The 56,811-nt window shown below is 72.9% G+C and carries 50 protein-coding genes (2 of these 50 cut by a window edge); 14 read left to right on the top strand and 36 right to left on the bottom strand.

The genetic code is table 11. The features are described 5' to 3' along the window. Together ACFYZF_RS04235 and ACFYZF_RS04230 are read left to right on the top strand one after the other, a co-directional pair. Positions 1-1,827, top strand: the 3' portion of a protein-coding gene (locus ACFYZF_RS04235) for a hypothetical protein (RefSeq protein WP_387015789.1). It extends 228 nt beyond the left edge of the window; the window shows 1,827 of its 2,055 coding nt (coding positions 229-2,055); its start codon lies beyond the left edge, outside the window; it ends in the stop codon at positions 1,825-1,827. A 356-nt stretch (positions 1,828-2,183) separates the two neighbouring features. Continuing rightward, positions 2,184-3,257 carry an AI-2E family transporter gene (locus ACFYZF_RS04230; RefSeq protein WP_387016068.1) on the top strand — a complete coding sequence of 358 codons (1,074 nt, stop codon included), beginning with the start codon at positions 2,184-2,186 and terminating at the stop codon, positions 3,255-3,257. A 64-nt stretch (positions 3,258-3,321) separates the two neighbouring features. On the opposite strand, the gene ACFYZF_RS04225 is transcribed toward ACFYZF_RS04230, so the two are convergent. The 4 genes from ACFYZF_RS04225 to ACFYZF_RS04210 form a co-directional block, all read right to left on the bottom strand. Next, positions 3,322-4,122: an alpha/beta hydrolase gene (locus ACFYZF_RS04225; RefSeq protein ID WP_387015786.1), complete on the bottom strand. Its 801-nt coding sequence runs from the start codon at positions 4,120-4,122 to the stop codon at positions 3,322-3,324. Between the two features lie 66 nt (positions 4,123-4,188). Then, positions 4,189-4,443, bottom strand: a complete 255-nt coding sequence (locus ACFYZF_RS04220; protein WP_387016066.1) for a hypothetical protein — start codon at positions 4,441-4,443, stop codon at positions 4,189-4,191. 189 nt (positions 4,444-4,632) lie between these two features. Next, the gene (locus ACFYZF_RS04215; protein WP_387015784.1) at positions 4,633-6,423 is read right to left on the bottom strand and encodes a 3-hydroxyacyl-CoA dehydrogenase family protein; all 1,791 of its coding nucleotides are present in this window, start codon (positions 6,421-6,423) and stop codon (positions 4,633-4,635) included. A gap of 142 nt (positions 6,424-6,565) precedes the next feature. After that, a complete protein-coding gene (locus ACFYZF_RS04210; RefSeq protein WP_387015781.1) occupies positions 6,566-6,988 on the bottom strand; it encodes an FHA domain-containing protein in 423 nt (140 codons plus the stop codon). 322 nt (positions 6,989-7,310) lie between these two features. Between ACFYZF_RS04210 and ACFYZF_RS04205 the strand changes: the two genes are divergently transcribed. Further along, complete coding sequence (locus tag ACFYZF_RS04205; protein ID WP_387015778.1) at positions 7,311-8,813, top strand: aldehyde dehydrogenase family protein; 1,503 nt, start codon at positions 7,311-7,313, stop codon at positions 8,811-8,813. Between the two features lie 63 nt (positions 8,814-8,876). On the opposite strand, the gene nucS is transcribed toward ACFYZF_RS04205, so the two are convergent. Then, entirely contained in the window at positions 8,877-9,536 is a 660-nt protein-coding gene (nucS, locus tag ACFYZF_RS04200) for an endonuclease NucS (protein WP_387015776.1), read from the bottom strand. Between the two features lie 71 nt (positions 9,537-9,607). Here nucS and ACFYZF_RS04195 point away from each other — a divergent pair, with 71 nt between their 5' ends. After that, positions 9,608-10,225 (top strand): DUF4126 domain-containing protein, encoded by a 618-nt coding sequence (locus tag ACFYZF_RS04195; protein ID WP_387015774.1) that lies wholly within the window; start codon positions 9,608-9,610, stop codon positions 10,223-10,225. Positions 10,226-10,328: 103 nt separating this feature from the next. On the opposite strand, the gene ACFYZF_RS04190 is transcribed toward ACFYZF_RS04195, so the two are convergent. Continuing rightward, positions 10,329-10,925 (bottom strand): hypothetical protein, encoded by a 597-nt coding sequence (locus ACFYZF_RS04190; protein ID WP_387015771.1) that lies wholly within the window; start codon positions 10,923-10,925, stop codon positions 10,329-10,331. 476 nt (positions 10,926-11,401) lie between these two features. Between ACFYZF_RS04190 and ACFYZF_RS04185 the strand changes: the two genes are divergently transcribed. After that, positions 11,402-12,382 (top strand): polysaccharide deacetylase family protein, encoded by a 981-nt coding sequence (locus ACFYZF_RS04185; RefSeq protein ID WP_387015768.1) that lies wholly within the window; start codon positions 11,402-11,404, stop codon positions 12,380-12,382. A gap of 161 nt (positions 12,383-12,543) precedes the next feature. Beyond that, positions 12,544-12,840 carry a DUF1540 domain-containing protein gene (locus ACFYZF_RS04180; protein WP_387015765.1) on the top strand — a complete coding sequence of 99 codons (297 nt, stop codon included), beginning with the start codon at positions 12,544-12,546 and terminating at the stop codon, positions 12,838-12,840. 20 nt (positions 12,841-12,860) lie between these two features. On the opposite strand, the gene ACFYZF_RS04175 is transcribed toward ACFYZF_RS04180, so the two are convergent. Further along, positions 12,861-14,867 carry a protein meaA gene (locus ACFYZF_RS04175; protein WP_387015762.1) on the bottom strand — a complete coding sequence of 669 codons (2,007 nt, stop codon included), beginning with the start codon at positions 14,865-14,867 and terminating at the stop codon, positions 12,861-12,863. A 173-nt stretch (positions 14,868-15,040) separates the two neighbouring features. Between ACFYZF_RS04175 and ACFYZF_RS04170 the strand changes: the two genes are divergently transcribed. The 3 genes from ACFYZF_RS04170 (at position 15,041) to ACFYZF_RS04160 (ending at position 17,710) form a co-directional block, all read left to right on the top strand. Further along, positions 15,041-15,943, top strand: coding sequence for an ABC transporter ATP-binding protein (locus tag ACFYZF_RS04170; RefSeq protein ID WP_387015759.1), 903 nt, complete (start codon positions 15,041-15,043; stop codon positions 15,941-15,943). After that, the gene (locus ACFYZF_RS04165) at positions 15,943-16,791 is read left to right on the top strand and encodes an ABC transporter permease (RefSeq protein ID WP_387015756.1); all 849 of its coding nucleotides are present in this window, start codon (positions 15,943-15,945) and stop codon (positions 16,789-16,791) included. The genes ACFYZF_RS04170 and ACFYZF_RS04165 overlap by 1 nt, the downstream gene beginning before the upstream one ends. A gap of 112 nt (positions 16,792-16,903) precedes the next feature. After that, positions 16,904-17,710 carry an alpha/beta hydrolase gene (locus tag ACFYZF_RS04160; protein ID WP_387015753.1) on the top strand — a complete coding sequence of 269 codons (807 nt, stop codon included), beginning with the start codon at positions 16,904-16,906 and terminating at the stop codon, positions 17,708-17,710. 41 nt (positions 17,711-17,751) lie between these two features. Here ACFYZF_RS04160 and ACFYZF_RS04155 read toward each other — a convergent pair whose 3' ends face one another. Both ACFYZF_RS04155 and murA read right to left on the bottom strand, forming a co-directional pair. After that, positions 17,752-18,600 (bottom strand): 3-hydroxyacyl-CoA dehydrogenase family protein, encoded by an 849-nt coding sequence (locus tag ACFYZF_RS04155; RefSeq protein WP_387015750.1) that lies wholly within the window; start codon positions 18,598-18,600, stop codon positions 17,752-17,754. 174 nt (positions 18,601-18,774) lie between these two features. Further along, positions 18,775-20,211, bottom strand: a complete 1,437-nt coding sequence (gene murA / locus ACFYZF_RS04150) for a UDP-N-acetylglucosamine 1-carboxyvinyltransferase (RefSeq protein WP_387015747.1) — start codon at positions 20,209-20,211, stop codon at positions 18,775-18,777. Between murA and ACFYZF_RS04145 the strand changes: the two genes are divergently transcribed. Further along, positions 20,210-20,782 (top strand): cob(I)yrinic acid a,c-diamide adenosyltransferase, encoded by a 573-nt coding sequence (locus ACFYZF_RS04145; protein WP_350884451.1) that lies wholly within the window; start codon positions 20,210-20,212, stop codon positions 20,780-20,782. The genes murA and ACFYZF_RS04145 overlap by 2 nt on opposite strands. A 117-nt stretch (positions 20,783-20,899) precedes the next feature. Then, on the top strand, positions 20,900-21,139 hold the full coding sequence (locus ACFYZF_RS04140) for a hypothetical protein (protein ID WP_387015744.1): 240 nt from the start codon (positions 20,900-20,902) through the stop codon (positions 21,137-21,139). 166 nt (positions 21,140-21,305) lie between these two features. Here the strand turns inward: ACFYZF_RS04140 and ACFYZF_RS04135 are convergent, their stop codons facing one another. The 12 genes from ACFYZF_RS04135 to ACFYZF_RS04080 all read right to left on the bottom strand — a co-directional run bounded on the left by ACFYZF_RS04135 (position 21,306) and on the right by ACFYZF_RS04080 (position 30,999). After that, positions 21,306-21,761 carry a DUF2550 domain-containing protein gene (locus tag ACFYZF_RS04135; RefSeq protein ID WP_387015741.1) on the bottom strand — a complete coding sequence of 152 codons (456 nt, stop codon included), beginning with the start codon at positions 21,759-21,761 and terminating at the stop codon, positions 21,306-21,308. A 12-nt stretch (positions 21,762-21,773) separates the two neighbouring features. Next, positions 21,774-22,058, bottom strand: coding sequence for a F0F1 ATP synthase subunit epsilon (locus ACFYZF_RS04130; RefSeq protein ID WP_161685160.1), 285 nt, complete (start codon positions 22,056-22,058; stop codon positions 21,774-21,776). A gap of 113 nt (positions 22,059-22,171) precedes the next feature. Further along, positions 22,172-23,317, bottom strand: a complete 1,146-nt coding sequence (locus ACFYZF_RS04125; RefSeq protein ID WP_387015738.1) for an LCP family protein — start codon at positions 23,315-23,317, stop codon at positions 22,172-22,174. A gap of 213 nt (positions 23,318-23,530) precedes the next feature. Further along, the gene (gene atpD, locus ACFYZF_RS04120; protein WP_387015735.1) at positions 23,531-24,982 is read right to left on the bottom strand and encodes a F0F1 ATP synthase subunit beta; all 1,452 of its coding nucleotides are present in this window, start codon (positions 24,980-24,982) and stop codon (positions 23,531-23,533) included. Next, positions 24,982-25,911, bottom strand: a complete 930-nt coding sequence (locus tag ACFYZF_RS04115) for a F0F1 ATP synthase subunit gamma (protein ID WP_387015733.1) — start codon at positions 25,909-25,911, stop codon at positions 24,982-24,984. The genes atpD and ACFYZF_RS04115 overlap by 1 nt, the downstream gene beginning before the upstream one ends. Before the next feature lie 9 nt (positions 25,912-25,920). Beyond that, complete coding sequence (atpA, locus tag ACFYZF_RS04110; protein WP_387015730.1) at positions 25,921-27,561, bottom strand: F0F1 ATP synthase subunit alpha; 1,641 nt, start codon at positions 27,559-27,561, stop codon at positions 25,921-25,923. 103 nt (positions 27,562-27,664) lie between these two features. Then, positions 27,665-28,486: a F0F1 ATP synthase subunit delta gene (locus ACFYZF_RS04105; protein ID WP_387015727.1), complete on the bottom strand. Its 822-nt coding sequence runs from the start codon at positions 28,484-28,486 to the stop codon at positions 27,665-27,667. After that, entirely contained in the window at positions 28,486-29,022 is a 537-nt protein-coding gene (locus tag ACFYZF_RS04100) for a F0F1 ATP synthase subunit B (RefSeq protein WP_387015724.1), read from the bottom strand. Before ACFYZF_RS04100 ends, ACFYZF_RS04105 begins: the two co-directional genes overlap by 1 nt. A 30-nt stretch (positions 29,023-29,052) precedes the next feature. Beyond that, positions 29,053-29,286: an ATP synthase F0 subunit C gene (locus tag ACFYZF_RS04095; RefSeq protein ID WP_350884435.1), complete on the bottom strand. Its 234-nt coding sequence runs from the start codon at positions 29,284-29,286 to the stop codon at positions 29,053-29,055. A gap of 68 nt (positions 29,287-29,354) precedes the next feature. Beyond that, a complete protein-coding gene (gene atpB / locus ACFYZF_RS04090) occupies positions 29,355-30,152 on the bottom strand; it encodes a F0F1 ATP synthase subunit A (RefSeq protein WP_350884434.1) in 798 nt (265 codons plus the stop codon). Between the two features lie 11 nt (positions 30,153-30,163). Beyond that, the gene (locus ACFYZF_RS04085) at positions 30,164-30,400 is read right to left on the bottom strand and encodes an AtpZ/AtpI family protein (protein ID WP_161685176.1); all 237 of its coding nucleotides are present in this window, start codon (positions 30,398-30,400) and stop codon (positions 30,164-30,166) included. Positions 30,401-30,582: 182 nt separating this feature from the next. Beyond that, the gene (locus ACFYZF_RS04080; RefSeq protein ID WP_387015720.1) at positions 30,583-30,999 is read right to left on the bottom strand and encodes a hypothetical protein; all 417 of its coding nucleotides are present in this window, start codon (positions 30,997-30,999) and stop codon (positions 30,583-30,585) included. 34 nt (positions 31,000-31,033) lie between these two features. Between ACFYZF_RS04080 and ACFYZF_RS04075 the strand changes: the two genes are divergently transcribed. Next, positions 31,034-32,503, top strand: coding sequence for an SDR family oxidoreductase (locus ACFYZF_RS04075; protein ID WP_387015717.1), 1,470 nt, complete (start codon positions 31,034-31,036; stop codon positions 32,501-32,503). Between the two features lie 28 nt (positions 32,504-32,531). Here ACFYZF_RS04075 and ACFYZF_RS04070 read toward each other — a convergent pair whose 3' ends face one another. The 4 genes from ACFYZF_RS04070 to prmC all read right to left on the bottom strand — a co-directional run bounded on the left by ACFYZF_RS04070 (position 32,532) and on the right by prmC (position 37,186). Then, entirely contained in the window at positions 32,532-34,649 is a 2,118-nt protein-coding gene (locus ACFYZF_RS04070) for a transglycosylase domain-containing protein (protein ID WP_387015714.1), read from the bottom strand. A 207-nt stretch (positions 34,650-34,856) separates the two neighbouring features. Further along, positions 34,857-35,468, bottom strand: coding sequence for a phosphotyrosine protein phosphatase (locus ACFYZF_RS04065; protein ID WP_387015711.1), 612 nt, complete (start codon positions 35,466-35,468; stop codon positions 34,857-34,859). Then, positions 35,469-36,134, bottom strand: a complete 666-nt coding sequence (locus ACFYZF_RS04060; RefSeq protein WP_387015708.1) for an L-threonylcarbamoyladenylate synthase — start codon at positions 36,132-36,134, stop codon at positions 35,469-35,471. Then, positions 36,113-37,186, bottom strand: coding sequence for a peptide chain release factor N(5)-glutamine methyltransferase (gene prmC / locus ACFYZF_RS04055; protein ID WP_387015705.1), 1,074 nt, complete (start codon positions 37,184-37,186; stop codon positions 36,113-36,115). The genes ACFYZF_RS04060 and prmC overlap by 22 nt, the downstream gene beginning before the upstream one ends. A gap of 73 nt (positions 37,187-37,259) precedes the next feature. Here prmC and ACFYZF_RS04050 point away from each other — a divergent pair, with 73 nt between their 5' ends. Continuing rightward, a complete protein-coding gene (locus ACFYZF_RS04050; RefSeq protein WP_387015703.1) occupies positions 37,260-38,810 on the top strand; it encodes a GGDEF domain-containing protein in 1,551 nt (516 codons plus the stop codon). Between the two features lie 23 nt (positions 38,811-38,833). Here ACFYZF_RS04050 and prfA read toward each other — a convergent pair whose 3' ends face one another. From prfA to thrB, 5 genes are all read right to left on the bottom strand, one after another. Further along, on the bottom strand, positions 38,834-39,922 hold the full coding sequence (gene prfA / locus ACFYZF_RS04045) for a peptide chain release factor 1 (protein ID WP_387015700.1): 1,089 nt from the start codon (positions 39,920-39,922) through the stop codon (positions 38,834-38,836). A 113-nt stretch (positions 39,923-40,035) separates the two neighbouring features. After that, positions 40,036-40,260, bottom strand: coding sequence for a 50S ribosomal protein L31 (gene rpmE / locus ACFYZF_RS04040; RefSeq protein WP_117665559.1), 225 nt, complete (start codon positions 40,258-40,260; stop codon positions 40,036-40,038). Between the two features lie 313 nt (positions 40,261-40,573). Next, positions 40,574-44,077 carry a phosphodiester glycosidase family protein gene (locus ACFYZF_RS04035; protein WP_387015697.1) on the bottom strand — a complete coding sequence of 1,168 codons (3,504 nt, stop codon included), beginning with the start codon at positions 44,075-44,077 and terminating at the stop codon, positions 40,574-40,576. A gap of 151 nt (positions 44,078-44,228) precedes the next feature. Further along, positions 44,229-46,433, bottom strand: a complete 2,205-nt coding sequence (gene rho / locus ACFYZF_RS04030) for a transcription termination factor Rho (RefSeq protein ID WP_387015695.1) — start codon at positions 46,431-46,433, stop codon at positions 44,229-44,231. A gap of 296 nt (positions 46,434-46,729) precedes the next feature. Next, positions 46,730-47,674 (bottom strand): homoserine kinase, encoded by a 945-nt coding sequence (gene thrB, locus ACFYZF_RS04025; protein ID WP_387015692.1) that lies wholly within the window; start codon positions 47,672-47,674, stop codon positions 46,730-46,732. A gap of 107 nt (positions 47,675-47,781) precedes the next feature. Here thrB and ACFYZF_RS04020 point away from each other — a divergent pair, with 107 nt between their 5' ends. Next, positions 47,782-48,132 (top strand): hypothetical protein, encoded by a 351-nt coding sequence (locus tag ACFYZF_RS04020; protein WP_387015689.1) that lies wholly within the window; start codon positions 47,782-47,784, stop codon positions 48,130-48,132. Positions 48,133-48,153: 21 nt separating this feature from the next. Here ACFYZF_RS04020 and ACFYZF_RS04015 read toward each other — a convergent pair whose 3' ends face one another. The 6 genes from ACFYZF_RS04015 to lysA all read right to left on the bottom strand — a co-directional run. After that, positions 48,154-49,392, bottom strand: a complete 1,239-nt coding sequence (locus ACFYZF_RS04015; protein WP_387015686.1) for an MFS transporter — start codon at positions 49,390-49,392, stop codon at positions 48,154-48,156. A gap of 11 nt (positions 49,393-49,403) precedes the next feature. Further along, positions 49,404-50,225: a polysaccharide deacetylase family protein gene (locus ACFYZF_RS04010; RefSeq protein WP_387015684.1), complete on the bottom strand. Its 822-nt coding sequence runs from the start codon at positions 50,223-50,225 to the stop codon at positions 49,404-49,406. Positions 50,226-50,394: 169 nt separating this feature from the next. Beyond that, the gene (locus ACFYZF_RS04005; protein ID WP_387015681.1) at positions 50,395-53,664 is read right to left on the bottom strand and encodes an efflux RND transporter permease subunit; all 3,270 of its coding nucleotides are present in this window, start codon (positions 53,662-53,664) and stop codon (positions 50,395-50,397) included. 134 nt (positions 53,665-53,798) lie between these two features. Continuing rightward, positions 53,799-54,848, bottom strand: a complete 1,050-nt coding sequence (gene thrC, locus ACFYZF_RS04000; protein WP_387015678.1) for a threonine synthase — start codon at positions 54,846-54,848, stop codon at positions 53,799-53,801. A gap of 128 nt (positions 54,849-54,976) precedes the next feature. Continuing rightward, on the bottom strand, positions 54,977-56,302 hold the full coding sequence (locus ACFYZF_RS03995; protein ID WP_387015677.1) for a homoserine dehydrogenase: 1,326 nt from the start codon (positions 56,300-56,302) through the stop codon (positions 54,977-54,979). Further along, on the bottom strand, positions 56,299-56,811 hold the 3' portion of the coding sequence (gene lysA / locus ACFYZF_RS03990) for a diaminopimelate decarboxylase (RefSeq protein ID WP_387015674.1). The gene runs 873 nt beyond the window's last position; only the last 513 of its 1,386 coding nucleotides appear in the window; its start codon lies off the right edge, out of view — the gene reads right to left on this strand; its stop codon occupies positions 56,299-56,301. The genes ACFYZF_RS03995 and lysA overlap by 4 nt, the downstream gene beginning before the upstream one ends.

The raw sequence follows: 56,811 nt of genomic DNA, 5'->3' as shown, positions 1-56,811 counted from the left end.
CAGGTAGGGGTGGTGGACCGGGCCTCGTTCCGGCACCTCGGCCCCCGGGTCGAACAGATCCTCGGCCTCGCCGAGGAGCAGGCCGACGACATCCTGGCCGCCGCGAACGAGGAGATCGAGGCCCGGCGGGCCTCCGCCGAGCACATCGTCGCCGAGGCCAAGGAGCAGGCCGCCCAGGCGCTCAAGGACTTCGAGATCGCCCTCGCCGCCCGGCGGGCCGAGGAGGAGCGGCACAGCGCCGGCCGCCGCGCCGAGGCGGACGCCACGCTCAGGGCCGCCAAGGAGGAGTCCACCCGGCTCGGCCGGGTCGCCCAGGAGGCCCTCGCGAAGGCCCAGCAGGAGGCCACCCAGCTCCGGGACGCCGCCAAGGAGATCCACACCCGGGCCCAGCAGGAGGCGACCAAGCTCCGCGAGGCGGCCAAGGAGGCCCTGGCCAAGGCCCAGCAGGAGGCCACCCAGCTCCGCGAGGCGGCCAAGGAGGTGCACGCCAAGGCCCAGCAGGAGGCCAGGCGGCTCACCGATTCCGCCACTGAGGCCGGCCGGGCCACCCACGCGAAGGCATTGCAGGAGGCCAAGCGGATCACCGACGACGCCGAGGCGGCGGCGAAGGGCAACCGCGACCGGGCCCGGCAGGAGGCCGAGCGGCTCACCGCCCAGGCAGCCGAGGCCACCCGGCACCAGCGTGCGGAAACCGAGGCGTACGTGCAGCGGATGCGCACCGAGACCGAGGCTTACGTGCAGCAGTCGCGCGCCCAGACCCAGCAGGAGCTGGGCGCCTGGCGGGCCGGGGTGGAGAAGGAGGTCAACGACCGGCGGGAGGTGGCCGACCGCGAGCTGGCCGGGCGTAAGGCGAGCGCCGAACAGGAGTACGCCAAGCGCCGGGACGAGCTCGACGAGCAGCACGCCAACCGGCAGACCGAGCTGGAGCAGCAGTACACCGCCCGGCGCGCGGAGATCGAGGGCGGTGCCGCCGAGATCCGGCGCGCCGCCGAGCAGGACGCCCTGACGATGCGCCGGCAGGCCGAGGAGGAAGCCGCCGCCCTGCTGGGCCGGGCCGAAACCGACTCGACCGACAAGCGCCGCAAGGCCGACGAGCACGTGGCCGCCTCCCGCCGCCAGTTCGAGGAGTACGCGGCCACCACCCAGCAGCACCTGGCCACCACTCAACAGCACCTCGCGGCCACCCAGCAGGAGGTGGCCTCGGGCCGCCAGCAGCTGGCCCAGGTGATGCTTGAGATCGCCCAGGCCCAGCAGCAGCTCGCCGACCTGCGGCAGGAGACCTGGCAGTCCCGGCAGGAGTCCGACGAGCTCCAGCAGCAGATGCTCGACCTGCGCCACCAGTTGGCCGGCGCGCGGCTGTCGGGCGACGCCACCGTCCCGACCCTGGTCACGCCGAGCCTGGACGGCGCGGGGCCGGGCAGGACCGGCGACGGCAAAAAGCCGGCGGCGGCCCACAACGGCACCGCCCCGGCGATGGCCGCCGGCGGCCCCGGTCCGGCCGCCAAGGCCACGCCCGGCCCGGTCCCCGCCGGCGGTGGGGCCGTCAAGGCGACCGCCGACGCGGGGGCGGCGAAGGCCACGCCGGCCGACGACGCCGGGCCGGTCAGGGCCCGGCCGGTGGCCGAGCCGGTCACCACCGTGGACGGCGGGGCGGCCAGCGCGGGGGTCGACGGCGAGCCCACGGTGGCCGCGGTGCCCGGCGAGGGGGGCCGGAAGCCCACCCCCACGAAGATCACCAGCACCGGCGAAAACGGCAAGCGGCCGACCAAGCCGACCACCGACGAACGCAGCGCCAAGCCGAGCAAGGTGACCATCGAGGCCGAGTGAACGGGCCCACCGGTGGCTCCGGCGACCGGGCCTGCGGGGCCTGGTGAGCGGGGGTTGGCCCTGGAGTCATCGGGCACTACCCTCTGCCGGGCAGGGGCAGGAGCCCGCGTGCCCGGGAGAGGGTCTCCGGTCGAGGCACCGGAGCGTGCGGAGGAGGCCCGGTGACGCAGGACGCGCCGGTAGGCGGTAACCCACCGGACGACGAGACGACCGCAGCGGCCCCGGCCGACGACCGCCCGCCACGCAACACCCCGGCCGACAGGCGGGGCGGCCGGAAGCCGGCGGGCGACGCCCCGACCGACGACGTCGACGCGAGTGGCTCCGACGCGAGTGACGTTGACGCGAGTGACTTCGAGGTGCCCGGCGGGGTCGCCACCGGCTCCGGCCGGTTCGGGCCGCCGGGGCGTCCGTTGCGTCGCAACAGCTTCCTGGTCGGCTTCACCGGTGCGCTCGGCGTGCTGCTGGCGTACGCCGTGTTCCTCGGCGTGCGCAACTCGGCCGGCATCCTCGTGCTGGTGGTCATCGCGCTGTTCCTGGCCGTGGGGCTCAACCCGGCGGTCGTCCGGCTGCGCTCGTGGGGACTGCCGAACGGCCTGGCGGTGGCGACGGTGGCGCTGACCCTGCTGCTGCTGATCGTCGGCGGCCTGGTGGCGCTGGTGCCGCCCGTGGTCACCCAGTCCGGCCAGTTCATCGAGCAACTCCCCAACTACGTGGAGGAGCTGCGCCGCAACGAGGCCGTGAACGACTTCGTCGTGCGGTTCGACGTGATGAAGAAGGTCCAGGCGGCGGCGAACGCCAACACCATCGGCCGCGCGCTGGGCGGGGTGCTCGGCGGCGCGCAGCTGATCGCCGGCACCCTCTTCCGGGCGCTCACCGTGCTGGTGCTGACGATCTACTTCCTCGCCTGGTTCGACCGGCTACGCCGCGTCGGGTACTCGCTGGTGCCCCGCTCGCGTCGCCGTCGGGTACAGCTGATCGGCGACGAGATCCTCGCCAAGGTTGGCGCGTACATGGTCGGCGCGCTGAGCATCGCCGTGCTGGCCGGCGTGACCACCTTCGTGTTCGCGCTGATCGTCGGGCTGCCGTACCCGTTCGCGCTGGCGGTGGTGATCGCGGTGACCGACCTGATCCCGCAGATCGGCGCGACGCTGGGTGCGGTGGTGGTGAGCCTGGTCGGCTTCGCCACCAGCCTGCCCGTCGGGATCGCCTGCGTCGTGTTCTTCGTGCTGTACCAGCAGGTGGAGAACTACCTGATCTACCCGAAGATCATGCGCCGATCGGTGGAGGTCAACGAGGTCGCCGCCCTGCTCGGGGCGCTGCTCGGGGTGTCCCTGCTGGGCGTGGTCGGCGCGCTGGTCGCGATCCCGCTGGTGGCCGCCCTCCAGTTGATCCTGCGCGAGGTGGTCCTCCCCCGCCAGGACGCCCGCTGACGGACGCCCCGAACACCGGGCACCCCGGGGGGCCGGCAGGTCGCCCGGCTCCGGCGCGGCCGGGTCAGTCCGCGCGCGGGCCGGGGACCGGGGTGTCGGCGAAGGACGCGACCGTCCGGTCGGCGTACGCGCTGACGTCGCCGGTCTGGATCGGGCCGTCCCAGGTGCGCGGCAGGGGCAGCGGGGCGGCCGGGTTGACCCGGCGGACGATCTCGTCGAGCACGGTCTCGGCGTCGCCGACCCACAGGTGCTTCGCGCCGGGCACCCCGACCAGCTCGGCCTGCGGCACCGCCGCGAAGCGCTCGCGGGCCTCGTCGGGGCGCAGGTAGTCGTCGAACTCGGGCACCAGGGCGGTCAGCGGCTTGCCGCTCTCGGCCCAGTGGGTGAGGTCGTCGGGGGCGGAGAAGCGCAGCGGCGGGGAGAGCAGGATCGCCCCGGCCACCGCAGGGTCGCAGCCGTACTTCAGCGCCAGGTCGGTGCCGAACGACCAGCCGACCAGCCAAATGTTCGGCAGCTCGGCGAACTCGGCGTACTCGATGGCGGCGGCCACGTCGAAGCGCTCGCCGGCCGCGTTGTCGAACGCGCCCTCGCTGGTGCCGCGCAGGCTGCTGGTCCCCCGGGTGTTGAACCGGAGCACGGCCAGGTCGGCCAGCGCCGGCAGCCGCCAGGCCGCCTTGCGGAACACGTGGCTGTCCATCATCCCGCCGTGGGTGGGTAGCGGGTGCAGGCAGACCAGCGTGCCGACCGGCTCCCGGTCCACCGGCCGGGCCAGTTCGCCGACGAGCCGCAGACCGTCTGCGGTGTGCAGCTCGATGTCCTCGCGGTGCCCGGGCAGGATCGACGACGCGCGGATCGGTGTGCTCACCGTCCCAGTCTCCCGCGCCGCCGCCGTCGGCGCCCGGCGGGGCGGAAACGGGGTGATCCAGATCGCTCAGCCGTACCGGGGGGCGCCCCGGCCGCGCTGGACCCCCGGGCCGCGCCGGTCCCGCGCCCGCCAGCAGCCGCTGTGCCAGTGCCTGCGGTCGGTCAGGTCGCCCCGGTCGTCCGCCGGCCAGGCCACCACGTGCGCCACCCCCGGTCGGATCTCCTGGTCGCAGCCCGGGCAGCGGTACGTCTTGGCCGACGCCCCGCCGCTGATTCCGCGCACCTGCCAGTCGCCGTCGCGCCACTGCTGCACGGTGGGCACGCCGTGTCGGGCCTGGTCGGCGTCGAGGTGGACGTGTTCGTCCCGGCGGGGGCGGTTGCGACGGGGGCTCACAGTCACCAAGCGTACGGTCAGTTCCAGGCCTCGGGCCTGGTGAGGTCGTCGGCGAGCCGGGCCCCGGCGAGGCCCCTCGGCGCACTCCGGGGCGACGGCCGCCCGGCGGTCACCCGCTCAGCGGCGGGTGTGGTCGCGGAATCCGCGCCCGGTCTTGCGGCCCAGGTAGCCGGCGGTGACCAGGTGCTCCAGCAGCGGGGCCGGGGCGAAGCCGGGCTCGCGCAGTTCCAGGTACAGCTCGCGCTGGATGGCCAGCGAGACGTCGAGGCCGACCACGTCGAGCAGCTCGAACGGGCCCATCGGGTAGCCGCAGCCGAGCTTCATCGCGTGGTCGATGTCGTCGGCGGTGGAGTAGCTGGCCTCCAGCATCTTCACCGCGTCGTTCAGGTACGGGAAGAGCAGCGCGTTGACGACGAAGCCGGACCGGTCGGCGCAGACCACGCCGGTCTTGCCCAGCGCCGCGCAGACCGCGCGGGCCGTGGCGGTGGTCTCCTCGGAGGTGCGGATGGTCCGCACGATCTCCACCAGCGGCATGACCGGCGCCGGGTTGAAGAAGTGCAGCCCCACCACGTCGGCCGGCCGGTGGGTGGCCATCGCGACGTCGATCACCGGCAGCGAGGAGGTGGTCGTGGCGAGCACGACGCCCGGCTTGCAGATCTCGTCGAGGCTGGCGAAAAGGGCCTTCTTGACGCTCAGTTCCTCGATCACGGCCTCGACGACGAGGTCGACGTCCGCGAGGTGGTCCAGGGTCGCCGACCAGGTGACCCGGCCGAGGGCGGCGTCCCGGTCGGGCTCGCTGAGCTTGCCCCGCACCACGCCCTTGTTCAGGGAGGTCTTGACCGCCTCGCAGACCTTCGCGGACTTCTCCGCGCCCCGGGTCACCGAGACGACCTCGTAGCCGGCCTTCGCGAAGACCTCGATGATCCCGGTGGCCATCGTCCCGGAACCGACCACCCCGACCTTTGCGATGGCCCGCGCGCCGTCGGCCAGCGCCGGTCCCGCCGTCGCCGGGGTCCGCTCGTCCGGTACGACCTTCGGCGAGCCCGGCCGCTCGTAGGTGTAGAAGCCCCGGCCGGACTTCCGGCCGAGCAGCCCGGCGGTGACCATCTGCTTGAGCAGCGGCGCCGGCGCGTGCCGGCGGTCCCGCCCGCCCCGCCGGTACATGGTGTCCAGGATCTCGTAGGCGGTGTCGAGGCCGATCAGGTCCATCAGGGCGAGGGGGCCCATCGGCAGGCCGCAGCCGAGCTTCATGGCGGCGTCGATGTCCTCGCGGGTGGCGTAGTGCGCCTCGTGCATCGCCACGGCGTGGTTGAGGTAGCCGAACAGCAGCGCGTTGGCGATGAAGCCGGCCCGGTCGTTGATGGTGACGTCGACCTTGCCGAGCCGGGCGCAGAGGGCCTCCACGTCGGCGACCACCTCGGCGGAGGTGACCACCGTGCGGACCACCTCGACCAGCTTCATGACCGGGGCGGGGTTGAAGAAGTGGATGCCGATGACCTGGTTCGGCCGCCCGGTGGCGACCGATATCTCGGTGACCGACAGCGAGGAGGTGTTGGTCGCCAGGATCGCCTCGGGCCGGCAGATCCGGTCCAGCTCCGCGAAGAGCCGCTGCTTCAGGTCGAGGTGCTCGGGGACGGCCTCGATCACCAGGTCCACCGAGTGCAGCGCGTCCAGGCCCACCCGGAAGTCCACCCGGGAGAGCAGGGCGTCCCGGTCGGCCTCGGCGAGCTTGCCCCGGGCGACCGCCCGGTCGGTCGATCCGGTGAGGTTGGCCCGGCCGCGCTCCAGGGCGCCGTCGGAGATCTCGACCGCGACGACATCGACGCCGTTGCGCGCGAAGACCTCGACGATCCCCGCGCCCATGGTGCCCAGCCCCACGACACCCACGCTGGTGAACTCGCGCGCCACGACCGGCCTCCCAGTGCTCCACGAGACCGCTGAACGGTCGCTAGGGTTATGCGCGCGAGTCTGCCATGTGACGCTCAGTTGTCGAGTCACGGTGGGGTATTTCACGAGGTGGGCGCGGCCGGCGCCGTCGAGGTCGGCGGCCTCAGGTGCGGGCGGCGGGCGGGGCGGCGAGCGGCAACGGGAGGGTGGGGCGACGGTCACGGCTCCGGAGAGCAGGGCCCAGCCGCAGCCCGACGGGGTCGGTCCGGGCCAGACCCGGGTCGAAGAAGCGCAGCTCGGTACGGCCCAGCCGGATCACGTCCCCGTCGGAGAGCTGCTCCGGCCCGTCGATCCGCCGGTCGTTGAGCCAGGTGCCGTTGGTGGATCCCAGGTCCACCAGCGTCACCCCGCCGACGGCCAACCGCACGCTGGCGTGCCGACGGCTCAGGTGCGGGTCGTCGACGGCGATGTCCACCGTCGACGCGCGACCGATCACCTGCGGCTCCGTGCGGAGCCGGAAGCTCGCCCCACGCATCGGTCCGCCCGCCACGGTCAGCAGCGGCATCAGTTCCGGAAGATCCCTCATGGACGGTCAGCCTCCAGCTCCCGGTGTCCCGGCGTCAGCGTGCCATCACGTGATAGCCGTCCCCACCACCGGCCGGTCATCTCCGCGACCCCGCCCGGTCATCTCCGGTTAGCCGGTTCGGCTCCCGCCAGAGCCATCCGGCCCGTCCCGCCAGTCGGGTTTCGGCGCCGTCGACGCCACCGGCCCTCGGGGCCGTCCGGGGGCGGCTTCCGGGTGGCACGACGCCGGCCTCCCGGACCGCCGGCACCCGGCTGTTCGGCACCTGGTTCTCCGGGCCACCGGAGACCTACCAGCGGGTAGCTTCCGGGTCTAGACTTCCGCCATGACGGCTGTGCGTGTCCCGGGTGCCCCGGTCATCGAGGACGGGCGGCTGGTGTCGACCAGCCCCGCCACCGGCGCGGAGGTGGGACGGCTGCCTGCCGCGGCAGCGGCCGATGTCCCGGCGGCGGTGGACCGGGCCCGGGAGGCGGCGGCCTGGTGGGCCGGGCTCGGCTTCACCGGCCGCCGGGAGCGGCTGCTGCGCTGGCGCGGCGTGCTGGCCCGGCGGATCGAGGAGCTGGCTGAGCTGGTGCACGCCGAGGGCGGCAAGCCCGTTCCCGACGCCATCGTCGAGGTGCTCACCGCGATCGAGCACATCGACTGGGCCGCCCGCAACGCCGGCCGCGTGCTCGGGCCGCGCCGGGTGCGCTCCCGGCTCATCCTCGCCGAGTTCTCCGCCCACCTGGAATACGTGCCGTACGGGGTGGTCGGGGTGATCGGCCCGTGGAACTACCCGGTCTTCACGCCGATCGGCTCCACGGCGTACGCGCTCGCCGCCGGCAACGCCGTCGTCCTCAAGCCCAGCGAGTACACCCCGGCCGTCGGCCAGTGGCTGGCCGACGCCTTCGCCGAGGTGGTGCCGGAGCATCCGGTGTTCACCGTGGTGCACGGCCTCGGCGACGTCGGGGCGGCGCTGTGCCGTTCCGGGGTCGACAAGCTGGCCTTCACCGGCTCGACGGCCACCGCCAAGAAGGTGATGGCGGCCTGCGCCGAGTCGCTGACCCCGGTGCTGCTGGAGGCCGGCGGCAAGGACGCCATGATCGTCGACAGCGACGCCGACCTGGACGCCGCAGCCGAGGCGTGCGTCTGGGGCGCGCTCACCAACGCCGGCCAGACCTGCATCGGCATCGAGCGGGTGTACGCGGTGGAGCCCGTCTTCGACGCCTTCGTCGGCAAGGTGGTGGAGAGGGCCGGCCGGCTGACCGTCGGCGCCGAGGGGGCCGACATCGGCCCGATCACCATGCCCGCCCAGCTCGACGTGATCCGCCGGCACATCGACGACGCGCTGGCCCGGGGCGGTCAGGCCGTGCTCGGCGGCGCGGACGCCGTACGGCCGCCGTACGTGCACCCGACCGTGCTGGTGCAGGTGCCGGAGGACTCCGCCGCCGTCCGCGAGGAGACCTTCGGCCCGACGCTGACCATCAACCGGGTCCGCGACGCCGACGAGGCGGTAGCCCGCGCCAACGCCCTCCCGTACGGCCTGGGTGGTTCGGTGTTCGGCCGGCGGCGGGCGGTGGCCATCGCCCGGCGGCTGCGCTCCGGGATGGCCGCGGTGAACTCCACCCTGACCTTCGCCGGGATGTCCACCCTGCCGTTCGGCGGGGTCGGCGACTCCGGCTTCGGCCGGATCCACGGCGAGGACGGGCTGCGCGAGTTCGGCCGGGCCAAGGCGGTCACCCGACGCCGGGCCCGGTCGCTGCTGCCGGCGATGACCTTCGAGCGCACCCCGGCCGACGTCGCCCGCCTGATCAAGGTCACCAAGCTGATGTACGGTCGCCGCCGCTGACCAGCCGCGCCAGCCGCACGCTCGGCGGCTGACCGGGGCGGGCCGGCGGCCGGTCGGGGGCGGTCAGAACAGGGTCAGCTCGTCGCGCTCGATACCGCGCAGCTTGTCGTAGTTGACCACCACACAGCGGATGCCCCGGTCCGTCGCCAGCACCCGGGCCTGCGGCTTGATCTCCTGGGCGACGAAGACGCCGCTGACCGGGGCGAGCAGCGGATCGCGGTTCATCAGTTCGAGATAGCGGGTGAGCTGCTCCACCCCGTCGATCTCGCCGCGCCGCTTCACCTCGACGGCGACCGCGCCCTGCGCCGCGTCCCGGCAGAGCAGATCCACCGGCCCGATCGCCGTCATGTACTCCCGGCGGACCAGGGTGAACCCGTCGCCCAGGGCGGTCGGGTTGGCCGCCAGCAGTTCCTGCAGGTGCGCCTCGACGCCGTCCTTGCGCAGGCCCGGGTCGACACCCAGCTCGTACGAGGTGTCCTGGAAGATCTCCTCCAGGGTGATCCGCAGCTCCTCACCGGCCTTGTTCACCACCCGCCACACGCCGGGGGCCTCCTCCAGCCGGCAGGGCGGGCTCATCCAGTTCAACGGCTTGTACGCACGGTCGTCGGCGTGGATCGACACCGACCCGTCCGCCTTCACCATCAACAAGCGAGTGGCCAGCGGCAGGTGAGCCGAGAGCCGTCCGACATAGTCCACCGAGCACTTCGCAATCACCAGCCGCACCCGACGAGGGTAGCGGAGACCCCGACCTCCGCCGTCGAGCGGCACTGGCGGCGCGGTGCCATGCTGAGACGGTGTTCGAAGTGCTCACTGGTACCGGGCTCGCCGCATCGGCGGGCCTGAACGCCTACATACCCCTGCTCACCATGGGATTGCTGGCCCGCTACACCGATCTGATCGACCTTCCCAGCGGCTGGCAGTGGCTCGGCAACGGCTGGGTCATGGTGATCCTCGCGGTGCTGCTCACCGTCGAGGTCGTCGCCGACAAGGTGCCGGTCGTCGACCACGTCAACGACGTCGTGCAGACGGTGGTGCGGCCGACCGCCGGCGGGCTGGCCTTCGGTGCCGGTTCCAGCTCCGAGACGGTCACGGTCAGCGATCCCGGCCACTTCTTCTCGTCCAGCCAGTGGGTGCCGGTGGTGACCGGCGTGCTCATCGCCCTCGGCGTGCACCTGCTCAAGTCCGCCGCCCGCCCGGTGATCAACGCGACCACCGCCGGTGTGGGGGCCCCGGTCGCGAGCACCGCCGAAGACGCCACCAGCATCGTGATGTCCCTGGTCGCGATCATCCTGCCGGTGCTGGTGCTGGCCTTCCTGGTCGGCTTCGTCCTCTTCCTCTTCTGGTTCCTTCGCCGCCGCAAGGGCCGCCGCCGCGAGCGCCAGGCCGCCCGCGCCGCCGGCTTCCGCGTCTGATCACCCGCCCACCTCACGCGCCCTGGACCTCGTTCCCGCAGACACCGCTGGCCGGGCCCCCTTGTCGGGGGCCCGGCCGGTTGGCTGTTCGGTGGTGCGGGGGTCAGCTGTTCCAGTGTTCGGTGACGAGGTCGGCGGCCTGCTGTTCCCACTGGGCGTACGCGTCGGGGTAGGCGGACACCTGCACGGTCTGGGCAGCCTCGGTCAGGGGCATGTCCTGCCACCCGTCGACCTGCTTGAGGCCCTTCAGGAACGCCAGGGTCGAGTATTCGGGGTCGGTGATCTGTTCGGGGGTGCCCCAGCCGGAGGTGGGGCGCTGTTGGAACAGGCCCTGCGAGTCGTGGTCGTTGCGGTCGCCCAGGTGGCCCAGGTTCTCCAGCTTCGACTCCTGTAGGGACGTGCCGATGGAGATGACGGCGGCCCGTTCGTTCATGCCGGCCTTCTTCGTGGCGGCGATGATGGCCTTCGCGTTGGCGGTCTGCTCGTCGTCGAGCGTGATGCGGGACTGTTCGCCCTGCACGCCGTGGGGGATCAGTTTGGCCTTGTCGGCTGCCGGCTTGTCGGCCTGTACGGCGACGGCGGTGGTCGGGGTGGATGCGGTGGGGGTGGTGGTGTGGGCGGTGGCGGGGCCGGCGAACACGCCGCCGGCGAAGGCGAGACCGGCGATGCCGAGAACGCTCTTACGGATGATCGTGTTCATGGGGGTGTCTCCAATCGGGGGTCGACACACGCGCCCGCCCGGGGAGGGGCGGGGGGTGTGAGCACCACGTCGAGGCGCCCAACAGATCAAGAATCAGGGGGGAAGTCGCGGCTCACCGCGCCCGCAGGGGGGTGCTGGTGGCGGCGGGTCCATGTGTAACGACCGGGGGCCGGCCCGCATTCCACGGGGGTTCGGGCGGCTCGGCAGCGGGGTGCGCTACTCGATCGTCTGCCATGTGTAACGACCCCGGGCCGGCCCATGTTCCACCGGCCGGATGCCCCCGGTCACACCCCCGAACCACCCCAAACCTCACTCCGGCCCCGCCCACCCCCGGGCGCGAGGTGATCAAGGGGTTTGCGTCGGAGTCGGGGCCCCATCCGGCACAAACCTCGTGATCGCCCCGCGGGGCCTGACGGAATCGGTCAGGGGTGGATGGGGGTCAGCGGGTGGGGGTGCACCGTTGAGATCATCTGCCGGTGCCTGTGAAGAACTCCCGCGTCCCCCTGGTGGCGACGCTCGCCGCCCTGACCGGTGTCGCCGCGCTGCTGGCCGCGCCGACCCCCGTACGCGAAACCGGTCACGCCGCCATCGTCTGGGCACCGGCGCCCTCGCCCGCCGTAACCGGCTCCGGCAGCCCGCGTGCCGCCCCGTCCGGGGACTCGGCGAAGCCGACCGGACAGCCGGCACCGTCGGCACCGTCACCCGTGCCGAGCGGCAGGCCAGACCCGGGGACGGCGACGGTGCCGGGCGCGAGCCGGGCCGGGCGACGGCCGCCGGTGGTGGACCACGGGCCACGCACCGGCGACAAGGTGGCGCTCACGTTCGACGCGGACATGACCGACGCGATGCGGTACCAACTACGCAGCGGCGCGGTCCGGTCGTACGCGAATCTGGCAATCGTCGACCTGCTGGAGCGGGAAGGGGTGCCGGCCACCTTCTTCCTGACCGGCAAGTGGGTCGAGGAGTATCCCGACGTCACCCGTCGCCTGGCCGCCAACCCGCGCTTCGAGCTGGCCAACCACACGTACGGCCATCTCGCCTTCACCGCGGACTGCTACCACCTGCCGACGATTCCCCGGCAGCGGATGGCGGCCGACGTGGCCCGGACCTTCGACCTGATCGCCCCGTACGGCGGGCGGCAGACCAGGTACTTCCGCTTCCCCGGGCTCTGCCACGATCGCACGGCCCTGACCGAGCTGGCGCCGCTGGGCGTCACGGTGGTGGACGGTGACGTGGTCAGCGGCGACCCGTTCGCGCGGTCCTGGCGGCCGATCGTCGACGCGGTGCTGTCCCGGGTGCGCCCCGGCTCCGTCGTCGTCCTGCACGTCACCGAGGCGAACGCCCCGATGACGGACGAGGCGCTGCCGCGCATCCTGGCCGGACTGGCCGCCCGGGGGCTCACCCCGGCTCCGCTCTCCGAGGTGCTGGCGGCGACGCCACCCGGCCCCGCCGGTTGACCACGGCCGGGCCGATCGGGGTGGCTGCGCCGATCGACATGGCGCTCGACGGCCGGATGGCACCCACCCGGCCGGGTGGCCGGGCTGACCAGTCATCAACATCAAACGCGACAAAAGCCTAATGTCGGAGAGGAGTCGATGAGAACCCCGAGGAGGTCGTCATGACTACGGCGATGGAGATGCCCCGCGTCGAGGAATGCGTGGTCGCGGCCTGCGCCTACAACCACACCGGCGACTGCCACGCGTTCGCCATCACGATCGGCAGCGCGGACCACGCCCACTGCCACACCTTCGTCGAGATGCCGGTCCGCGGCGGCATCGAGACGCTGATCGCCCAGGTGGGCGCGTGTCAGCGGTCGGACTGCCGTCACAACGCCCAGTTGGAGTGCCGCGCTCCGGCGATCCGGGTCGGCCCCGACAACGACATGGCCGACTGCATGACGTACGACGGCCGCTGACACACGACCGGGAACCCTTCTCACAGGCCGTTGGCGGCGCGGACCACGGTGACGAGGTCGTCGATGATGCCGGTGAGCGCGAAGTCCCTCGGCGTGAACACCCGGGCCACCCCGGCGGCGCGCAACGCCTCGGCGTCGCCGGGCGGGATGATGCCGCCGACCACGACCGGCAGGTCGCCCCGGCCGGCGGCGCGCAGGCCGTCCAGCACCGCCGGCACGGCGTCCAGGTGTGAGCCGGAGAGCACGGACAGGCCGACCAGGTCGACGTCCTCCTCCACTGCGGCGGCGACGATCTGCCCGGCGGTCAGCCGGATGCCCTGATAGATCACCTCGAAGCCGGCGTCGCGGGCACGTACCGCGATCTGCTCGGCGCCGTTGGAGTGCCCGTCCAGGCCGGGCTTGCCGACCAGCAGCCGCAGCCGGCCAGCGCCCAGCTCACGGGCAGTGGTGGCGACCCGCTCCCGGACGGCGGCCAGGCCGCTGTCGCCGCTCACCCCGATCGGCGCGCCGGCCAGCCCGGTCGGCGCCCGGTACTCGCCGAAGACCTGGCGCAGCGCGCCGGCCCACTCACCGGTGGTCACCCCGGCCCGCACGCACGCCAGGGTCGCCGGCATCAGGTTCGCGGTGGTCACGGCGTCCGCGCGCAGCCGGTCGAGCGCCGCGTCGACCGCCGCGTCGTCCCGGCCGGACCGCCACTCGCGTACGGAGGCCACGGCCGCCGCCTCGACCGCCGGGTCGACCTGCTCGATCGCCTCGGCGCCGGACGCGGTCAGCGGCGACGACTCGGTCTCGGTGAACCGGTTGACGCCGACCACCACGTCGGTGCCGACCTCCAGCCGGCGGCGGCGTTCGGCCAGCGAGCCGACCAGCGCGCTCTTGAGGTACCCGGTCTCGACGGCCGCCACCACGCCGCCCATCTCCAGCACCTTGTCCAGCTCGGCCCGGGCCCCGGTGACGATCCCGTCGACCAGCGCGGTCATCACGTGCGAACCGGCGAACAGGTCCGGGTACTCGAGCAGGTCCGACTCGTACGCGAGGACCTGCTGCATGCGCAGCGACCACTGCTGGTCCCACGGCCGGGGCAGGCCGAGCGCCTCGTTCCAGGCCGGGAGCTGCACCGCCCGGGCGCGGGCGTCCCGGGACAGGGTGACGCCGAGCATCTCCAGCACGATCCGCTGGATGTTGTTCTCCGGCTGCGCCTCGGTCAGGCCGAGCGAGTTGACCTGCACCCCGTACCGGAACCGGCGCTGCTTCGGGTCGGTGACGCCGTACCGCTCGCGGGTGATCTCGTCCCAGAGCGCGCCGAACGCGCGCATCTTGGCGATCTCCTCGACGAAGCGCACCCCGGAGTTGACGAAGAACGAGATCCGGGCGACCACGTCGCCCATCCGCCCGGCCGGCACCTGGCCGGCGTCGCGCACCGCGTCGAGCACGGCGACGGCGGTGGCCAGGGCGAAGCCGACCTCCTGCACCGGCGTCGCGCCGGCCTCCTGGAGGTGGTACGAACAGATGTTCACCGGGTTCCACCGGGGCATCTCCCGCAGCGTGTACGCGATGACGTCGGCGGTCAGCCGCAGCGACGCGGCCGGCGGGAAGATGTACGTCCCCCGGGACAGGTACTCCTTGATGATGTCGTTCTGCGTGGTCCCGGCGCAGCGGGCCAGCTCGGCGCCCTGCTCCGCGCCGACGGCGCCGTAGAGTGCGAGCAGCCACATCGCCGGCGCGTTGATGGTCATGGACGTGTTCATCTCGGCGAGCGGGATGCCGTCGAAGAGGGCCCGCATGTCGCCGAGGTGGGCCACCGGCACGCCGACCCGGCCGACCTCGCCGACGGCCAGCTCGTGGTCCGGGTCGTACCCGGTCTGGGTGGGCAGGTCGAAGGCGATCGACAAACCGGTCTGTCCCTTCGCCAGGTTGCGGCGGAAGAGCGCGTTGCTCGCGGTGGCCGAGGAGTGCCCGGCGTAGGTGCGCATCACCCACGGACGCTCGCGCTCGGGAAGCCGGCCGGGGGGAGCCTTCTCGTCCATGGCGGGAGTCTAAGTTACCGTTAAGTCACTTGGGTGGGTGAAAAACCGCACAGCTCTATGGGACGCCAGGCGGGCTGAGCTGTTCATCATCAACAGCGGACAGCACCGGAACATGCGGGACGGCCGGCACCCCGGACGCCGTCGACCGGCCCGCACGACGCACACTGGACGGCATGGATGACGAGCTCGCAATCTCCGTCCGGGGGCTGCGCAAGGCGTACGGCGACAACGTCGCGGTAGCGGGCGTGGATCTCGCGGTCCGCCGCGGCGAGGTGTTCGCCCTGCTCGGGCCGAACGGCGCGGGCAAGACCACCACGGTGGAGATCCTGGAGGGCTACCGGCAGCGCGACGCCGGCGAGGTCTCCGTGCTGGGCAGCGACCCCGGGCTCGCCTTCGGGTCGCGACTGCGGGGCTCGCAAGCTCGCTCCTCGCGCACCCCACGACACCCCGCCCGCGACTGGCGGTCCCGGGTCGGCATCGTGCTCCAGGGAACCGGCGAGTTCGACGAACTGACCGTCGCCGAGTTGGTCACGCACTTCTCCGGCTTCTACCCCGACGCCGACGACCCGGCGAAGGTCATCGAGCGGGTCGGCCTGGGTGCCAAGGCGAAGGCCCGCACGCACACCCTCTCCGGCGGGCAGAAGCGCCGCCTCGACGTCGCGCTCGGCATCATCGGCCGCCCCGAGCTGCTGTTCCTTGACGAGCCGACCACCGGCTTCGACCCGGAGGCCCGGCGCGAGTTCTGGGAGCTGATCCGGGACCTGGCCGCCGCCGGCACCACCATCGTGCTCACCACCCACTACCTGGACGAGGCCGAGGCGCTGGCCGACCGGGTCGGGGTGATCGCCGCCGGCCGGCTGGTCGAGGTGGCCCCGCCGAACCGGCTCGGCAACCGGCAGGAGGCCCTGGTGACGGTCTCCTGGCGTACCCCCGAGGGGGTCGTGGAGACCGCGGAGAGCGCGACGCCGACGGCCCTGGTGGCGGAGCTGGCCGCGCGCTTCGGTGGCGAGATTCCCGGGCTCACGGTGACCCGGCCGACCCTGGAAGACGTCTACCTGAGGATGATCGGACACTGATGACCACCACCACCAGGCCGGCGGCCCCGGTCGACCCCGCCGCACCGGCCCGCCGGCTCGGGGCGGGCGCGCTCGCCCTGCGCCAGGGCCGGCTGGAGATCACCCAGTTCATGCGCAGCCGGGAGTCCGTCGTGTTCACGATGGGCTTCCCGATCATCATGATCCTGATCTTCGCGGCCATCTTCAACGACGAGATCGCCCCGGGCGTCAGCTACACGCAGTACTTCATCACCGGCATGATCGCCACCGGCCTGATGACGGGGAGCTTCCAGAACCTCGGCATCTGGATCCCGATCGAGCGGGACCGGGGGGTGCTCAAGCGCTACCGGGGCACCCCGATGCCGAAGTGGGTGTGGTTCGCCGGCAAGGTGCTCATGGTGGTGGCGATCAGCGTCGCCGAGACCGCCCTGCTGCTCGCCGTCTCGGTCGCCATGTTCGACCTGAAGCTGCCCGCCACGGCCGGCAAGTGGTTCACCTTCGGCTGGGTCTCCCTCCTCGGGGTCACCGCATGCACCCTGTGCGGCATCGCGATCTCCTCGCTGGCCCGCACGGCGCGCAGCGGCTCCGCCGTGGTCACCCCCATCGCCCTGGTGCTCCAGTTCACCTCCGGGGTCTTCTTCGTCTTCACCAACCTGCCGAGCTGGATGCAGCAGGTGGCGGCCCTCTTCCCGCTGAAGTGGATGTGCCAGGGGCTGCGGTCGGTCTTCCTGCCGGAGAGCTTCGGCGTCCAGGAGCCGAGCGGCTCCTTCGAGCTGGGCCGGGTCGCCATCGTCCTCGCCCTGTGGTGCGTGATCGGCCTGGTGCTCTGCCTCACCACCTTCCGCTGGACCACCAAGCGCGACGGCTGAGGGAGCCCGCCCCGCCCCGCCGGAGCCTCGCAGACTGTTCCCTCGCACGCGGGGTGGTCCCGCGTCCGGTGGGGCGGCGGGCCGGGCCCGGGGCTGACAGACTGTGTCGGTGGTGGCGGGACCGACGCGGCGACGGCTGCTCCTGGCCGGGGCCGCCACAGCGGCGCTGGCCGTGGCCGGCGGCGCGACGGCGCGGGAGCTGACCCGTCCACGCCCGGGGCCGACACCGGCGCTGCCCGACGCTCCGGCCGGCGACGAACGGCTGCTCCGGCGGCAGTCGGCGGCCCGGGGTCGTGCCGTCGACTTCTGGACGGCCGTCCCGGCCGGGCACGGCGACGGGCGAGGGCTGCCGGTCTGCCTGGTGCTGCACGGCGCATCGTCCACCCCGCGCGACTACGCGCGCTTCGGGCTCGCCCGGTTCCTCACCGACGCGGTGCGCCGGGGCGCTCCGCCGTTCGCACTCGCCGGGGCGACCGGCGGCCGGCTCTCCTGGCGGCGCTCCGGTGCGGACGACCCGCAGCGGATGGTACGCGAGGAACTGCCGGCCTGGTGCGCCGAGCGCGGCTTCGACACCAGCCGCGTCGCCGCCTGGGGCTGGTCGATGGGCGGCTTCGGATCGCTGCTGCTCGCCGAGACCTTCCCCGGCTGGCTGCGCGCGGTGGCCGCGTTCTCCCCCGCCGTACGCCCCGGGGACGCGGTCTTCACCGACGTGGCGCGGCTGCGCGGCACGCCGGTCGGGCTCTGGTGCGGCCGGCAGGACGGCCTGCTGCGCGACGTGCGGGCGCTGGCCCGCGCCCTGCCCGAGCCGCCGGCCCGGGCCGAGTACGCCGATGGCCGGCACAACTTCGTTTACTGGGGCACGGTCGTCCCGACGGCCTTCTCGTTCCTGGCCGCCGCCCTCACGCCGCCGCGCCCCTGACCCGGCCCCGAGCGGGACACGGATCAGGGGCCGGTGCGGCGTCAGTACGTGTAGAAGCCCTTGCCGGTCTTGCGGCCCAGGTCGCCGGCGGTGACCATGCGCTGGAGCAGCTCCGGCGGGAAGAACTTCTCGTCGGCGGTGTCGGTGTAGATGTTCTTCGAGGCGTGCAGCAGCACGTCCACGCCGGTCAGGTCGGTGGTGGCCAGCGGGCCCATCGCGTGGCCGAAGCCGAGCTTGCAGGCCGTGTCCAGGTCCTCGGCCGACACCACGCCGGACTCGACCAGCTTGACCGCCTCGACGACCAGGGCGGCGATCAGCCGGGTGGTGACGAATCCGGCGATGTCCCGGTTCACCACGACGACGGTCTTGCCGATCTCCTCGGCGAACGCCTTCACGGTGGCCAGGGTCTCGTCGCTGGTCTTGTACCCGCGCACCAGCTCGCAGAGCTTCATCATCGGCACCGGGGAGAAGAAGTGCGTGCCGACGACCGCCTCCGGGCGCTCGGTCACGGCGGCGATCTGGGTGACCGGGATGGCCGAGGTGTTGGTGGCGAGCACCGCGTCGGCCTTGCAGATCTTGTCGAGCGCCCGGAAGACCTCGTGCTTGATCTCCAGTCGCTCGAACACCGCCTCGACGACGATGTCCGCGTCGGCGACCGCCTCCAGGTCGGTGGTCGGGGTGATCCGGCCCAGCGTCGCCTCGACCTCGGCGGCCTCGATTTTGCCCTTCTCGGCGAACTTCTCCAGCGACTTCCGGATGCCGGCCAGTCCGCGCCCGGTGGCCGCGTCGTCCAGGTCCCGCAGCGTCACCTGCCAGCCCGCCTGCGCCGCCACCTGGGCAATGCCCGAGCCCATCAGCCCGGCCCCGACGACCGCGAGTCGACCCGCCATCTGCTTCTCCCTCGCCCGATTGAGTGTCTGCCTGCACCCTATCGGCGGTCCTGAACGATGGATAAGTCAGCCGGCACCCGACCGCCGGCACCCGACGGCGGCACCCGGACAACCGGGCCGCCCGACAACCGGACAACCAGCGGCGGCGGGGCGGCGAGGGCCCCCGCGCCGCGGTCAGATCTCCAGCGCCGGCTCCTCCGGCACGCTGCCGCGCTCGACCTCCACGCCCAGCGCCCGCAGGTCGGCGACGAAGTCCGGGTAGCCGCGGTCGACGTGGTGCACGTGGGAGACCTCGGTGGCCCCGTCGGCGCAGAGCCCGGCGATGATCAGCCCGGCGCCGGCCCGGATGTCGGTGGCCCGGACGGGCGCCCCGGAGAGCCGGTCCCGGCCGCGGACCACGGCGTGGTGGCCGTCGGTCTTGATGTCCGCGCCGAGCCGCATCATCTCGTTGGCGAACATGAACCGGCCGTCGAAGATGTTCTCGGTGATCAGGGACGCGCCGTCGCTGACCGCGGCGAGCCCGATCGCCATCGGCAGCAGGTCGGTGGCGAAGCCCGGGTAGGGCAGGGTGACCACGTCCACCGCCCGGGGACGCTCGTCGACCCGTACCCGGAAGGCGTCGCCGCGGGTCTCCACCAGGCCCCCGGCGCAGATCAGCTTGTCGAGCGCGACCTCCAGGAAGCCCGGGCCGATCCCCGTCACGGTGACGTCCCCCCGGGTCATCGCGGCGGCGAACGCCCAGGTCCCGGCGACGATCCGGTCGCCGACCGTCGCGTGCCGCACCGGCCGCAGCTCCGGCACCCCCTCGATGTGCAGGGTGGAGGTGCCCTCCCCCTCGATCCGGGCACCCATCCGGATCAGCATCGAGCAGATGTCCACGATCTCCGGTTCCCGGGCCGCGTTGTCGATCACCGTCGTGCCCCGGGCCAGGACGGCGGCCATCACCAGGTTCTCGGTGGCCCCGACGCTCGGGAAGTCGAGCACGATGTCCGCGCCGTGCAGGCCGTCGGGGGCGGCGGCGATGACGAAGCCGTGCTCGCCGGAGATGTCCGCGCCCATCCGGGTCAGCCCGGCGATGTGCATGTCCAGCCCCCGGGAGCCGATGGCGTCCCCGCCGGGGTGGGCCACCCGGACGTACCCCCGGCGGGCCAGCAGCGGGCCGAGCACGCAGATCGACGCGCGCAGCCGGCGGACCAGGTCGTAGTCGGCCTCCGCGCCGGGCCGGTCCGGCACGTCGACGGTGACCGACCGGGACCGGGCCACCCCGCCCCGGGCCACCATCGGGTCGACGGGGTCGTCCGCGTCGAACCGGACGCCGCACCCCAGCCGGCGCAGCACCTCGCCCATGATGGCGATGTCGGTGATCCGGGGAACGTTCGTGATGACGCTGCGCCCGGGGGCCAGCAGCGCGGCGGCCATCAGCTTGAGGGCCGAGTTCTTCGCCCCGACGACGTGCACCGTCCCGGCGAGCCGGGCGTTCCCGGAGACCCGGATGACGTCGACGTCGTTGACCGCCGGGTCGCCGGCGTCGCCGGGGCCGACCCCGGCCGGGCAGGTCGGGGTCGGCCGAGCGGGGATGGTCAGGTCGGGTATCCGTAGGCTGTGCGTCATGGCCGTCCACCTCACGCGCATCTACACCAGGGCCGGCGATGCCGGCATGACCAGGCTGAGCAACAACGAGCAGGTGCCGAAGACCGATCCGCGGATCGCCGCGTACGCGGACGTCGACGAGTGCAACGCCGCGATCGGCGTCGCGATCGCGCTGGGGCAGCTCGACGACGAGCTGCGGGCGGTGCTGGGGTCGATCCAGAACGACATGTTCGACGTCGGCGCCGACCTGTCCACCCCCGTGGAGCCGGACCCGGAGTACCCGCCGCTGCGGGTCACCGAGGAGTACGTGGACCGTCTCGAGGGATGGTGCGACGAGTACAACGCACGCCTGAGCAAGCTCGACTCCTTCATCCTCCCCGGCGGCACCGCGGGAGCGGCGCTGCTGCACGTGGCACGGACGATCGCCCGGCGGGCCGAGCGTGCGGCATGGGCGCTGGTCGCGCAGGACCCCGACCGGACCAGCATCCTCCCGGCAAAGTATCTCAACCGGCTCTCCGATCTGCTCTTTATCCTGTCAAGAGCGGCAAATCCGGCAGGAGACGTGCTGTGGGTGCCGGGCGGTAAGCGCTGAGCGTCGACACCGACCGCGTCCGGTCGGGGCCCTGCACCACGTCGAGGTCCGGGTGCCCGACCTGGCCGGCGCGGTGCACGGCCGGGGCTGGCTGCTGGGCTGGACGCCGTTCCAGGAGTGGCGGCGGGCCGGTCCTGGCGGCTCGGCCCGACGTGCCTGGCGCTGAAGGAGTCCCCCGCGCTGTCCGGGCGAAACCACGACCGGCTCGCCCCGGGCCTGAACCACCTGGCCTTCCACGCCGGCCCGCCGGCCGCCGTGGACCGGCTGGTCTCGGCCGCGCCGGCCCACGGCTGGACGCTGCTCTTCCCGGGCCGCCACCCGCACGCCGGGGGCCCGGACGCCACACGGCCTACTTGACGACGACCCAGGAGTACGAGGTCGAACTGACCGCCTCCACCGACTGACCCCGCGCGGCGCCCCTCGGGTCTCCGGCGATCTTGCAGTTACGGCCCCGGTAGCGCGCCCTTTGCCCGTTACGCCCGGGCCCAAAGTGCAAGATCGCGGGGGCGGGGGTAAGGGTGGGTCAGGCGGCGGGCCAGTCCTGGGATGCCAGGCGGGGCGAGGCCGCCCCGGGTGCGGCGGCCTCGATCCAGGAGAGGAAGCCGGTGACGGTGGACCGGGCCATGGCGATCTCCACCGGGGCGCACTGACTGGTGCACCGCAGGATCACCCAGTCGGCGGGCATGGAGAGGCGTTCCTGCCCCTCGGGCAGCCGCCGGCGCTCCACCACCAGGGTCTTGCGGGACAGCGCCAGCTTGGGGCGCAGGGCGAAGGAGAACATCCGGTACCACCGGAGTTCATCGCCCGCGAACCGGCCGAAACCGGGCGACCAGCCCCGGCCGTCGAGCATCGTGGAGACCCGGACGCTGAGCCGGATGATCCCGCCGGTGCGGGTGACCAGCGCCCGTCGGGCGAAGAGGATCAGCAGAGCGGCGATCACGGCGGCGAAGCCGATCCCGATCCCCTCCACGATCTCCATCGCGGGGTCGGCTCAGCGACTCTGCGGGGCGGAGACCGGGGTGGCGCTCTCGGCGAGAACGGTGACACCCTCGCTGCTCACGGAGAGGAAGCCACCGGCCACCTCGTACGAGACCTGCTCGCCGCTGGCCAGCTTGATCCGGACCTGGCCGGGCTCGGCGAGCTGGCCCAGCAGGGGCGCGTGCCCCGGCAGCACACCCAGCTCACCCTCGGTCGTCCGGGCGACGACCATCTCGGCCTCGCCGGACCAGACCTTCTCCTCGACGGCTACGAGCTCGACGTGAAGCTGCTTTGCCACGCTGTCTCCTTGCTGCGGCGGCGGATTGTCGAAAGTCTAGTCGCGCCCCCCGCGGACGCCGAACGCGGGTGGCGTAAGCTGCGCCACCCGCGCCCGGACCGCGCCACCGGGCGCTACTTCGTCTTGTTACGGAAGTCCGGATGCTCCAGCAGGAACGCGTCCAGTTGCTCCTTCTTCAGGGCGGTGAAGAAGTCCTCGGCCTCGGGGAGCAGCCGCTCCCCCCGGTACGCCGACCCGGTGCCGATGTTCTCCGCCGGCAGCTTGATCAGCTCGACGTTGTCGGCGCGCGTGGACTTGAGGGCGATCGCGAAGTCGAGCACGCTGCTGCCCCGGCCGTTGAAGATCAGCGACTGCCCGGCGGCCCGGATCACCTTGTCCAGCTTGATCGGGTTGGTAACCACGTCGGCGCTGAACGCCTGGTTGACCATCGCCTTGATGAACTGCTGCTGGTGCCGCTGCCGGCCGTAGTCGGCGTCCGGAACGCCGTTCTTCGGGTACCGCTGCCGGACGTAGTCCAGCGCCTGCCAGCCGTTGAGGTGCTGGTTGCCCTTCTTGTAGACCGCCTGGGGGCCGATGTAGCCATCGCCGTAGGGATTGCCCTTGCGGTGCACCCCACTCGGCTCGCGGTGCTCGGAGCGGACCTCGCGCTCGATGTACATGTCGACGCCGCCCATCGCGTCGACGATCTTCTGGAAGCCGGTGAAGTTGATGATCGCGCCGCCGTCGAAGCGCTCGATCCCGGTCACCTGCTGCACGGTGTTGGCCAGCAGTTCGAAGCCGCGGGCGGCGTCGGGGTTCTGCCCCGGCACCCGGCTGCCGTACGACATCGCGGCGTTGAGCTTGTCGGTGCCGCCGTGGAACTCCGCCTTGCTGAACTTCGGGATCTCGACCCGCAGGTCGCGGGGCAGCGAGAAGAGGTACGCCCGGTCCAGCTCGGTCGACACGTGCAGCACCATGACCGAGTCCGCCAGCGGCGGGGTCTCCGGATCGCGCGGGTCGATGCCCACCAGCAGGATGTTGAGCGGGCCCTTGATGTCGCTCTTGCGCTCCTGGGCGCCCGCGGCCTGGTCGCCGAACAGGTCACCCTTGCCGACCGCGCCCTCGTACCGGGACACCAGCGCCTCGTAGCCCACCAGCACCGCGCCGCTGAGCAGCATGAGCACGGCGCCGAACACCGTGCACACCCGCGCCCACTTCGGCACGCCAGACCACACCGACGGCTTCTTCCCGTCGCTCTTGCCGGCCTTACCCACGAGCATCTCCGTTCGTCACGCCCACGAAGAGGAGACGGGCGCAGCAGCCGAAAGGTTGCAGTATTTGTCACTCGCCGGGGGGACGGCGCGGATCGACGGTACCCCGCCCACGTCGTAACCACCGGCTCGGCAACCGGACAGCGGAGATCATAGGGCCTGTAGATGAGCAAGGACCGCCCCGTTGGCTACCGGGGCGGTCCTTGATGGTGTGACGATCGTCTACTTCATCAGCTCCGCAGCCTTGCGCTCCAGGTCCTCAAGACCGCCGCACATGAAGAAGGCCTGCTCGGGGAAGTGGTCGTACGCCCCCTCGCTGATCTTCTTGAACGCCTCGATGGTCTCGGCGATCGGGACCGTCGAGCCCGCGACGCCGGTGAACTGCTCGGCGGCGTAGGTGTTCTGCGACAGGAAGCGCTCGATCCGCCGGGCGCGCTGCACGGTGATCTTGTCTTCCTCGGAGAGCTCCTCGATGCCGAGGATAGCGATGATGTCCTGCAGGTCCTTGTACTTCTGCAGGATCCGCTTCACCTCGGTGGCCACCGCGAAGTGCTCGGCGCCGACGAACTCCGGGGCGAGGATCCGGGACGAGGACGCCAGCGGGTCCACGGCCGGGTAGATGCCCTTGTCGGAGATCGACCGCTCCAGGTTGGTGGTCGCGTCGAGGTGGGCGAACGTGGTGGCCGGGGCGGGGTCGGTGTAGTCGTCCGCCGGCACGTAGATCGCCTGCAACGAGGTGATGGCCTGGCCCCGGACGGAGGTGATCCGCTCCTGGAGCTCGCCCATCTCGTCGGCCAGGGTCGGCTGGTAACCCACGGCGCTCGGCATGCGGCCGAGCAGGGTGGACACCTCGGAACCGGCCTGGGTGAAGCGGAAGATGTTGTCGATGAAGAGCAGCACCTCCTGCTTCTTCACGTCGCGGAAGTACTCCGCCATGGTCAGCGCGGAGAGGGCGACCCGGAGCCGGGTGCCCGGCGGCTCGTCCATCTGGCCGTAGACCAGGGCGGTCTTGTCGATGACGCCGGACTCGGTCATCTCGGCGATGAGGTCGTTGCCCTCACGGGTGCGCTCACCCACGCCGGCGAACACCGACGTACCACCGAAGTTCCGGGCCACCCGGGTGATCATCTCCTGGATCAGCACCGTCTTGCCCACGCCGGCGCCGCCGAACAGGCCGATCTTGCCGCCCTTGACGTACGGGGCGAGCAGGTCGATGACCTTGATGCCGGTCTCCAGCATCTCGGTCTTCGGCTCCAGGTCCGCGAAGGCCGGGGCCTTGCGGTGGATGCCCCAGTGGTCGTCGGGGTTCAGCGTCTCGCCCTCGGTGAGGTTGAGGCACTCGCCGATCGCGTTGAACACGTGGCCCTTGACCGCGTCGCCCACCGGAACGGTGATCGGCGAGCCACTGTCGCGCACCTCGGTGCCGCGGACCAGGCCGTCGGTCGGCTGCATCGAGATCGCGCGGATCAGGTTGTCACCCAGGTGCTGGGCGACCTCCAGGGTCAGCGTCTTCTCGCCGCCGGACAGCGTCACGCTGACGTGCAGGGCGTTGAACAGGGCCGGCATGGCGTCGCGCGGGAACTCGGCGTCGACGACCGGGCCGATGACCCGGACCACGCGACCCGTGGCCGTCTTGGTCTCAGCTGGTCCACCAGCAACTGCGGATACAGTCATCACACTTCACTTCCCGACGCGGCGAGCGCGTTCGCGCCGCCGACGATCTCGCTGATCTCCTGGGTGATCCCGGCCTGGCGGGCCGAGTTCATCTCACGCGTGTACTTCTCGATCATGTCTTCGGCGTTGTCGGTGGCGCTCTTCATCGCCCGCCGCCGGGCCGCCGACTCGCTCGCCGCCGACTCCAGCAACGCCGCGTAGATCCGCGTGTTGATGTACTTCGGCAGCAGCGCGTCGAGCAGCGACTCCGCCTCCGGCTCGAACTCGTACGCCGGGAGCAGGCCCTCCGACCGTGGCCGGTCCTCGACCTGCATCGGGCCGATGATCTTCGCGACCGGCGTCTGGGTCATCAGGGAGTGGAACTCGGTGTAGACGATGTGCAGTTCGTCGACCCCCAGCACCCCGTCAGCCCCGGCGTCGCCGTCCACGTCGTCCGCGCCGGCGGTGAACGCCTTGATCAGCGTCTCACCCACCTCGCGGGCGTCGGCGAACGTCGGCTGCTCCGAGAAGCCCGTCCAGTTCGCCGCGATCGGCCAGTCCCGGAACCGGTAGAACGCGACGCCCTTGCGGCCGATGACGTAGAGCACGGGCTCCTTGCCCTCGGCGCGCAGGCGGGCGATCAGCGACTGTGCCGTCTTGATCGCGCTGGAGCTGTAACCGCCGGCCAGGCCCCGGTCGCTGGTTACCAGCAGGACGCCCGCCCGCCGCACCCGCTCGCGCGGGGTGAGCAGCGGGTGGTCGATCCGGGCGTTGGACGCCAGCGCGGTGAGCACGCCGGTGATGGCCTGGGAGTACGGCAGGGACGCCTGCACCCGGGCCTGGGCCTTGGCGATCCGGCTCGTCGCCACGAGCTCCATCGCCTTGGTGATCTTCTTCATCCCCTTCGCCGAGCGAATCCGTTGACGAAGAACGCGTACCTGGGCCGCCATGAGTCAGCCCTACTGCTTCTCGGCGTTGCCGCGGTAGCGGGTCACCGTCTCGCGGCTCTGCTCGCCCTCCAGCGGCGCGGCCGGGGCCTCGTTGATCCGGGGCTCGTCCTCCTTGCCCAGGAACATCTGCTTGAAGCTCGCGATGGCCTGGTCGAGGGTGGAGATCACCTCGTCGTCCCACGTGTTGTCGGCGATCGCCGCGAGGGTGCCCTCGTGCTTGTGCCGCAGGTACTGGAGGAACTCCGACTCGAAGCGGCGGACCTCGCCGACCGGGATGTCGTCGAGCTTGCCCTCGACGCCGGCCCAGACGGTGACGACCTGCTCCTGCACCGGGTACGGGGAGTAGTTCGGCTGCTTGAGCAGCTCGACCAGGCGGGAACCGCGGTCCAGCTGGGCGCGGGAGGCCTTGTCCAGGTCGGAGGCGAAGGCGGCGAACGCCTCCAGCTCGCGGTACTGGGCCAGGTTGAGCCGGAGCGAGCCGGAGACCTTCTTCATCGGCTTCACCTGCGCGGCGCCACCGACCCGGGAGACCGAGGTGCCGACGTTGATGGCCGGCCGGACGCCCTGGTTGAACAGGTCCGTCTCCAGGAAGATCTGGCCGTCGGTGATGGAGATGACGTTGGTCGGGATGAAGGCCGAGATGTCGTTGGCCTTGGTCTCGATGATCGGCAGGCCGGTCATCGAGCCGCCGCCCAGCGCGTCGGAGAGCTTCGCGCAGCGCTCCAGCAGCCGGGAGTGCAGGTAGAAGACGTCACCCGGGTACGCCTCGCGGCCCGGCGGGCGGCGCAGCAGCAGCGACACGGCCCGGTACGCCTCGGCCTGCTTGCTCAGGTCGTCGAAGACGATCAGGACGTGCTTGCCGCCGTACATCCAGTGCTGCCCGATGGACGAGCCGGTGTACGGGGCCAGGTACTTGAAGCCGGCCGGGTCGGACGCCGGGGAGGCGACGATGGTGGTGTACTCCAGCGCGCCCGCCTCCTCCAGGATGCCCTTGATCGAGGCGATCGTGGAGGCCTTCTGGCCGATGGCGACGTAGATGCAGCGGACCTGCTTCTTCGGGTCGCCGGAGCGCCAGTTGTCCCGCTGGTTGAGGATGGTGTCCAGCGCGACCGTGGTCTTGCCGGTCTTCCGGTCACCGATGATCAGCTGCCGCTGGCCCCGGCCGATCGGGGTCATGGCGTCGATCGCCTTGATACCGGTCTGCATCGGCTCGTCCACGGACTGCCGGGCCATCACGTTCGGGGCCTGGAGCTCCAGCTCGCGGAAGCCCTCGTTGGCGATGTCGCCGAGGCCGTCGATCGGCTGGGCGAGCGAGTTGACCACACGGCCGAGGAAGGCGTCGCCGACCGGCACGGAGAGCACCCGGCCGGTGCGCTTGACGCGCTGGCCCTCTTCGAGCTTCGCGGAGTCACCGAGAACGACGACGCCGATCTCCCGGACGTCGAGGTTCAGGGCCACGCCGAGCGTGCCGTCCTCGAACTCCAGGAGCTCGTTGGTCATGGTCGAGGGCAGGCCCTCGACGTGGGCGATGCCGTCGCCGGTGTCGGCGACGGTGCCGACCTCCTCGCGGGAGACGTCGGGCGAATAGGAGGAGACGTAGCGCTCCAGGGCGCCGCGGATCTCCTCCGTCGAGATGGTCAGCTCGGCCATCCTCTGCTTCCTTAAATTCAGGGGCCCGGGATACCTAGTACCGACCGGTCCGAATGGCGTCTGTCAATCCGGGCGCTTCGCGGGGTGTGGCAGCGGGCGCCGGTCAGCGCTTCGCGAGCGCGTTGCGGGTCTCGTTGAGGCGGCGCAGGACGGTGCCGTCGTACAGGTCGGAGCCGACCCGGACGCTGACGCCACCGAGGATCGCGGGGTCCACCGTCTGCTTGACGGAAACCTCTCGACCGTACATCGCGGCGAGGCGGGCACCGAGCCGGCGCTCGTCCTCTTCACTCAACGGGGCCGCCACGGTCACGTACGCGACCTGCCGGTCCCGCCGGTCGGCGGTGAGCTCGACCAGCCGGGTGACCGAGCCGGTGAAGGACCGCCCGCCGAACCCGCCCAGTGCCACCTCGACGAGGCGGACGGTGATCGGGCTGGCCTTGCCGGCCAGCAGCTCGCGGGCCAGCGCGGCCCGCCGCTCGACCGGGGCGACCGGGTCGGACAGCGCGCCGGAGAGCGCGGGCTGGCCGGCGACCACCTGACCGAAGCGGAACAGCTCGTCCTCGACCTCGCCCAGCTCGCCGGACGCGTCGGCGCTGGCCAGCAGCGCCTCCACACCCAGTCGCTCGGTGCCGTCGAGCAGTTCCGACGGTGCCGACCACCGGCCGGACGCCAGCCCGGTGAGCAGGTCGAGCGCGCCCGCGCCGACCTTCCCCCGGAGCATGTCGCCGAGCAGCCCGGCGCGGTCCGCGCCCGGCCGGGCCGGGTCGGACAGCGCCCGGCGCAGCCGCGGCTCGCGCCGCAGCAAGCCGGCGACGGAGAGCAGGTCGTCGGCGGTGGCGGCCACTGCCGACGGCTCCGCACCCCGCGCGTACGCCGCCAGGCGCTCGGTCGCGGCCCGGTACGACTCCCGGCTGGCGGCCTGCATCAGCGGGCCCCCGTGCTCTCGAGGCCGCTGAGGAACCGGTCGACGGTGCCCTTGCGCCGGGCCTCGTCGGCCAACGACTCGCCGACGATCTTGCTGGCCAGGTCGACCGCGATCGTGCCGACCTCCGTGCGCAGCTCGCGCACGATGGTGGCCCGCTCGGCGGCGAGCTGCTCCTTGCCGGCCGCGATGATCCGGTCGGACTCCTCCCGCGCCTTGGCGAGGACGTCCTGGCGGATGCCCTCGGCGTCGGCCCGGGCGTCGTCCCGGATCCGGGCGGCGTCGTTGCGCGCCTCGGCGAGCTGCGCGCGGTACTGCTCGAGCAGCTGGTTCGCCTCGGCCTGGGCGGCCTCGGCGCGCTTGATGCCGCCCTCGATCGCGTCCACCCGGGCCTGGAACGTCTGCTCCATGCGGGGGAAGACGAACTTCATCAGCACGAAGCAGAGCACGGCGAAGGCGACGGACCCAACCACGATCTCCTGCCAGATCGGGATGATCGGGTTGTGCGCCTCACCACCCTCAGCAGCGAGGAAGAACATGGAAGACCTCCCGGTCGAAGGGGGGCGGGATTAGAGCTGGCCCTGCCAGATGAAGCCGAACGCGATGCCCAGCAGCGCGAGCGCCTCGATGACGGCGAAGCCGATCCAGACGTACGGCAGGGTCATCTTGGACGACTCCGGCTGACGGGCCGTCGACTGGATGTAGGCGGCGAAGACCAGGCCGACACCGATACCCGGGCCGATGGCCGCGAGACCGTAGCCGATGGCGGCGGTGCTGCCCTCTACCGCGGCGTAGATGTCCATTAGTGGGTTCCTCCTGGTTATCACGCGTGACGGTCACGCGGGACGACAACTGGTTGGTGCGAGGTGGATCAGTGCTCGTCGGCGAGCGCGCCCTGTACGTAGCTGGCGCTGAGCACCGTGAAGACGTAGGCCTGCAGGCAGATCACCAGGAACTCGAGGAAGGTGAGCGCGATGGTCATCACCCAGGACAGCACCGAGACCGGGGCCAGCCAGGCGTTGGCGCTCAGCATCGCGAAGCCGCCGAGCGTGAAGACCAGCAGGAGCATGTGGCCGGCGAACATGTTCGCGAAGAGACGGACGGCCAGCGAGAACGGCCGGACCAGGAAGGTCGAGAAAAGCTCGATCGGGATCAGCAGCGGCAGGATGTACCACGGCGCCGGCGGGATCAGCGAGTTCTTGAAGTACTTCACGAAGCCGTGCTTGCGGATGCCGATGTAGTTGAACAGCCCGTAGCTGATCAACGCCAGGAAGGCCGGGAACGCGATGTGCGAGTTCGGCGAGATCTGGAAGAACGGCAGGATCGCGAAGAAGTTCGTCAGCAGGACGAAGCAGAAGAGCGTGGTGAAGTACGGCGCGAACCGCACCCCCGCGTGCCCGATCATGTCGACGGCGATGTTGTTCCGCACGAAGCCGTAGATCGACTCGGCGAGCCACTGCTTCTTCGTCGGCACGAGCTGCGGCTTCCGGTACGTGACCAGGAAGAAGATGATCAGGATGCCGACGGCGACCCAGACCATGGCCGTGATCTTGGTGAACCAGTACGAGTCGTGCGCACCCCAGGGAAGGATGCTGGGCAGGTAGAAATCGTCCACGCTGGGTGGGAATGCTGCCTCGCCCTGTGCCAGGACGTTCGCCTGTCCGAACACCGCGTCCCTTCCTAAGTAGGCGTGCCGAGCCGGCGGATGACCAGGATGATCCCCCCGGCCATGCCGAGCACGACGCCGATCCCGGTGGCGATGCCGCCGGTGTCGAGCCACTGGTCGACCAGCCAGCCGATGAAGCCCCAGACGAGCATGCCCCCGATGAGGTACGAGAGCGCGGTCCAACCCTGGCCGGCGCCGGTCGGTATGTCGTCCGGGCCGCCGGTGGGTTGGGGGGTTTGGTCACCAGCCATGACGGGGCGAACGATATCAGTCGGGAAAACGAGGCTGTGCCTCACCCCCCGCACAACTGTCGTTGTGTGGGTGCCGGGCGGGCAGTTCGTCTGGGGGCACGCTACTCCCCTTCCGCCACCCAGAGAATGACCGGCATCGGACACTTTCGCGCGTCGTGTCGAGCAGTGGGACGCCGGCGGCGTCAGGCCCTGCTCCGGCGCGTGTGGACCGTGCTGATCCACCAGATGTGCGCGCCGGTCCAGACCACCACACCGACGGCGATGCCGAGGCAGAGCGGGAGCAGCCCGGCCCACCCGGTCGACGCGACCGCCACCATCACGCCACCCAGGAGGGTGAACTTGGCGGCGTAGAGGCCGAGCCCGAGCGGCAGCACGAGCTGCGGGTTCCGCGCGTCCGCCCAGGCCAGCACCACCGTGGTGAGGGTGTAGCTGACCACCGTGACGGCTACCCCAGCGGCCACGCCGAGCGCCGCGTCGGCGCCACCGAGGATGCCGCCGGCCACCGCGCCGAGGGCCGCCACCACGGCGGAGGCGACCAGCAGCACCGGCAGGTGGCGCAGCCGCCAGCCGCGGTCGAAGGTGCTCGTCGCGTTCTTCACAACGAGGAAGTCTATGGGCCGCACACTGGTGACTGTGAAATGCCTAGTCACGGGTGCGACCGGATACATCGGCGGGCGGCTCGCGCCCAGGTTGCTGGCGGACGGGCACCAGGTGCGCTGCCTGGCCCGCAAGGCCGCCCGGCTGCGCGACGTGCCGTGGGCGTCGCGGGCCGAGATCGCCGAGGGTGACCTACGCGGACCGGGAACCCTGCCGGCCGCGTTCGCGGGCGTGGACGTCGCGTACTACCTGGTGCACTCACTCGGTCAGGCCGGCTTCGAGGCGGCCGACCGGGAGGCCGCGGCCAACTTCGCCGCCGCGGCCCGCGCCGCGGGCGTACGCCGGATCGTCTACCTCGGTGGGCCGGAGCCGAACGCCGACGGCGAGGTCTCGTCGCCGCACCTGCGGTCCCGGGCGGAGGTGGCGCGGATCCTGCTGGACAGCGGTGTGCCGACGGCGGTGCTCCGGGCAGCGGTGATCATCGGGTCCGGCTCGGCCTCGTTCGAGATGCTGCGCCACCTCACCGAGCGGCTGCCCGTGATGGTCACCCCGCGCTGGGTGCGCAACCGGATCCAGCCGATCGCCGTCCGGGACGTGCTGCGCTACCTGACGGGCTGCGTCGCGCTGCCGCCGGAGGTGAACCGGGCCTTCGACATCGGCGGCCCGGACGTGCTCACCTTCCAGGACATGATGCGGCGCTACGCCCGGGTGGCCGGGCTGCCCCGGCGGATCATCGTCCCGGTGAGGCCGCTGACCCCGGCGCTCTCCTCGCACTGGGTCGGGCTGGTCACCCCGGTGCCGAACGCCATCGCCCGGCCGCTGGTGGAGAGCCTGGTCCAGGAGGCGGTCGCCCACGAGCACGACATCGCCCGGTACGTCCCCGACCCGCCGGGCGGGCTGACCCGCTTCGACGAGGCCGTCGCGCTGGCGCTGGCGAAGGTCCGCGACGCCCAGGTGGAGACCCGGTGGTCCACCGCGAGCGGGCCGGACGCCCCGGCCGAGCCGCTGCCCAGCGACCCGGCGTGGTCCGGCGGCACCGTCTACACCGACGAGCGGGAACGGGCCGTGGCCGCCCCGGCGGACGCGCTGTGGCGGGTGATCGAGGGGGTCGGTGGGGAGCACGGCTGGTACTCGTTCCCGCTGGCCTGGTCGGTGCGCGGGTGGCTGGACCGGCTGATCGGCGGGGTGGGGCTGCGCCGGGGCAGGCGCGACCCGCACCGCCTCCAGGTCGGTGAGGCGCTGGACTTCTGGCGGGTCGAGGAGATCGTCCCGGGCGAGCTGCTGCGGCTGCGCGCCGAGATGCGGCTGCCCGGCCGGGCCTGGCTGGAGATGCGCGTCGAGCCCGGCGCGGCCGGCGCGAGCCGCTACGTCCAGCGCGCGGTCTTCCTCCCGCACGGCCTGGCCGGTCACGCCTACTGGGGCTCGGTCTTCCCGTTCCACGCCATCGTCTTCGGCGGCATGGCCCGCAACATCGCCCGCAACGCCGAACGCCCCGCCCCTGACTGACCCACGTCAACCCACGTCGATCCTGAAGTCAGTCGCCGGTGCGGGCGCCCGTGACGCGGAAGGCGACCGACTCGCCGGGCGGGACGAAGTCGCGGACCGGCTCGTCCCGCAGGGTGTCGTACAGGATCCTGCCGACGACGTCGACCAGGCGGGCCTGGACCGCCTTGCCGACCGCGTCACGCGGGTCGTCGGGATTCGCCGCGATCGAGGCGACGGCGAGCTGCGGAGTGAAGGCCACGACGGTCTCCGTCCCGTTCCCGTCCGAGCTGCCGGTCTTGCCCGCCACCGGCCGGCCGAGCCGGGAGCGCAGGTCGGCGGCGGTGCCGCCCGCGCAGCGGCGGTACATCGACTGGTCGCCGACCGGGCAGCGGGCGGCATCCGCCGCGCCCCGGGCCACGTCGACGTCGAGCACCTGCCGGCAGTCCGGGCGACCGGCGGTGGCGGTCCGGCCACTGCCGTCGGTGATCGACAGCACCGGCGTGGGCGCGCACCACCTGCCCTCCGCGGCCACCGCGGCGTACGCGCCGGCCAGGTCGAGCGGGGTGGTGGCGGTGACCCCCAGGGTGAACGGCCCCCACTCCCGCGCGCCGTACCGGGCCATCCGGGCGTCGGACTCGGCGCGGAACCGGATGCCGAGCCGCTCGGCCATCTCCACCACCCGGTCCGCGCCCACCCGCTCGGTCAGCCAGGCGAAGTAGGTGTTCACCGAGCGGCCGAAGGCGTCCCACATGGTGCGGTGGCCGTCCATCCCGACGGGGTCGGCGTTGACCGGGCACCACCGGCCGTCGCATTCGGCGGAGCCGCCGGCGACCGGGAACCGGGTGACGATGCGGGACGGGGAGTCGAACCCGGTGTCCAGTGGTAGGCCGGCCTCCAGCGCGGCGAGCACGGCGAAGAGCTTGAACGTCGAGCCGGCCTGGTAACCGGTGATCGCCCCGCCCCCGGCGACGAGCTGGTTGACCGTGTTCGGACGGTTCTTCCAGCCCGGCGGGTTCTCGGCCACGCCGTAGTTCCGGTTCACCGCCAGGGCGAGGACCCGCCCGGTGCCCGGCTGCACCACCGCGGTCGGCGCGGCGCGGCGGTCGTCGACGTCGTACACCTTCCGCACCTGCTCGGTGGCGGTCCGCTGCGCGGCCAGGTCGAGCGAGGCGACGATCCGGAAGCCGCCCCGACGCAGGGTGCGCTGCCGCTCGTCGACCGTGGCGCCGAAGGCCGGCTGCTCGCTCCACCAACGGGTGAACCAGTCGCAGAAGAATCCCCAGTCCTCGTGCCCCTTCGGAACGGCCGCGCAGTCGTTCGGCGTCGTACTGGGCTTCAGCGTCAACGGCTCGGCCTGCGCCGCCGCGGCCACGTCGGGCGCGACCTGGCCGGTCTCGACCAGCCGGTCCAGCACGTACGCCCGGCGCACAAGCGCCGCGTCGGCGTCGCCGTTGATCGGGTCGTCGGTGTTCGGCGAGCGGACCAGCCCGGCGAGCAGGGCCGCCTCGGCCAGGGTGAGCTTCGCCGGCGGCTTCGAGAAGTACCGCTTGCTGGCGGCGCCCACCCCGTACGCCCCGGCGCCGAAGTAGGCGATGTTGAGGTAGCCGGCGAGGATCTGCTCCTTGCTCAGCTCTTGTTCCAGCGCCAGGGCGTACCGCATCTCCTTGAGCTTGCGGGCGACGGTGATCTCGGTGGCCTTGGCCCGCTCCTCCTCGGTGAGCGCCGGGTCGCTGGCCAGCACGTTGCGCACGTACTGCATGGTCAGCGTGGAAGCGCCCTGCCGGGTGCCGTCGCGCTGGTTGGCGGTGAACGCCCGGACCACGCCCCGCGCGTCGACGCCCCGGTGCTGGTGGAAGCGGACGTCCTCGGCGGCGACGATGGCCTGGCGCATCACCGGTGCCACCTCACTCAGCGGCACGTCCACCCGGTCCTCGGTGTAGAACGAGGTGATCAGGGTGGTGCCGTCGTCGGCGTAGAGGTTGGAACGCTGGGCCGTGGGCGGCGTGCGCAGCGACTCGGGCAGCTCGGTCCAGGGCTCGGTGAGCCCTCGCACGCCGAACCCGAATACCAGAGCGGCCGGCAGGGCCGCCACCGCCAGGGCCAGCCCGGCGAGCACCCCCGCGATCACGATGGTCATCAGCTTGTCGAGACGGCGGACCCGGATCATCAGCTCTCCCCGCAGGAGCCAGCGTGCGAACCCGTTCAGAATGACCCGGAAGCCATCAGGCACCCCCGGTTTTCCCCAAAGGGGGACAAGTTTCGCGAGAAAAGCACGCGACGCGCCGCAGGACGCGCGGGACGACCGGCTTGACGCGCGGGACGACCGGCCCGGCCAGGGCGGGCGGCGGTGGGCGGCGGTAGGCGGGGGTGAACGTCAGGGCAGCAGGGCGACGGCCAGCGGGTGGACGGTCTCCTCGATCTCGTCGGCCACCCGGCTGAAGCACTGGTCGCCCCGCCCCCACGGGTCGTCGAGGTCGTCGGTGCGCAGCGGAGACGTACCCTGCCGGGCGGCGTGCGCGGCGGCGACCAGCGCCACCCCGCGCGCGTACACCGCGTCGGGGCCGGACTCGGCGGCCGGCAGCGCGGCGGCGTCCACCGCCGCCAGCAGCCGGCCGAACTCGCCGAGCACGAAGGTGCGGGCGGCGGCGTCGGGGCGCAGCGCCACCACGTACTCCTGCTGGTCGGCGGTGGCGGTGAGGACCAGGTCGGCGGCGTCGATCTGGTCGGAGCGCAGCTTGCGGGCGGCGAAGCCGTCCACGTCGCCGCCCCGGGAGAGCACCTGCCGGGCAGCCGGCGGGTTCATCTCCTCCCCCGCGTGCCAGCCGCCGGTGCCGGCGCTGTGGCTGTGCAGCAGCCCGTCCGCGCCGGTCGGGTCGACGCCGCGCCGGGTCAGCCGCTCGCGGACGGCCAGCGCCAACAGCCGCTCCGCCATCGGCGAGCGGCAGATGTTGCCCATGCAGACGTGCAGGACGGTGAACGGCGGCACTCAGCCCACCCGGCTCTCAACGATGTCGGGCACGACGTCCCGCAGCTCTTCGAACGGGATCGCCCCGGCGCGCAGCACCCGGGGCACCTCGCCGGTGAGGTCGACGATGGTGCTCGGCACCGGGTCCGGGCAGGGCCCGGCCTCCAGATACGCCCGGACGGCGTAGCCGAGCTGCTCACGGGCCGCCTCGGCGGTGACCGTCGCCGGCTGGCCGAGCTTGTTGGCCGACGCCACCGCCATCGGGCCGGTCTCCCGCAGCACCTCCAGGGCCACCGGATGCAGCGGCATCCGCACGGCGACCGTGCCGCCGTCGTCGCCCAGGTCCCACGACAGGCTCGGCGAGTGCTCCACCACGATGGTCAGCGCACCCGGCCAGAACGCCTCGACCAGGTCGCGGGCCGCCCCGGGCAGCGTGAAGACCAGCCCGTCGAGGGTGTGCCGGGAGCCGATCAGCACCGACGACGTCTGCCGGGTGCCGCCCTTGGCATCCGAGAGGGCCTTGACGGCATACGGCGTGAAGGCGTCGGCGCCGATCCCGTAGACCGTGTCCGTCGGCAGGACAACCAGCTCGCCGTTCTTGACAGCCTCGATGGCAGCGGCGATGCCGCGGTCCCGGTCGGCGGGCGACCGGCAGTCGTAGAGCATCACGAGGAGCCAGTCTGCCACGCCCGGGGCCCGTCGGTGTCCTCGGCGTGACCAGGTGCCGCGGGCACGGACTCCCGGCGGCGGCGGGCGGTGGCGAACCGGGGCCGTCCGGCCAGGTCCCGGTGCTCCTCGACCGCCTCGTACCGGCCGTCGGCGGCGAGCAGCGCCGGCAGCACCGCGCCGTGCGTGTCGTCGTGCTCGACCCCGAGCACCCCGCCGGGGCGCAGCAGCTCGGCGGCCCGGGCGAGCACCGGCCGGATCACGTCCAGCCCGTCCGCCCCGCCGAAGACCGCCTCGTCCGGGTCGTGCGCCGCCACCTCGGGCGGGACGAGCACCGCGCGCGGCACGTACGGCGGGTTACACAGCAGCACGTCCACCCGCCCGGTCAGCCCGGTCAGCAGCTCCGGGTCGGTGACGTCGGCGGCCACCACCTCGATCGGCCGGTCCCCGGCGGCGGCCCGGTCGGCGGCGTTGCGGCGCAGCCAGGACAGCGCGGCCGGCGACCGTTCCACCGCCACCACCCGGGCGGCGGGCACCTCCTGGGCGACCGCGAGGGCGATCGCGCCCGACCCGCTGCACAGGTCGACCACCAGCGGCCCGTCGCACACCCCGGCCGTCTCGCCCACCCCGGCCGTCTCGCCCACCCCGGCCGTCTCGCCCACCCCGGCCGTCTCGCCCACCCCGGCCGTCTCGCCCACCCCGGGCCGCAGCCGCGCCCGGTCGACGCCCCAGCCGGCGAGCAACTCCGTCTCCGGCCGGGGCACGAAGACGCCCGGCCCGACCGCCAGTTCCAGGTGCCGGAAGCCGGCGCTGCCGGTGAGGTGCTGCAACGGCTCCCTGGTCGCCCGCCGGGCGACCAGGGCGTCGTACCGGTCGAGCTGGTCGGCGGTGAGGCCGTCGGCCAGCGCCAGCCGCCCCCGGGGTACGCCCAGCACGTGCGCGGCGAGCAGCTCGGCCTCGGCGCGGGACGCCTCGACGCCCGCCGCGGCGAGGGTCCGCGCGGCGCGGGCAACCGCCACCGAGGGCCGAAGCCGTTCTGACCCTTCGGACGGGTGTTGCGGAAGGGAGGTCACGACATAATCATGAAGCGTCGCCGGAGCGCACCACGAGTTGGTGCGTCGGCGCACACCGACAGGGAGGTCGCGGGTGGGCTGGCTCGACCGGGTCAACGACCAGGTTGACGCCCTAACCCGGGCCCGCACCCTGCAGGAGGTGGACCGCTCCGCCGAGGCGTGCCTCCTGCTCGACGGGGTGCTCCACGGCACCGCCGACCCGTACGTCCGGGCGGACGCGCTGGTCCAGCGCCTCTCCGCGTTGATCAATCTCGGTCGCACCGCCGAGTTCACCCGGGCCATCGAGGAGGCGTCCGCCGCCGTGCGGGACCTCGCCGAGCCCTACCTGCACGGGCACCTCAACGCGCTGGCCGCGCTCGCCGCCCACCACCAGGGGGCGCTCGACCGCTGCGTCACCCACCTGGTCAAGGCCGCGCGGGCACTCGGCGCGGTGGAGGACCCGGACCGGGACACCGCGTGGGGCTGGCACGACCTGGCGATGGCCTACTCGTACCTGAGCTTCCACGGCTACGCCCTCGGCGCCATCGAACGCGCCCGCCAGCTCGGGGTCGCCGCCGGCATCCCCGAGGAGACCTTCGCCGCCCCCGGGATCCGGCTGCGCAACGCGGTGGCCCTCGACCACAACGGCGACAGCGACGGCTGCCTACGGGTGCTCCGGGACGTCGCCTCCGACCTGGGCCGGTTCCTGCGCGGCAAGCGGGCCGGCGAGCTGCGCCCCAGCAGCCTCGCCGCGTACGGCTACGCCGCCGCCCGCCGGGCCGCGCTGGGCGACCGGGTGGAGACCGGCACCGACGCGGACCCGGCGCGGCTGCTCGCGCACGGCGGGGACAGCGCGCGGGCCCGGGACATGCGCCAGCTCGGCCAGGTGTGCCTGGCCATCGCCACCGGCAACCCGATCGAGGCGGTCACCCGGCTGGACACCGCCAGGGTCTCCCACGAGACCCTCGGCGCCGCCGAGTCGGCGCGGCTGCGCAGCATCGCGTACGGGCGGGCCGGCGACCACCCGGCGGCGCACCGGGCCGACCGGCACGCGTTCCGGCTCGCCGCCCAGCGCAACGACCGGCTGCGGGACGTCTACATCGACGGCATCGCCGCCCGGATCGACCACGAGGAGATGCGCCGCGAGGCCGCCCGGTACGAGGGCGAGGCGCTCACCGACCCGCTGACCGGGCTGCCCAACCGGCGCCGGCTGGAGCGCTACATCGCGTCGGTGGTGGCCCGCGGCGAGCGGGTGGTGATCGGCGTCTGCGACCTGGACGCCTTCAAGGCCGTCAACACCCGGCACGGCCACCACTCCGGTGACCTGGTCCTCCAGCGCGTCGCCGGGGTGATCAACCGGGTGATGCGCCGGGGTGACTTCGTGGCCCGCTACGGCGGCGACGAGTTCGTGGTGGTGCTGTCGGGCGCCGGGATGTCCGAGGCGGCCGAGGTGGCCCGCCGGATCAAGGCGGCGGTGGGCACGGAGGACTGGGAGTCGCTGGTACCCGGCACCCCGGTCGGGGTCAGCATCGGCTTCGCCGAGGTGAGCGGCTCCGGCGCGGGCCTGCGCGACGCGCTCGGCACGGCGTTCGAGACCGCCGACCGGGAGATGCTCGCCGCCAAGACCCGCTCTCGCGCCTCCTGACCCGGGGGCGGCTCAGGGGCCGGTCAGCGGCGGGTCAGCTCGGTGTCGCCGGCCAGTCGGGCAGTACGGTCGGCCTCGGCGAGGGCGTCCAGCACGCCGTCCAGCTCACCGGCGAGGGCCAGGTCGAGGTTGTACGCCGTGTAGCCGATCCGGTGGTCGGTGATCCGGTTCTGCGGGTAGTTGTACGTACGGATCCGCTCCGAGCGGTCCACCGTGCGCACCTGCGCCTTGCGGGCGTCCGAGGCGGCGGCGTCGGCCTGCTCCTGGGCGGCGGCCAGCAGCCGGGCCCGCATGATGCGCATCGCCTGCTCCCGGTTCTGGAGCTGGGACTTCTCGTTCTGGCAGGAGACCACGATCCCGGTCGGCATGTGGGTGATCCGCACCGCCGAGTCGGTGGTGTTCACCGACTGCCCGCCGGGCCCGGACGAGCGGAAAACGTCGATCCGGAGGTCGTTCGGGTCGATGGTGACGTCCACGTCCTCCGCCTCGGGCAGCACCAGAACCCCGGCGGCACTGGTGTGGATGCGTCCCTGCGACTCGGTGACCGGGACGCGCTGCACCCGGTGCACCCCGCCCTCCCACTTGAGCCGGGACCAGACCCCGTTTCCGCCCTCCGGGACGCCCTTGGTCTTGATCGCCAGCGAGACGTCCTTCACCCCGCCAAGGTCGGAGTCCTGCGCGTCGATCACCTCGGTGAGCCACCCGTGCCGCTCGGCGTACCGGGTGTACATCCGCAGCAGGTCGCCGGCGAACAGGGCGGACTCCTCGCCGCCCTCGCCGGCCTTGATCTCGACGATCACGTCCTTGGCGTCGTGCGGGTCGCGCGGGATCAGCAACTCGGCGAGGCGTTGCTCCAGCGCCGGCAGTCCGGCGGCGATCGACTCCGCCTCGGCCGCGAAGGACGGCTCCTCGGCGGCCAGTTCCCTCGCCGCGACCAGGTCGGCGCGGGCCTGCTCCAGCTCGCCGGCCGCCTTGTTCAGCGGCACCAGTTCGGCGTACCGGCGGCCGACCCGGCGGGCGGTGCCCTGGTCGGCGTGGATGGCCGGGTCCGCGAGGCGCTTCTCCAGCTCGGCGTACTCGTCGAGGAGGGCGGCCAGCCGTTCGCTGCTCATGCTCGGGGTGCTCCTTCGACGACGAGGACCGGCCGGGATGGTGGACCGGACGGGGGCAATACGGACAGCGCCCGCGCCCGGCAGGAAGCCGGACGCGGGCGCCGAACGTGGAGCTACTTGGCCTTCTTGGCCTGAACCTTGGCGTACTTCTGCTGGAACTTGGCGACCCGGCCGGCCGTGTCGAGAACGCGCTGCTTACCGGTGTAGAACGGGTGGCAGGCGCTGCAGGTCTCGACGTGGATGGAACCGCCCTTGGCGGTGCTGCGGGTCGTGAAGGTGCTACCGCAGGAGCAGCTGACCTCGGTGGTCGTGTACTCCGGGTGGATGTTGGACTTCATGTCGCCTCGGTCCTTTCGTGGGTGGTCGCCGGGTCGCCCGTGCGGCGCCGGCGCGTGGTGCGCGCCGGGCTCGGGCGTGAACCGGAACCGGTGGCCGATTGACCAGTGTGCCATGGGCGTGGGCCGACCCGTCAGGCGGGCCGCACAGCAGGTCCGGCTTCGTCAACGTGCCCGTCCCCTTCCGCATTCCCGCCCCGCCGCCCCGCATTCCGGTGGGCCCTCGGAGATCTGAACCGTCCTGGCGGGGAGCCGGGTGGCACGGGAAGGGCCCCGGTCGCCACGTTCCGCGACGGCCGGGGCCCTTCCGCACCTCTCAGGCGGCGGGGGTCCGGGCGGCTGCGGCGGCCGCCCGGGTGAGGGTGACGGTGGCCTCGGCGCGGACGCCGTTGACCGTCACCGCGAGCTGGACCGTCGCGCCCGGACGCAGCGCCGTCAGCACACCGGTCGCCGGGTCGAACCGGGCCACGTGCCAGGGCCTCAGCCCGATGACCGGTCCGACGAGGACGCTCGGCGAGGCGGACCAGTCCGCGCTGACCGGGGCGGCCACCGGCACGACTCGCCCGCCCGGCTGGGTCAGCGTCGCGGTGACCCGGGCCGGGGCGCCGACCGCCACCGTCTCCGGCGCGGTCAGGGCGACTTGGTCGACGTGGGCGTGCAACTCGGCGTCCACCCAGCGGGGGCCCTCGGCGAGCGGGTCGCGGCGGGCCCGCTCGGCCTCCGCCGGGGTGACCGGGTCGACGCCGAACTCCGTCCAGCCGGTGAAGCCGCCGAGCTGCGCCGGGGTGGACGGATTCTTGCCCGAGTTGCCGTTGATCACGTACGGCACCCCGTCGACCCGGTCGGCGTGGAACGCGCCGACGTGGCCGTTGACGACGAGCGCGCCCTTGCCGGTGCGGTGCTGGAAGTCGGCGAGCCACTGCTCGACCAGCGCAGCCTCCTTGCGGTCGCCGAGCTGACTGGCCTTGGCCGGGCTCGGGTCGCGCGGCGGGTGGTGGAACAGCACGGCCACCGAGCCGACGCTCCGGTCGGCGGCGGCCCGGTCGAGGGTGTCGCGCAGCAGCTCCACCTGGTCGAAGCCGCTGCCGCGCAGCGACCCGGCGGAGGTGTTCAGCGTGACGAACCGGGTGCCGGCGTGGTCGAAGACCCGCGAGGTGGCCCCGAACGCGGCGGTGAAGTTGCCGATCGGGGCGCCCATGATCTCGTGGTTGCCGGGGACGTAGTAGTAGGGCAGCTCGCCGCCCAACTCCTCGTCGAGGATCCGCCTCGCCAGGGCGAAGTCCGCCGGGTAGGCGGTGTCCACGAAGTCCCCGTTGATCACCAGGAAGTCCGGCTTGGCGGCCCGGATCTCGCGCAGCGTGCGGCGGGCCTGGGCGACCAGGTCGCTGTCCGGGGCGGCGGCGACGAACTGGGCGTCGGACATGACCGCGAAGCGCCAGGGCGCCCCGTCGACGGTGCCGTCGCGCAGCACCACCCGGTCGGTGCGCGGCTCCTCGGCCGGCACGTCGACCGTCGGGGGAACCTTCGCCACCAGGTCGTCGATGACGATCTCGCTGGTGTACTGGGCTGCGGCGTTGGTCTCCGCGACGTAGAACCGGCGCACCCGCACCGGGTACTGCACCCCGGCCGGGACGGCGAGCTCGACGTACCGCCAGCCGGTCCAGGTGATCAGCGGGCCGCGCAGCACGTGCTGGGTGTCCTGGGCGTCGTGCAGGTGCAGGCTGGGCCACTCCCCCCTGCCGCTGCCGTTGATCCACATGCCGAACGCCTGCGGCTGGCCGGGTACCTCGATCCAGGCCGGCGGGTCGGCGTACGCGGCGCGGGTGCCGGTGGACTGGCTGAAGTCGTACGACATCTTCAGGCCGGTGCCGGTGTGGCCCGGCGCCGGGGCGACGGAGCCGCTGGCCCGGGCCTGGCTGAACTTCCAGGACGCCGCGTTGTCGAAGGTGGCCACCGGGACGTCGGTGAGCCCGACGGTGACCGGCAGCACGGTGGTCCGGGCCCCGACGCGCACGGTGACCAGGGCGGAGCCGCTGTCGGTGAGCGCCTTCACCGAGAGGTTGCCGTCCTCGGTGGAGGTGACGTCGAGCACGCTCCGGTCGTAGTCGAGCCGCAGGTCGGCGGGCTCGATCGGGGCGGTGTTGCCCTCGGCGTCGTAGCCGACGACGCCGAACAGGGCGGCGTCGCCGGCCCGGTTCAGCCCGACCCGGTCGGTCGTGGCGTCGATCCGGGCCAACGGGCCGAGCACGGTGAGGTCGAGCGTCCCGCTGGCCCCGCCCCGCCACGCGGTGACGGTGGTGCGGCCGGGCAAGAAGGCCCGGAAGACGCCGTCGCGGTCGACCATCCCGTGGACCGCGGGATTCGCCCGCCAGGCCGGGGCGCCGGCCGCCGGGCCGTACGTCTCGTCGTGGCCGACGGCGCTGAGCCTGCGGGTCAGGCCGGGGAAGACCCGGTCGGGCCGGCCGCCCCGGACCGGGGCGACGCCCGGCGCGGCGGTGGGGTCGCTGGTGGTGCGCAGCCAGTAGCCGGTGAGCCGGCCACTGCCCTTCGGCGCGTAGATGGCCAGGCCGTTGGGCACGGCGCGCTCGGCGCCGTCGGACGGGCTGTTCGCCACCTCGACGGTCGCCTCGCCGGGGCGGCGGGCCAGCAGGGTCGAGGAGCCGCCGCCGTCGAGGTTGAGCGCGGTCCACGCGCCCAACTCGGCCATCATCCGGCCCATCTCGGTCTGGGTGACGCCCCGGCTGTCCACCTGCCGGCCGTCCACGGTAAGCATGATCATGCGCTTGCCGTCCGCGGTGAAGCCGACCGCGGTGCGCGGCGCCAGGGAGGCGTCGGCGATGCTCTGCACCGCTCCGTCGCGGACCAGCACGTTGCTGCCGCCGACCGCCGCGCGCAGGGTGCCGCCGTCGGATGCCTTCGGCTGGTACGCCACGCTCACCGGGTCGCCCGGCCGCAGGCCGGCGAGGGCGTCCGCGCCGGCGTCCCGCCCGAGCAGCACGGTGGTGCCGGCGGGGATCGGGCCGGCGCCGGCCGCCGTGGTCACCGTTGCGACGCGACCGTCGACCACGGTCACCTCGGCGACGCGCTGCGCGCCCTCCACCGCACGTCCCCGGGGGTACGCGCCCCAGAGCGGGGTGAACAGGCCGACCCCGTTCGCCTGCACCATGTTGTTGAACTGGGTCAGCGACACCGGGCCGGCGGGCAGGGTGGCGGTGCCGTCGAAGTTCACCTGGATCACCCGGCCGAGGCCGTCGGCGCTGATCGCGACGGCGTTGTTGTGCCCGGCGACGGGCGACTGGACCAGTTCCCCGGCCCGTACCCCGATCCCCTGGGCCGCCCCGGAGTTGTTGATGTCGAAGAAGTCGCCGTTGACGGCGGCGACGGCCCGGGACCGGTCCACCGCGCCGCGCAGCGGCTCGGCCTTCGCCACCTCGCCGGAGTTGACGTAGTCCACGGTGACCCCGCCGGTGAGGTCGGCGGTCAACGCGTCGGCGCGTAGCCAGCCGTTGGCGTCGTAGCGGTCGAAGGAGGTCAGGTCGAGGCCGGGGGCGACCGGCCGGACGGTCTTCGCGGTCTCCAGGCCACCGGCCGGTTCGACGCCGGAGGCTGCGCGGGTGGCGGCGCTGGCCGCGGCCGGGTCACCGGCGAGGGCGACCGCGTCGGCGGGGGCGGACGAGGCGCGGGGGGCGTCCTCGGCGGCGGTCCCGCCGGCCGGGGCAGGGGGTGGGCCGGCCGCGGCCGGCACGGGGCCCGTCAGGGTGAGCAGCGGCGTCAGCAGCAGGACGCCGGCGAGATGAGCGGATCGACTGCGGGTGCGCATGACCGCCAGTCAACCCGACGGTGAACAGAAGTTTCAATACCTAACGGCTTAACCGAAGGAAAACTTCACGTCGGCCGACCCGTCCGGCCTGCCCCAGGACGCGGAAGGGCACGGCCGCGAGCGGCCGTGCCCTTCCGCCAGTCCCTCCGGGTCAGTCCCCCGGTGTGGACTTCGCGATCTGCATCAGGAACTCGATGTTGGTGCGGGTCTGCTTGAGCTTGTCGAGCAGCAGGTCCATCGCCGCCTGCGAGTCCAGCGAGTGCAGGACCTTGCGGAGCTTGTGGAGGATGGCCAGCTCCTCGGGTGCGAGCAGGACCTCCTCCTTACGGGTACCGGACGGGTTGATGTCGATGGCCGGGAAGGTGCGCTTGTCGGCGATCTTCCGGTCCAGCTTCAGCTCCGCGTTGCCGGTGCCCTTGAACTCCTCGAAGATGACCGTGTCCGCCATGGACCCGGTCTCCACCAGCGCCGTGGCGATGATGGTCAGCGAGCCGCCGTTCTCGATGTTGCGGGCCGCACCGAGGAAGCGCTTCGGCGGGTAGAGCGCGGTGGAGTCGATACCACCCGACATGATCCGGCCGCTGGCCGGCGCCGCCAGGTTGTACGACCGACCGAGCCGGGTCACCGAGTCGAGCAGCACGACGACGTCGTGCCCGAGTTCGACCAGGCGCTTCGCCCGCTCGATCGCCAACTCCGCCACCGTCGTGTGGTCCTGCGGCGGACGGTCGAACGTGGCCGCGACGACCTCGCCCTTGATCGACCGCTGCATGTCGGTGACCTCTTCGGGCCGCTCGTCCACCAGCACCACCATCAGGTGGCATTCCGGGTTGTTGTGCGTGATCGCGTTCGCGATCGCCTGGAGCACCATCGTCTTACCCGCCTTGGGCGGCGACTGGATGAGTGCCCGCTGGCCCTTGCCGATCGGCATGACCAGGTCGATGACCCGGGTCGTCAGGATGTGCGGCTCGGTCTCCAACCGCAGGCGCTCCTGCGGATACAGCGGAGTGAGCTTGTAGAACTCCGGCCGACGCTTCGCCTCGTCCGGCTCCATCCCGTTGATGGTGTCCAGCCGCATCAGCGGGTTGTACTTGTCCCGCCGCTGCTCACCGTCCCGCGCCGCACGTACCGCACCGGTGATCGCGTCACCGCGCCGCAGGCCGTACTTCTTGATCTGGGACATCGAGACGTACACGTCGTTCGGGCCGGCCAGGTAGCCGGTGGTCCGGACGAAGGCGTAGTTGTCGAGCACGTCGATGATGCCGGCGACCGGAACGAGGACGTCGTCCTCGTTCACCTGCGGCTCGCGGCCACCGCCGCCACCGCCGGGACCGCCGCCACCAGGGCCGCCGCCTTCCTCGCCGCGCTCGCCGCGGCCCCGACGACGGTCCCGGAAGCGACTGCGCCGGCCCCGCCGGCCACCCGCCTCGTCGTCGTCGTCGTTGTCGACGCGCGGACCCCGGTCGTTGCGGTCGTTGCGGTCGTTGCGCTCACCGCGGTCGGTCCGGTCGGCACGCTCGCCACGCTCGGCCCGGTCGGCACGCTCGGTCCGCTCGCCACGCTCGGTCCGCTCGGTCCGCTCGCCACGCTCGGTCCGGTCGGCACGCTCGGTCCGGTCGGTCCGGTCGGTCCGGTCGTTGCGCTCGCCACGCTCGGTCCGGTCGGCACGCTCAGTCCGCTCGGGCCGCTCGGCACGCTCAGTCCGCTCGGCACGCTCAGTCCGGTCGGGCCGCTCGGCCCGCTCGGGCCGGTCGGCACGCTCAGTCCGGTCGGCACGCTCGCCGCGCTCGGCCTGGTCCCGGCCGCCCCGGGCCTCGCCGCGCTCCCGGCGGCCCTCGCCGCGCTCGGCGGGTTCGGTCACGGTCGCGGCCGGCGGCTCCTCGACGCGCGGCTCTACCGGCCGGGTCTCAGCCGGCTGGGCCTCGACCGGCCGGGTCTCGGCCTTGGGGGCCCGGGACTCGGCAGTGGTGGCGGCCCGGCTGCGCCGGGCCCTGGTCCGGCCCTCGGCCGGCGCGGCGACGGCCGGCTCCTGGGCCCGGCTCTGGTCAGCGCCGGACGGGGCCTGGGAGACCTCCACGTGCACCTCCCCACGGGCGGGGGCAGCGGCCGCGACCTCGGCCCGCGGTCGAGGGGTCCCGGCAGCGGCGCCGCCCTGCCGCTCGGTGATCGCGCTGATCAGCTCGCCCTTGCGCATGCGAGCCGTGCCGGAGATGCCGAGCGACGCGGCCAGGCTCTGCAGCTCCGGCAGCAGCATCGCCGACAGGCCGGTTCCGCTACGCCGACGGCGGACGGGGGCGGCGGCGGCGGCATCGCCAGCGACGTTGGAAACATCCGACGTCACGTCGGTGGTGTCGCTCAATGGATTCCTTCCCTCGATAGGCCGGGACTGCCCGGAGTCGACAAGCAGGTGGCCGGGCGGCCTCGGTGCACCCGCCTCGCATGACGCGTCGCGGGAGACTGTGACACAGCAGCCGGTCGGGTTTCCCGGCTCACCAACATCGGTGAGCAGGTCTCGCCGCCTGCGGCGACCTGCGGAAACTGCGGTGCGGCGTGGGCCTTAAGCAGAATTGACGGGCTGACCGCCGAGAGCCTCGGGGGTGCGCCGACCCGCAGGAAGATCGCATGCTTCGCGGCTGTGCTAAGTCTAGAGCGTAATCAACTCTTCCGACCTGCGGCAACAGGGTCCCGCTCGGCGTGTCCAAGTCTACCCCGTGCGACCCGTGCTCCGTGCACATCTATGGCCAACCGCAGAGTCCGCCAACCTGTTCCCACCGAAAAACCCGGGCCAGGCTCGCTCAGCGCCAGCACCGTCGGCCCGGCCCCACTGACCACGGCAGCCACACCGGCCGCACGCAGCGCGCCGACCAGGGCAGACGTGCCGGGCATCCCCTCGGCGCGGTAATCCTGGTGCAGCCGGTCGACCGTGGCGGGCAGCAGCAGGGCCGGCTCGGCGGTCAGGGCGTGCACCAGCAGCGCGGCCCGGCCGGCGGTGAGCGCGGCGTCGGCATGCGGGACGGCGCCGGGCAGCGCGGCCCGGGCCACGGCGGTCAGGCCGCGTTCCTCGGGCACGAAGACCGTCGGCCGCACCCGGTCGTCGACGGCCAGCGAGACCGCGCGGGCGCCGGACGGCTCCGTCCAGGCGATCGTGAAGCCGCCGAGCAGACAGGGGGCGACATTATCCGGATGTCCCTCGATCTCCGCCGCCAACCGCAACGCGCCCGCGTCGTCCAGCCGGGTGTCGCCGTCGACGACCAGCGCCCGGGCGAGCTGCACGCCGGCCACAATGGCGGCCGACGAGGATCCCAGGCCGCGGGCCTGCGGGATCCGGTTGACGCATTCCACGGCGAAGCCCGACGGCTGCCCGCCCAGCGCGTCGAAGGTGGCCCGCATCGCCCGGGCGACGAGGTGCGCGTCGTCGTCGGGCAGCTCACCCGCGCCCTGCCCGGTCACCGTCACCCGGACGCCGTCGGGCACCACCTCGGCGGCCACGTCGTCGTGCAGGCCGAGCGCCAGCCCCAGCGCGTCGAACCCCGGACCGAGGTTGGCGCTGGTGGCGGGGACCCGGACCTTGACCGGCCCGGACACGAATGTCGTCGGCACGCGCTCATGCTAGGCCGCCGGGGCGGTCCGGCGGCGGTCCGGCCCGGCCCGTGGGATTCGTCCGCCTCCGCTAGCCTGGCCGGGACGATCACCGGGCGGGAGTTGACATGGAGTTTCTGACCTACTCGGCCACCCAGGTGGCCACGCAGCTCCCGACCCTGCTGGTGCTGGTGGCCGGCCTGACGCTGGCAGTGGTCTCCCGCGACCGGCTCGGCCGGCCGTCCCGGCTGATGCTGGTGTCGGGCGTGGTGGTGCTGCTGGTCGGCGCGCTGGTCAGCCTCGCCTGGCTGCTCGTCCTGCCCCGGCTCTACACGTCCGGGGGCGCCTCGCTGTCCAGCGTCGCGGTGGCTCAGCTCAACACCGGCGTCAGCCTGGTGCTCGCACTGCTCCACCCCACCGGGCTGGGCCTGGTGATCGCCGCAGCTCTGACGGGCCGGCGGCCGACCGGCGGCGCGTGACCCCACTGCCCCGCCGGGCGGTCAGCGGGCCGGGGCGGGCTCAGCCACCGGGTCGGTCAGCGAGAGCCGCCGGGTGGCGATCCGCCAGCCCACCGCGTAGACCAGCGTGACCAGGCCGCAGCCGGCCAGCACCACCCGCTCGTCCACGATGTCGATGACTCCGGCCACCACCAGCTGGCTGACCGAGACGGCAAGCGTCGCCAGCATCATGTCGGTGGCGAAGACCCGGCCGCGCAGCCGGTCCGGCACCTCGCCCTGAAGGGCGAAGTTCGACATCACCCAGTTGCTCCCACCGGCGAAGTGCGCCACGAAGACCAGCGCCAGCACCAGCGGGAACCAGTCGACCACCGAGGTGCCCACGTAGGCTAGGCCGTAGAGGGACATCGACAGGGCCAGGCCGGGCAGCAGCCAGGCCCGGTTGGTCAGCACCCGGCGCATCAGGATCGGACCGACCAGCGCGCCCGCGCCGCGCACCGCGAAGAGCAGGCCGGTGCCGATCGCACCCACCCCGTACACGCCGGCGAGCAGCGGGAAGACGGTGAGCACGCCGTTGCCCAGGCCCACCGCGGACTTCACGGTGACCAGCCCGAGGACCCGGGGGCGGTGACCGATGTAGCCCAGCGCCTCCCGGATCGCCGCCCAGGTGCGCTGGGCGGGCACGGCGGCGTCCCGGGGGGCCTGCAACGGACGGCGGATCAGCGCCGCCAGCCCCGCCGCCAGCGTCAGGCCGACCGCGGCCACCCAGAAGCAGACGTACGGGCCGGCGGCGGCGCTGAGCACGCCGCCCAGCGAGGCGCCGACGACGGTCATGGTGCCCCAGGCGGAGCCGGCGACCGCGTTGCCGGCGGCCAGCTCGTCCGGGTCGAGGACGTTGGGCAGGGCGGCCTGGGCGGCCGGGGAGTAGAACGCCTTCGCCACCGCCACCACGGCGATCCCCGCCATCGCCAGCCACGCCGTGTCCGCGCTGCGGACGCCGAGCAGCAGCAGCACGCCGAGCAGCGACGCCACGTTGGCCGCCATCATGATCTTCTTGCGGTCGAACCGGTCGGCGATCGTCCCGGTGTACGGCAGCAGCAGCGCCACCACGCCGGTGTCCACGGCCAGCACGAGCGCGCCCCAGACACCGCTGCCGGTCAGCGTCGGCAGCAGCACGAGCAGCGGCACCATGACGAACCAGTCGGCACCGAAGACGACCAGCTCGGCCAGGAAGAGGTTGCGGAAGTTCCGGTTGCGGACCAGAACCGAGGCGGTGGGCGACACGGACCGGAACCCTACCCGGCTACGGGCGGCGGGCTCGCCCGGCGCAGCAGCTCGGAGACGGTGACGAAGGTGAAACCGCGGTCCCGCAGGCCGGTGATCAGGTCGGGGAGGCCGCGCAGCGCGACCAGCCGGCGGGGGTCCCCGACGTCGTGGGCGAGCAGGATGGTGCCGGGCCGCACCCCCGCCACGATCCGCCTGGCATGGCCGACCGGATCGTCCGGGTACTGCCGCTCGACCATCTGCAACGACCACAGCACGACCCGGTAGTCCAGCCGGGCGGCGGCATGCAGCACCGCGCCGCCGAGGTGCCCGTACGGCGGGCGGAGCAGCCGGGGGGCGACCCCGGCGGCCTCGGTGATCGCGTCGTGCGACCGGCGCAGGTCGTCGTGGACCTCGGCGGCGTCGTGCCGGGCCAGGTCGTGGTGCGCCCAGCTGTGGTTGCCCACCTCGTGCCGGCCGAGCCGACCGCGCAGGATATCGGCGTGCCGCCGGGCCCACTGCCCGACCAGGAAGAACGTGGCCGGCACGGCGTACCGGTCGAGGGTGTCCAGCACCATCGGCGTCCAGTGCGGCCGGGGGCCGTCGTCGAAGGTGAGCGCCACCAGTGGCTGCTCGGTCCGGGCCGCCCAGACGACCGGCACCTCGCCGTCGCCGACCTGCTGGCTGTCGCTGCCGAGGGTGGCGCTGGCCGGGCCGCCGGCCAGCGGCAGGCGCCGGTCGGCGATCCAGGTGCTCTGGGCCGTGGCCCCGGCGCCCAGCACCGCGCCACCGGCGAGCAGCCCGGCCCGGCGCAGCACGGTCCGCCGCTCCCACCGGCCACCGCTCTCCGCCATGGACCGCTCCGCTCGCCGGCGGCCGCCCACCCGGAACGACCGAGACCCCGTCAGTATGCGTCAAATGATCCACCGCATCCGGTCGGATGCACGACGCACCCTGCGGCGACCGTACGCGACACGCCCCCGCCGGGCGGACCCGGCGGGGGCGTGTCGTGGTCGTGCCCGGCTACTCGGCCGGCGGCAGCGGGGACTGCCGGCTCTTCGGCAGCCGCAGCACCTCGAACTGATCGGTGCCGTCCACCAGGGCCGCCGACGGCGCCGGCCGGGCCGGACCTGCGGGCCGGGCCGCGGACGCACCGGACGGCGAACCCACCGGCACCGGCTCGGTCACCGGGGCGTCGTCCGTGCCCGGCGCACCGGACTCCGGCGCCGACCCGCCGGTACGCCGCCGACGGCGGGCCCGCAGCGACTCCTTGGTGTGCTCCACCATCGTGTACAGCGTCGGGACCAGGATCAGGGTGAGCAGCGTGGAGCTGAGCAGTCCGCCGATCACCACGACCGCCAACGGCTTCGAGATGAAGCCGCCCTCCCCGGTCAGCCCGAACGCCATCGGCAGCAGGGCGAAGATCGTCGCGACCGCGGTCATCAGGATCGGGCGCAGCCGGCGCCGGCCGCCCTCGACCACCGCCTCCCGGACCCCCATCCCCTGCGACCGGTACTGGTTGATCAGGTCCAGCAGCACGATCGCGTTCGTCACCACGATGCCGACGAGCATCAGCACGCCGATCAGCGCCGGCACGCCCAGCGGGGTGCCGGTGACCAGCAGCAGGCCGATCGCCCCGGTCGCCGCGAACGGGATCGAGATCAGCAGGATCAGCGCCTGGGTGAGGCTGCGGAACGTCGCCACCATGATCAGGAAGACGATCGCGATGGCGGCCAGCACGGCCAGCCCCAGGTCGGCGAACGCCTCCTCCTGGTCGGCGCTGACGCCGCCGATGCTGATACTCGCCCCGGGCACGTCGATCGCGTCCAGCTTCTTCTGCAACTCCTTGCTGGTCGCGCCGAGGTTCGCGCCGGTCGCCGTGCCGGTGACCGTGACGCTGCGCTCGCCGTCGATCCGGGTCACCTGCTGCGGCCCCTCGGCCTGGGTGACGTCGGCGATGTCGTCCAGCTTCACCGGGCCGACCGGGAGGGCTCGCAGCTCCTCCACGGTCGTCGGCGGCTTACCGCCGCCGCGCAGCACCACGTCCTGCTGCCCGCCGTCGAGGGTCACCTGTCCCAGCGGGACGCCCCGGTACACCTGGGCCACGAGCTGGCCGACGGCCGCCTCGCTGAGCCCGACCCTGGCCGCGGCCAGCCGGTCGACGGTCACGTCCACCCGCGGCACCCGCTCGGCCAGGGTGGTAGAGACGTCCTCGACGTCGGCCGTGCCGGCCATCGCCGCCCGCGCCTGCTCGGCCGCCCGCGCCAGCACCTCCGGGTCGGCCGCCTGGACGACGACCGCCAGCTGGTTGGTCGCGCCCTGGGCCCCGCCGAAGCTCAGCTCGCCCACCTCGGCGCCGAGGGCGTCGAACTCCCGGCGCAGCGTCCGCTTCACCTCGGCCACGTCGGTGTCGCCGTCCAGCGCCACCGAGAAGGTGGCGGCGTTGTTGCCGCCGCCGCCCGCCCAGGGCTGGTCGCTGCCGCCTGCGCTGACCTGGTACGTCTCGACGCCGTCGGTGCGCTCCAGCACCGCCTCGACCCGGCGGGCCGCCGCGTCGGTGGCCGCCAGGCCGGCGCCGACCGGCAACTGCTGGCTGACGGTCAGGGTGTCCTGGCCCGAGTCGTCCAGGAAGTTGGTCTTGAGCACGCTGGACAGACCGAAGGTGCCGAGCAGCACCAGCAGGCCCAGGCCCAGGGTGATCCAGCGGGTGCCCCGGCCCCGCGTGGCGAACCCGATCACGGGCAGGTACGCCCGCTGCAACGGGCTGCGCAGCTCCTTCTCCTCGGCCGCGCGGCGTGCGGCGTCGTCCGCCCCGCCCTGCTTCGGCTTCAGGAACCAGTACGCCAGCACCGGGATCACCGTCAGCGAGACCAGCAGCGAGGCGAGCAGGGCCACCGTCACGGTGATCGCGAAGGGCGCGAAGAGCTGCCCCACGAAGCCGCCGACCAGCGCGATCGGGGCGAAGACCGCCACCGTGGTCAGCGTCGACGCGGTAACCGCGCCGGCCACCTCGCGGACCGCCGTGAGGATCGCCTCCCGCTTCGGCTCGCCGTACTCCAGATGTCGTTTGATGTTCTCCAACACCACGATCGAGTCGTCCACCACCCGCCCGACGGCGATGGTCAACGCGCCGAGGGTGAGCAGGTTGAGCGAGTAGTCGCCGATCCAGAGCGCGATCAGCGCCACCAGCACCGACAGCGGGATGGAGACCGCCGTGACGACGGTGGAACGCACCGACAGCAGGAAGACCAGGATGACCACGACCGCCATCACCAGGCCGAGCAGGCCCTCGGTGGTGAGGCTCTCGATGGACTTCTCCACGAACGGCGCCTGGTCGAACATGACGGTCAGGTCCGCGCCGGAGGCCGAACGCAGGTCGGCGAGCCGGTCCCGAATCTCGTGGGAGATCTCGACGGCGTTGCCGTCCGGCGACGCGGTGACCGCGATGCCGAGGCTGTCCCGGCCGTTGGTGCGGGTGAGCGAAGTGGCCGGTGCGAGCTGCTGCTCCACGGCCGCCACGTCGCCGAGCCGGACCGGGGCCGCCTTCGGCGCGGTCGGGGCCAGCACGATGCCCTTGAGGTCGTCGACGGAGCGGACCGGCGTACCCACCTGGACGGTGAGCGACCGCGAGCCGTCGGAGACCGCGCCGGCCGGCACCGCGACGCCGTTGGTCTTCAGGGCCGTGCCGATTGCGGTCGGCGAGAGCTTCGCGGCGGCCAGCTTGGCCGGGTCCGGGGTGACGGTCACGACCTGGTCGCGGGTGCCGGTCACGGTGACCGTGCGGACCCCCTCGATCGACTCCAGCTCCGGCACCACGGTGTCGCGCAGCTTGTCGGCCAGCGCCCGCTCGTCACCGCCGCCGGCCGCGGCGAGCACCACGGCCGGGAGGTCGTCGGTGCTGCCCGTGAGGACCTGCGGGTCGACGCCCTCGGGGAGCTGGGCGTCGATCCGGCTCAGCGCGGTCTGCATCTTGTTGACCACGCCGTCCAGGTCGGTGCCGAACGCGAACTGCACCTGGACGGTGGCGGAGCCCTCGCGGGACGTCGAGGTGACCCCCTCCAGCCCGGGGATGCCCTGGAGGCTGTTCTCGATCGGCTCGGTGACCTGGGACTCGACGATCTCGGGCCCGGCGCCGGGGTAGACCGCCACGACGAAGGCACCGGGGAACTCCAGCGAAGGCAGGAGTTGCTGTTTCAACGACGGCACGGCGAACAGGCCGAACATCGTCGTGACCACCGCGATGAGGGCGACCAGCCCTCGGTTGGCGAGGCTGAATCTGGCAAGCAACGACATCGGAGTGGCTCACTCCTAGGGAAGAGGGTGGAACAGCTCGGTGAGGAAGAGTCTGCCGCACCGGATCCCTTTTCCGGCGCGGGGGCGTCGCCCGGCGAGCCGCCCCGGCTGGCCTGGGGAGCTTCGCCGGTCCGTCAGGCCAGGTCGAGGGAGCGCGCTGCGGCGAGCGGGTCGTTGGCGATGGTGACCGGGGTGGGAGCGGTGGAGATCGCCCACTCCGGATCCTTGAGGCCGTGACCGGTGACCGTGCAGACGACCGTGGCGCCGGCCGGGACCTTGCCGGCGGCAGCCTGCTGGAGCAGCCCGGCGACGCTGGCCGCGCTGCCCAGCTCGACGAAGACCCCGACCTCGCGGGCGAGTAGCCGGTACGCGGCCAGGATCTCCCGGTCGGAGACGGCGGCGATCAGCCCTCCGGAGGCGTCCCGGGCGTCGAGGGCCTTGGTCCAGCTCGCCGGGTTGCCGATCCGGATGGCGGTGGCGATGGTGGACGGCTCGTGCACCACCTGGCCGCTGACGATCGGCGCCGCCCCGGCGGCCTGGAAGCCGTACATCTTCGGGGCCTTCGTGGCGTTGCCGTCCCGCAGGTCCTCCGAGTACCCCATCCAGTACGCGGAGATGTTGCCGGCGTTGCCGACCGGCAGGCAGTGGATGTCGGGGGCGTCGCCGAGCGCCTCGACGATCTCGAACGCGGCGGTCTTCTGCCCGTGCAGCCGGTCGGGGTTGACCGAGTTGACCAGCGCGACCGGGTAGTCCTGGGCGAGTTTGGCGGCCAGCGCGAGGCAGTCGTCGAAGTTGCCCTGGACCTGGAGCAGCTTCGCGCCGTGCACCAGCGCCTGGGCCAGCTTGCCGAGGGCGATCTTGCCCTGCGGCACCAGCACGGCGCAGGTGATCCCGGCGCGGGCCGCGTACGCGGCGGCGGACGCGCTGGTGTTGCCGGTCGAGGCGCAGATGATCGCCTTGTCGCCGTGCTCCACGGCCTTGGAGACCGCGAGCGTCATCCCCCGGTCCTTGAACGAGCCGGTCGGGTTGGCCCCCTCGACCTTCAGGTGGACGTCACAGCCGAGCCGGGCGGAGAGCACCGGCGCGGGCAGCAGCGGGGTGTTCCCCTCGTGCAGGGTGACGACGGGGGTGGCGTCGGTGACCGGCAGCCGGTCCCGGTACGTCTCGATCAGACCCCGCCACATGTCGCTCTCCTCGCCTCTGACCGCCCCACCACGCCGGGGGCACCCCCAGCGTGGCCCAACCTCCCCGACCCACGCCTGCCGCACCCGCCCATAACCACCAGGCGAGACGCGAACGCGGTTCGGGCTCCTCAGGCCTCGCCCTCGACCCGCAGCACGCTCGTCACCGACCGGACGATGTCCAGCCCGTGCAGCTCCCCCACCGTGGCGGCGAGCGCGGCGTCCGGCGCCACGTGGGTGACGATGACCAGCTCGGCGTCGTCGCCGGAGCCGGGACGACCACCGCCCGCCGAGCCCTGCCGGACGGTGGCGATGGACACGTCGTGCCGGGCGAACACCCCGGCCACGGAGGCCAGCACACCGGGACGGTCGGCCACGTCGAGGCTGATGTGGTAGCGGGTCAGCGCCTCCCCCATCGGCCGCACCGCCAGGTCGGCGTACGCGGACTCGCTGGCCGCACGCACCCCGGCCAGCCGGTTGCGGGCCACCGCCACCACGTCGCCGAGCACGGCGCTGGCCGTCGGCGCGCCGCCCGCACCCCGGCCGTAGAACATGAGCTGCCCGGCCGCCTCGGCCTCGACGAAGACGGCGTTGAACGCGTCGCCGACGCTGGCCAGCGGGTGGGTCAGCGGGATCATCGCGGGGTGCACCCGGACGCTGACCGTCTCCGCCCCGGTGCTGTCCCGGCCCCGGGCGGCGATGCACAACAGCTTGATCGTGCAGCCCATCGCCTTGGCGCTGGCCACGTCGGCGGCGGTGACCTCGGTGATCCCCTCGCGGTGCACGTCCGCGGCGGTGATCCGGGTGTGGAACGCCAGCGAGGCGAGGATGGCCGCCTTGGCCGCCGCGTCGAAGCCCTCCACGTCGGCCGTCGGGTCGGCCTCCGCGTAGCCCAGCGCGGTGGCCTCCTCCAGCGCCTCGGCGAAGCCGGCCCCGGTGGCGTCCATCGCGGAGAGGATGAAGTTGGTGGTGCCGTTCACGATGCCGGTGACCCGGTTGACCCGGTCGCCGTGCAGCGAGTCGCGCAGCGGGCGCAACAGCGGGATCGCCCCGGCCACCGACGCCTCGTAGTAGAGGTCCGCCCTGCCCTCGGCCGCCGCGTCGTGCAGCGCCGCGCCGTCCTCGGCGAGCAGCGCCTTGTTGGCGGTGACCACGCTCTTGCCGGCCCGCAGCGCCTCGACCAGCCAGCCCCGGGCCGGCTCGATCCCGCCGACCACCTCGACCACCACGTCGACGTCGTCGCGCTTGACCAGGCCGAGCGCGTCGGTGGTGAACAGCGCCTCGTCGACCGGCAGGCCGCCGCGGTCCCGGCCGAGCCGGCGGACGGCGATCCCGACGATTTCCAGGGGCGCCCCGATCCGGGCGGCGAGGTCGGCCGACTGCTCGTGCAGCAGCCGTACCACCTCGCTGCCGACCGTTCCGCAGCCGAGCAGCGCCAAGCGAACAGGTGAGGTCATCCGACATCCAATGCGAGCAGGTCCTCTTCCGTCTCCCGCCGGACGATCAGGCGGGCCCGGCCGTCGCGCACCGCGACCACCGGGGGCCGGGGCACGTGGTTGTAGTTGCTGGCCATGCTCCGGCAGTAGGCCCCCGTGCCGGGCACCGCGACAAGATCTCCCGGTTGCACGTCGGCGGGCAGGAATTCATCCTTCACCACGATGTCCCCGGACTCACAGTGCTTTCCCACCACGCGGGCGAGCAGCGGCTGCGCGGTCGAGGCCCGGGAGGCCAGCGTGGCCGAGTACGACGCGTCGTAGAGGGCCGTGCGGATGTTGTCGCTCATCCCCCCGTCCACGCTCACGTACGTCCGGATCCCGTCGACGTCCTTGACCGTGCCGACCTCGTAGAGCGTGAACACGGCGGGGCCGACGATCGCCCGGCCCGGCTCGATGGACAGGTGCGGCACGGCCAGCCGCTCGGCCGCGCACTCGCCGTCGACGATCTTGCGAAGCCGCTTGGCCAACTC

The sequence above is a fragment of the Micromonospora sp. NPDC001898 genome, from assembly GCF_042891255.1.
Lineage (GTDB): Bacteria > Actinomycetota > Actinomycetes > Mycobacteriales > Micromonosporaceae > Micromonospora.
The sequence above is the reverse complement of the archived record's forward strand: the minus strand, read 5'-3'. Positions and strand labels throughout refer to the sequence as shown.

What these genes read in the sequence shown, in the direction of transcription:
- ACFYZF_RS04210 (WP_387015781.1), bottom strand. Translation starts at nt 6,988, where the DNA reads ATGAGGGATCTTCCGGAACTGATGCCGCTGCTGACCGTGGCGGGCGGA.
- ACFYZF_RS04205 (WP_387015778.1), top strand. Translation starts at nt 7,311, where the DNA reads ATGACGGCTGTGCGTGTCCCGGGTGCCCCGGTCATCGAGGACGGGCGG.
- ACFYZF_RS04190 (WP_387015771.1), bottom strand. Translation starts at nt 10,925, where the DNA reads ATGAACACGATCATCCGTAAGAGCGTTCTCGGCATCGCCGGTCTCGCC.
- ACFYZF_RS04180 (WP_387015765.1), top strand. Translation starts at nt 12,544, where the DNA reads ATGACTACGGCGATGGAGATGCCCCGCGTCGAGGAATGCGTGGTCGCG.
- ACFYZF_RS04175 (WP_387015762.1), bottom strand. Translation starts at nt 14,867, where the DNA reads ATGGACGAGAAGGCTCCCCCCGGCCGGCTTCCCGAGCGCGAGCGTCCG.
- ACFYZF_RS04170 (WP_387015759.1), top strand. Translation starts at nt 15,041, where the DNA reads ATGGATGACGAGCTCGCAATCTCCGTCCGGGGGCTGCGCAAGGCGTAC.
- ACFYZF_RS04165 (WP_387015756.1), top strand. Translation starts at nt 15,943, where the DNA reads ATGACCACCACCACCAGGCCGGCGGCCCCGGTCGACCCCGCCGCACCG.
- ACFYZF_RS04155 (WP_387015750.1), bottom strand. Translation starts at nt 18,600, where the DNA reads ATGGCGGGTCGACTCGCGGTCGTCGGGGCCGGGCTGATGGGCTCGGGC.
- ACFYZF_RS04145 (WP_350884451.1), top strand. Translation starts at nt 20,210, where the DNA reads ATGGCCGTCCACCTCACGCGCATCTACACCAGGGCCGGCGATGCCGGC.
- murA (WP_387015747.1), bottom strand. Translation starts at nt 20,211, where the DNA reads ATGACGCACAGCCTACGGATACCCGACCTGACCATCCCCGCTCGGCCG.
- ACFYZF_RS04135 (WP_387015741.1), bottom strand. Translation starts at nt 21,761, where the DNA reads ATGGAGATCGTGGAGGGGATCGGGATCGGCTTCGCCGCCGTGATCGCC.
- ACFYZF_RS04125 (WP_387015738.1), bottom strand. Translation starts at nt 23,317, where the DNA reads ATGCTCGTGGGTAAGGCCGGCAAGAGCGACGGGAAGAAGCCGTCGGTG.
- atpD (WP_387015735.1), bottom strand. Translation starts at nt 24,982, where the DNA reads ATGACTGTATCCGCAGTTGCTGGTGGACCAGCTGAGACCAAGACGGCC.
- ACFYZF_RS04115 (WP_387015733.1), bottom strand. Translation starts at nt 25,911, where the DNA reads ATGGCGGCCCAGGTACGCGTTCTTCGTCAACGGATTCGCTCGGCGAAG.
- atpA (WP_387015730.1), bottom strand. Translation starts at nt 27,561, where the DNA reads ATGGCCGAGCTGACCATCTCGACGGAGGAGATCCGCGGCGCCCTGGAG.
- ACFYZF_RS04105 (WP_387015727.1), bottom strand. Translation starts at nt 28,486, where the DNA reads ATGCAGGCCGCCAGCCGGGAGTCGTACCGGGCCGCGACCGAGCGCCTG.
- ACFYZF_RS04100 (WP_387015724.1), bottom strand. Translation starts at nt 29,022, where the DNA reads ATGTTCTTCCTCGCTGCTGAGGGTGGTGAGGCGCACAACCCGATCATC.
- ACFYZF_RS04095 (WP_350884435.1), bottom strand. Translation starts at nt 29,286, where the DNA reads ATGGACATCTACGCCGCGGTAGAGGGCAGCACCGCCGCCATCGGCTAC.
- ACFYZF_RS04085 (WP_161685176.1), bottom strand. Translation starts at nt 30,400, where the DNA reads ATGGCTGGTGACCAAACCCCCCAACCCACCGGCGGCCCGGACGACATA.
- ACFYZF_RS04070 (WP_387015714.1), bottom strand. Translation starts at nt 34,649, where the DNA reads ATGATCCGGGTCCGCCGTCTCGACAAGCTGATGACCATCGTGATCGCG.
- prfA (WP_387015700.1), bottom strand. Translation starts at nt 39,922, where the DNA reads ATGAGCAGCGAACGGCTGGCCGCCCTCCTCGACGAGTACGCCGAGCTG.
- rpmE (WP_117665559.1), bottom strand. Translation starts at nt 40,260, where the DNA reads ATGAAGTCCAACATCCACCCGGAGTACACGACCACCGAGGTCAGCTGC.
- ACFYZF_RS04035 (WP_387015697.1), bottom strand. Translation starts at nt 44,077, where the DNA reads ATGCGCACCCGCAGTCGATCCGCTCATCTCGCCGGCGTCCTGCTGCTG.
- ACFYZF_RS04020 (WP_387015689.1), top strand. Translation starts at nt 47,782, where the DNA reads ATGGAGTTTCTGACCTACTCGGCCACCCAGGTGGCCACGCAGCTCCCG.
- ACFYZF_RS04010 (WP_387015684.1), bottom strand. Translation starts at nt 50,225, where the DNA reads ATGGCGGAGAGCGGTGGCCGGTGGGAGCGGCGGACCGTGCTGCGCCGG.
- ACFYZF_RS04005 (WP_387015681.1), bottom strand. Translation starts at nt 53,664, where the DNA reads ATGTCGTTGCTTGCCAGATTCAGCCTCGCCAACCGAGGGCTGGTCGCC.
- thrC (WP_387015678.1), bottom strand. Translation starts at nt 54,848, where the DNA reads ATGTGGCGGGGTCTGATCGAGACGTACCGGGACCGGCTGCCGGTCACC.
- ACFYZF_RS03995 (WP_387015677.1), bottom strand. Translation starts at nt 56,302, where the DNA reads ATGACCTCACCTGTTCGCTTGGCGCTGCTCGGCTGCGGAACGGTCGGC.